We start from the raw sequence: 46932 nt of genomic DNA on the forward strand, positions 1-46932 counted from the left end.
CCTTACGCTGCTCGCCGACGGCGCCTCACGCGGGCCGGCAGATCGAGCATAGGCACCTTTGACACCGCTTCCCACCTGCATAAACGCATCTTTGAGCCACCCAAAGACGCGCTGGGGCACGGATGTGCGAGACGACAGGGGGCGCATGGGCGCGAGTGCTCCGGGCGGCTGTCGCACGCACCCCGCGCGCACTGGTGCTCCGAGCCGAGCCGGGGCAGACTGCACGCGACGGGACGACCGTCCCGAACGGGGGCGCACCAGGGAACCACGGGAACACCGCGAGGGGGCGGCCAGAGATGGCGGAACCGGAGTTCACGGCCACAGGCGTGCGCATCGGCAAACGCCTGCGTTCGCTCACCCGGGCCGGGCAGGTCCGGATCAGCGACGGCAGGCTGCAGTTGCTCACCAGTTACGGCAGCGAGATAGACAGCGCGCCGGTACAGGCGGTGCGCGCGTCCAAGCCGTGGTTCGTACCGGACGACCGCGCGCTCGCCGATGTCAACGGCACGCGGTATCTGCTGACGATGGGTGCGCACGATCCCGCGCCGGGCCGGCCGGGGCCGCCCGCGGCACGGCGGTTCGTCGAGGCGGTCCGCCGGGCGGCGGGGCGCGGCGGCTGAGGAGCGCGCGGCCCCGCACGGCCGGGGAGCGGCCGGCCGCACATGCCGGAACGGCGTCGATCGCGCGCACCCGGCGGCGGTCGATCGCGCGCACCCGGCGGCGGTCGGACGGGCGCAACCCGGCGGCGGTCGGTCGCACACGTTGAGCAGCGGTCGGTCGCGGCGAGTTGCGGGAGCGCATCCGCTGCGCCACGCTGGTCTCACGTCACTCTGGGTTTACCGGCGATAACGCTGCGAACCAGCCCGCCGGCCACGACAGCAGGCGGACGTTTGGACGCAAGCACCCTGCTGGATCCGTTGTTCTCCGTGTTCTTCCGGTTCCTCCGGACCTCACATCGGGGAGTCGCAGCCGTGATCAGTCACCCAAGCAGGCACTGCACGGTGGAGCTCCAAGCCCTGCCGTCGCGGATCGGCCAGGTCCGCAGAATCGTATCTGCGCAGTTGCGCTACTGGCATATGGACCCGTTGATAGACCGGGCCGCGCTCGGTGTGACGGAGCTGCTGAGCAACGTCCACCGGCACGCCAGGCCCGACAAGTCGTGCACCGTCGAGCTGGAGCTGCTGACGGACCGGCTCACGGTGTCGGTGCGCGACCACGATCCGCGTCTTCCGGTGCCGGCCGACGCCACGGAGGCGACGGGCGCCACCCCGCTGGCCACCTGTGGGCGGGGCCTGGCCATGGTGGCCGCGGTGAGCGAGAGCTGGGGCGCCCGCCCGGACGGCGAGAACGGCAAGGTCGTCTGGTTCACCCTGCCTGCCCCGGCCACCGCCCGCAGCCATCCGTCGGGCTCGCTGCGCGGGGCGGTACGGGGCACGCCGACGCCGGCCGCGCCGAGGGCGGCCGTCCCCACGAGGGCGGCAGCTCCGGCGGAGGCGGCTCTCCCGGCGGGGGCAACCGGTTCCGCGGGGCCGGCCATGGCCCCGACGGCCCCCGTACCGGCGAATGCCGCGTCCCTCACGAGTCCCGCTCCCCCGCCCCTCCGCCGTACCGCACCCGCCGCAAGCACGGCACCCGTTCCCGCCACCGCCACGGCACCTGTTCCGGCCACGGCCGCGGCACCGGTCGCGGCACCCCCACCCGCTGGGGGGTCCGCCCCCGCTCCGGCCGAGACACCAGCACCCGCCCGGTCGGCCGTGCCTTCCTGACGGGGGCGCGGGACTCGCTCACGGGCGCGGTACCCCCGGTCGGCCGAAGGCGTGCGGGCCTGGGGGCCGCCGTGGACCGGGCGACGGCCGCGTTGCCGAGGAACCGTCCCCGCCGGGAACTCCGGCGGTCCTCACTCCAGCCCCGATGGCCCGCAACACGTTCGTGCGGGCCGCCCGGAGGTGCGCGAGGGCGAAGGCGAAGGCGGTGTCGCTCGTGCCGTCGGACGCCTTCACCACCACCCGGCCGAGGAAGGTGCCGAGACCGAGCCACCCGCCGTGCCGAAGGCGGCGACCAGGACGACTCCCAGCGGACCATGGCCCGTAGCTGGGCCAGGGTCCGGCCGACGGCCCGGAGCAGCGGCCGGCGTCAAGGTGTTGGCGATGCCGAGCAGCGCGATGACGACCGTGATGCGAGCAGCGCGTAGACGAGGGTGAGCGTCATGTCGATGCCGCCCGCCGGGGACCGCGCGTACTCGTCGCGGGCCTGCGCCTCGGGATCGCCGTACCGCACGGCCACCGCCGCACCGCGGCCCGGCCCGCGTCGGCGCTCACCCCGTGCCTGAGGGTGACGGCGACCAGGCGGCCGGCGTGCGGGGCCCGGGCGGGCCGGGTTCCGTGGGGCAGTGGTGCAGCCCGTCGCGGAGCCCGACGAGGTCCACCAGGGTGTCGAGTTCGGTGACGCCGATGCAGGCGGCACCGGACGTGAGCGTGTCGAGGCCGGCCGCGCGGTGCATCAGGGTGGACTTGCCGGAGCCGTACACCTTCACCGCGTCGGCGACACGGGCCGCGGCTCGCACCGCGGTCGTCGTGGTCATGCCGCGCCGCCCTTGCCGGTGCGGCCGAAGTGCTCCTCCAGGACGGACAGGCGCCGCCAGTACTCGTCCTCGTCGATCTCGCCGGAGGCGAAGCGGCGGCCGAGGACCGCGAGCGGCGAGTCACCCGCCGGGCGCCCCGCGTCCACCGGCCGCCAGGGGCCGCCGCGCCCGCGCCGGGCGCCGCGGCGCAGAACGGTGACGGCGCCGGTCACGACGACCGCCCAGATCAGCGGGACGAACAGGATCCACGGGCCGGGTCCGCCGCCGTCCCAGTGCGCCAGAGTCTGCATCTCGGGTCTCTCCCTCGTCGGTCCGGGTCTTCGGGTGATGTCCCGAGGCTCCCTCCGGCGAGGGGTGCGGGTCGTCGTGCGGCCGGCGGCAGTGCGCGTACCTCGCGGGGAGTACGGCCGTGCCGCCGGGCTGCTCCCGGAGCGGGTGGCAAACTGTAACTACTAGTATGTACAGTGAGCGCATGAGCACCTCGGAACGACTGATCGAGTCCACCCGCGAGTTGCTGTGGGAGCGTGGGTACGTGGGCACCAGCCCCAAGGCGATCCTGGAGCGCGCCGGGGCCGGCCAGGGCAGCATGTACCACCACTTCAAGGGCAAGCCGGACCTCGCCCTGGCGGCCATCCGGCGCACCGCCGACGAACTGCGCGCCACCGCCGAGGCCGTGTTCGGCGGGCCGGGCACCCCGTACGAGCGCATCGAGGCGTACCTGCTGCGCGAGCGTGACGTACTGCGGGGCTGTCCGGTCGGCCGGCTGACCATGGACCCGGACGTGATCGCGAGCGAGGAACTGCGCGCACCGGTCGACGAGACGATCGCCGCCATCCGTGAGCGGATCGCCGGGATCGTCGAAGAGGGCAAGCGGCAGGGCCAGTTCGCGCCCGGGCTGGACGGCGCGGAGATCGCCGCGGCCGTCGTCGCGACCGTGCAGGGCGGCTACGTCCTCGCCCGCGCGTCCGGATCGCCGGCCGCCTTCGACGCGGGCGTGCGCGGTCTGCTCTCCCTGCTGGCACCTCCGGCTCCCGGACCGGAGAACTGAGTCACGTGCCCATCACCGGACGGCGTCCCGGCATCCGGCGGGGTCCTGCGGAGAACTTCACGGAGATCCGCGCGGGCGGCACGGGATGGACCGAGCCGGACGAGTGGCACGCGCGCGTGACCGACCATCCCGCCTGAGAAGCGGCCGACTCCCCCACCTGAGAAGAGAATTCCGAGATGCACGCCATGCAGTACGAGTTCACCCTGCCCGCCGACTACGACATGGGGGTCATCCGCTCCCGGGTCGCCCGCGTCGGGCACCTGCTGGACGACTGGGACGGCCTCGGCATCAAGACGTACGTGATGCGCGAAAGCGGTGTGAACGGTTCGCCGGTGAACCAGTACGGCCCCTTCTACCTCTGGAACACCATGGAGGGCATGAACAGCTTCCTGTGGGGCGGAGCCTTCCAGGGGCCCGTCGACGATTTCGGGCGGCCCGCGATCCGGCAGTGGACCGGCCTGGCCTTCGAGGAGGGCACCGCGGCAGCGGCAGCGCCGGCGTTCGCCGTGCGGCGGCGCCAACCGGTGCCGGAGGGCGTGCGGTTGGCGTCCTTCATGGCGGACGCGGCGGCCGAGACGGAGAGGCTGGCGGCGGAGGACGGCGCGGTGCTCGCCGCGGCGGCCGTGGACACCCACGCCTGGGAGTTGGTGCACTTCTCGCTGTGGGAGCACGAGGCGCCCAAGGCCGACGGGGACGTCTTCGAGGTGCTGCACCTGTCCGCACCCGGCCGGGACCGGCTCCCGCGCGGACGGCAGTGGTGACCCGCGTCCGTACGGTCCTCGGTGACATCCGGCCCGACGAGCTGGGCGTGTGCGACGCGCACGACCACCTCTTCCTGCGCAGCCCGCGGTTGCCGGGGCAGGAACTGGACGACCTCTGCGCCGCGCGGTCGGAGCTGGCGGCCTTCCGCGCGGCGGGCGGAGCGGCCGTCGTGCAGTGGACGCCGTACGGCATGGGACGGCGGGCCGCGGACCTGCCGGAGTTGTCCCGCGTGACCGGGGTGCGGATCGTCTGCGCCACCGGACTGCACCAAGCGGCGCACTACGACCCCGCGTCGCTCGCCCGGCTGCGCGGCGGGCGGCTCGCCGACCTGTTCGTCTCCGAACTCACCGAGGGCATCGGCACGACCGGTGTGCGGGCCGGCTTCATCAAGGTGGCGGGCGGTTTCCACGGACTCGACGCGCATGCCCGCCGGACCATGACGGCGGCGGCCGAGGCGCACCACGCCACCGGCGCCCCCGTCGCCGTCCACCTGGAGCTGGGCACCGGAGCCCTGGACGTACTGGACCTGCTGTGCGGGGAGTTGGGCGTGCCGGGTGAGCGGCTGATCCTGGGGCATCTGAACCGCTCCCCCGACCCGGTGACGCACCGTCAGGCCGCCGCGTCGGGCTGCTGGCTGGCCTTCGACGGCCCGTCCCGCGCCCACCACGCCACCGACTGGCGCATGCCGGAGGCGGTACGGGCCCTGGCGGAGGCGGGGTTCGGGGACCGGCTGCTCCTCGGCGGTGACACGGTCACCGCCGGGGCCCGCTCGGTCGACGGCGGGCCCGGGATGCCGTACCTGCTGCGCCGGGTACGGCAGCGGCTGGCGGAGGCGGTGGGCGCGGACCTGGTGGACCGCATCCTCGGGGAGCACCCGGGGCGGGCGTTCGGGTCCGCCTGGACCTGACCGGGCCGTGACCCGATCCGGTGGCCCTCTCTCCCGCCGAACGGTTGGCGTCACCGCCGACTAGTCGCTCCCGGCCAGCGCCTCCAGTGGGTCGTCCAGCACCGGTTGCCAGGCCAGTTCCGCCGCGCCGACCAGGCTGTTGTGGTCCAGGGTGCACGGCAGGATGGGGACGCCCCCGCTCTGGCCCCACAGACTGCGTTCGGCGACCACCGCGCGCAGCCGGCCGGGGTCCGCGTCCAGCAGGGTGCGGTGCAGACCGCCCAGGATGATCCGGTCCGGGTTGAGGATGTTGACCAGGCCGGCCAGGCCGAGGCCGAGACGGTCGATGAGGACCTCGGCGGCCCTGCGGACGGCCGGGTCGTCGTACTGGGTGCGCAGCAGGTCACCTGCCTGCTGGACCAGCGACACCTCGGGGCCGGGCTCCCGGCCCGCCTCCACGAGCAGGGCCAGCGGGTCCGCCTCGACGTCCAGGCAGCCCCGGCTGCCGCAGTGGCAGGGGCGGCCCTCCGGGTTGACCGTGAGATGGCCGACCTCCAGCGCGAGACCCGAACTGCCCGTGTGCAGACGGCCGTCCAGGACGAGCGCGCCGCCGACGCCCCGGTGCCCGGTGGCCACGCACAGCAGGTCCCGCGCGCCCCGGCCGGCGCCGTGCCGGTGTTCGGCGAGCGCGGCGAGGTTGACGTCGTTGCCCGCGAACGCGGGTCCGCCGATACCGGCGGCGCGCACGCGCTCCGCGAAGATCTCCCGGACCGGGGCGCCCGCGGGCCAGGCCAGGTGCAGGGGGTTGAGGGCGAGGCCGGCCGGTTCGGCGACGGCGGAGGGCACGGCGAGACCGGCGCCGACACAGCGCCGCCCGGTGCTGCGCAGCAGCTCCGCGCCCGCCTCGACCACGGAACCGAGCACCTTCGCGGGGTCGGCGTCGACGGTCTCGCAGCCGGGGGCGGTCGCCACGATGCGGCCGCCGAGGCCGACCAGCGCGGCCCGGAAGCCGTCGGCGTGGATCTGGGCCGCGAGCGCGACCGGACCGTCCTCGGCCACCTCCAGCCGGTGCGACGGCCGCCCCTGGGAGCCGGCCGCCGAACCGGGCCTGGCGTCCACGCGGATCAGCCCCAGCGCCTCCAGCTCGGCGGCGACCGCGCCGGCCGTCGCCCGGGTGACGCCGAGTTCGGCGGTGAGCACGGCACGGGTCGGCGCCCGCCCGGTGTGCACCAGCTCCAGCGCCGGCCCGAGCGCCCCGCGCCCGCGGTCCAGCCGCGCCCTTGACGTGGTCCTCTCCCCCGCTGCCCGGGGATCCGCCTTGCCGCTCATGAGGGCGAGTCTCCCATGATCCGCACCCGGGGTGGCCTGCGCCGCCGGCTACAGGCCGCTCACCCGCAGGGTGATGTTGAGCCGTCCGGTGAGGCCGAGCCAGGCCGGGGCGGTGCCAGGCCGGACGCGCGGCACGCCGTGGTAGGCGAACCGGGACGGGCCTCCGAAGACGAACAGGTCGCCGCTGCGCAGCTCCACGTCGGTGTACGGTTTCGTGCGCGTCTCGGCGTTGCCGAAGCGGAACACGCAGGTGTCGCCGAGGCTCAGCGAGACCACCGGCGCGTCGGCCTTCTCGTCGCCGTCGCGGTGCATGCCCATGCGGGCGTCGCCGTCGTAGAAGTTGATCAGCGCGATGTCGTACGGCACGTCCGGTACGGCGTCGGGACCGAGCGCGTCGGCCACCGCGCGGCGGCCCAGCGCGTCGAGCCAGTCCGGGAACGGCTTCACGGGGCTGCCGTCGCCGTCGACGACGGTGCGGGCGTAGGCGTACGGGTACCAGTGCCAGCCCAGTGACACCTGGCGGGCGGTCATCGTGCCGCCGCCCGGCGTGCGGACGGTGCGCAGCCCGGCGGGGGGCCGGGCCCAGTCCCGGCATGCGGCGAGCAGGGCGCGCTGCCGCTCGGCGTCCAGCCAGTCCACGACGTGCACGGCGCCCGGCGCGACCTCCGCACGCTCCCGCGGGAACAGCTCGTCCTCCATGCCCCCATCCTGCCGCACGCCCTCTGATCTGCGGCTCCGCTAGCCTGGACGCACGATGAGCGACCGTATGACGACACCGTGGGGCGAGGTCGAGCTGACCCGCTTCCCCGAGGACCCCCGCGACCGGCTGCGCGCCTGGGACGCCTCCGACGCGTACCTGCTGCGCCACCTCGCAGAGGAGAAGGTGCCGCTCACGGGCACGGTCGTGGTGGTCGGGGACCGCTGGGGCGCGCTGGTGACCGCGCTGGCGGAGCACCGGCCGACGCAGATCACCGACTCCTTCCTCGGTCAGGAGGCGACCCGGGCGAACCTGGCGCGGGCGGGTGTGGAGCCCGGTGCCGTACGGCTGCTCACCACGCAGGACCCGCCGCCGGAGCGGGTGGACGTGCTGCTGGTGCGGGTGCCGAAGAGCCTGGCGCTGCTGGAGGACCAGTTGCTGCGGCTGGCGCCGGCCGTGCACGCGGACACGGTCGTGGTCGGCACCGGGATGGTGAAGGAGATCCACACCTCCACGCTCAAGCTGTTCGAGCGGATCCTCGGCCCGACCCGGACCTCCCTGGCCCGGCAGAAGGCCCGGCTGATCTTCTGCACCCCGGACCCGGCGCTGGAGCGGCCCGCCAACCCGTGGCCGTACAGCTACGCCCTGCCGGACGGGGTCGGCGCGGTGTCGGGGCGGACGGTCGTGAACCACGCGGGCGTCTTCTGCGCCGAGCGCCTGGACGTCGGCACCCGGTTCTTCCTCCAGCACCTGCCCGGCCCGGGTGCCGGGCGCGTGGTGGACCTCGGCTGCGGCAACGGCGTGGTCGGTACGGCGGTGGCGCTGGCCGATCCGGCGGCCGAGGTGCTGTTCGTGGACGAGTCGTACCAGGCGGTGGCCTCGGCGGAGGCGACGTACAAGGCGAACGGGGTGCCGGGGCACGCCGAGTTCCGGGTCGGGGACGGGCTGGCCGGGGTGGCGCCCGGCAGCGTGGACCTGGTCCTGAACAACCCGCCGTTCCACTCCCACCAGGCGACCACGGACGCGGTGGCGTGGCGGATGTTCACGGGGGCGCTGCGCTCGCTGCGGCCGGAGGGTGAGCTGTGGGTGATCGGGAACCGGCACCTGGGGTATCACGTGAAGCTGAGGCGGCTGTTCGGGAACAGTGAGCTGGTGGCGTCCGACCCGAAGTTCGTGGTGCTGAGGGCGGTCAAGAAGGGCTGAAGGGTGCTGGAGGCGGTCGGGACGGGGTGTGTGGCTCTTGTGGCGGACGAGAAGCGCTGAGTGGTGGTGAAGGCGGTCGCGAAGGGCTGACCGGCACGGGCCGCGCCGGTCGGGCGATCAGGCGGGTGTGCGGGACAGGACCCCGATGATCCGGCGCACCTCCCCGGCCATCGCCTCCCGGCCCACACTCAGGTACTTCCGGGAGTCGACGGCCTCCGGGTGGGCCGCGAGGAATGCGCGGATGGCCCCGGTCATGGCGCTGTTGAGAGCGGTTCCGACGTTGACCTTGGCGATGCCGCCGCCGACCGCCGCGACCAGTCCGTCGTCCGGCACCCCGGAGGAGCCGTGCAGGACGAGCGGCACGGTGAGGGCGGCGGACAGCCGCCCCAGCAGGCCGAGGTCGAGGACGGCGGTGCGGGTGGTCATGGCGTGCGAGCTGCCGATGGCGACGGCCAGGGCGTCCACGCCGGTACCGGCGACGAAGTCCCGCGCCCGGCCGGGATCGGTGCGGGCGCCGGGCGCGTGCGCGTCCAGCGGCGGCCGGCCGTCCTTGCCCCCGATCTGCCCCAACTCGGCCTCGATCCAGAGGCCTTGGGCGTGCGCCCAGTCGACGGCGGCCCGGGTCGCGGCCAGGTTGCCGGTGTACGGGAGGCGGGCCGCGTCGTACATCACCGAGCTGAACCCGGCGCCGGGCGCCTGGCGCAGCAGGTCGTCGCTCTGCACGTGGTCCAGGTGCAAGGCGACGGGCACGGCGGCACGTTCGGCGGCGGCGACGGCGGCGCGGGCCAGGGGCAGCAGCCGTCCGTAGCGGAACTTGACGGCGTTCTCGCTGACTTGGAGGACGACGGGCGCGCCGGCGGACTCGGCGCCGGCGATGACGGCCTCGATGTGTTCCAGGGTGATGACGTTGAACGCGGCGACGGCGGAGCGGGCGGCGGCGGCCCGGGTGATCAGCTCGCCGGTGGACGCGAGGGGCACGTGAGGTGTCCTTCCGGGACGGGCCGGCGGGTTCAGGGGGCGAGGATCACCGAGCGGGTGAGGTGCCGCGGCCGGTCGGGGTCGAGTCCCCGGGCGGCGGCGACGGCGACCGCGAGCCGCTGGACCCGGACCAGTTCGGCGAGCGGGTCGAGCCCGCCCCCGATCCACAGGCCGCCGGTGGCGCGGACCTGTTCGGCGAGTCCGTCGGGGGCCGCGCCGAGCATCCAGGTGGCCGTCCCCTCGGTGGTGACGCTGATCGGGCCGTGCCGGTACTCCATCGCCGGGTAGGACTCGGTCCAGGAGAGGGAGGCCTCGCGCATCTTCAGCCCGGCCTCGTGAGCGAGTCCGACGGTCCAGCCGCGCCCGAGGAAGGTGAACTGCGTGCACTCCACGAGTCCTTCGGGCAAGGGAGTGGCGAGGGCGGTGCGCGCGTCGGCGACCGCGGTGTCGGTGTGCAGACCGAGGTGGGCGCGCAGGAGGGTGAGCGCGGTGGTCGCGAACCGGGTCTGGACGACGGAGCGTTCGTCGGCGAAGTCCAGCACGACGAGGTCGTCGGCGGCCGACGCGACCGGGGTGTCCGGGTCGGCGGTGACGGCGGTGGTGCGGGTCCGCCCGGCCGACTCGCCCAGCAGTTCCAGTACTTCGGTGGTGGTGCCGGACCGGGTGAGGGCGAGGACCCGGTCGTACGACCGCCCGTGCGGGAACTCGGAGGCGGGGAACGCGTCGGTCTCGCCCTGTCCGGCGCCCTCGCGCAGGGCGGCCACGGCCTGGGCCATGAAGTACGAGGTCCCGCACCCGACGACGGCGACCCGCTCCCCCGGCTCAGGCAGTGCGCCGCGGTGCCGGTCCGCCTGCTCGGCAGCCCGTGTCCAGCACTCGGGCTGGCTGTTCAGCTCGTTCTCGACATGTGTCATGCCCAGACCCTCCCCTAGCTGATCGTTGCTGCAAGATATAGCGAGCTTTCGAGCACAATCAAGCATTTGAGCGCAGGGAGGGTGCGCTAGGGTCGCCGGGAGATCGAACGGAAGGAGGCGGCGGATGTCCCGGGACGCCCGCTGGAAGGCGCTGCTGGAACTGCTCGTCGAGCGCGGCCGGCTGGAGGTCGAGGAGGCGGCGGCCGAGCTGGCGGTGTCGGCGGCGACCATCCGCCGGGACTTCGACCAGCTCGCCGAACAGCAGATGCTGGTCCGCACCCGGGGCGGAGCCGTGGTCCACGGGGTGTCGTACGAACTCCCGCTGCGCTACAAGACGGCCCGGCGCGCCCCGGAGAAACAGCGCATCGCCAAGGCGGTGGCCGAACTCCTCGCTCCGGGCGAGGCGGTGGGGCTGACCGGTGGCACGACCACCACGGAGGTGGCCCGCGCGCTGGCCGTACGCGGTGACCTCGCCACCGGCTCACCGGCGCTCACCGTGGTCACCAACGCGCTCAACATCGCCAACGAGCTCGCCGTGCGCCCCCAGTTCAAGATCGTGGTGACGGGCGGGGTGGCGCGTGCGCAGTCGTACGAGCTCATCGGCCCGCTCGCGGACGGGGTGTTGGGCCAGATCACGCTGGACGTGGCGGTGATCGGCGTGGTCGGCTTCGACGTGTCGCACGGGGCGGCGGCGCACGACGAGGCGGAGGCCGCGATCAACCGGCTGCTGTGCGAGCGCGCCGAGCGGGTGGTGGTCGCCGCCGACTCCAGCAAACTGGGCCGCCGGGCGTTCGCCCGGATCTGCGGGACGGAGCTGGTGGACACGCTGGTGACGGACACGGCGGCGGAAGAGGGGACGGTACGGCGGTTCGAGGAGGCGGGCGTCCGGGTCCTGACGGTGTGAGGCGGCCCCGGCCAGGCCGGCCCACGGCTCCGGCCGCGCCTCACAGACCGCCGAGGTCGGCCTTCACGAACCCCGCGCCGCGCTGGTCGTTGCAGCCCGCGACCGCTCGGTCCGCCGGGTCGGGCCACATCTGCTGGGCCTGGAGCGCCACGCTGACCAGCGTCAGCAGCAGGTCGACGTCGCTCGCGGCGTCCAGGCGCAGGGTCAGCCACTGTGAGCCGGGCACGACCCTGATGGCGTCCGAGTCCCTGAGGTCCTTGGCGAACCGCCGGACGGCCCGGTCGGTGAGCCGCAGGTCGACATCCCGCTCGGAGTGGAAGTGCGCGATCTCCCCCTGGGCCGACCGCACGGCCTGTCCCAGACCGCAGCTCGGGACGGCCTGTCTCAGGTCCGACCAGGTCGCCAGTTGCGCGAGCGCGCGCGAGGCCAACGTCATGGGCCCATCATGGCGCGCTCACCCGCCCGCAACCAGCTCGTGAGCGAGCATTAACCGACCTGTATCCCCGCCCTGTTCAGGAACACGCACAGAAATCCACCCGTCGAACAGGCCTGCGCCTCGGGTGACTGGGCTTCGACACTCCGTTGACTCCGGCGGAGCCGCCGTGCGACGGTGAGGTCGCGCTCCCCTCACCGTCCCTGGGAACTGGAGGCAGACCGCTGTGACCTTCGGAAACGATGACTCCCGCCAGGCCATGGAGCGCAGTCTGACCCCGGATCTGCACGAGCTGTTCGAGAAGGAGTTCGCCGCGCGCCCGGTGAACCGGCTGATGCAGAACGCGGTCACCCAGACGCCCGTGGACGATGTCGCCCTCGACCGGCGGATCCTCACCGGCATCGACCACTCGGTCTCCCACCACCTGGACGACTGGAAGGCCACCAACCAGAAGCAGAGCGGGCGTTGCTGGATGTTCGCCGGGCTCAACCTGCTCCGGGTCGGCGCCGCACGGAAGCTGGGCGTGAAGGACTTCGAGTTCTCCCAGAACTACCTGCTCTGGTGGGACAAGTTCGAGCGGGCGAACCACTTCCTGGAGGCCGTCATCGAGACGTCGGACCGGGACGTGGACGACCGCACGGTGGCACACCTGCTGGCGGATCCGATCGGTGACGGCGGCCAGTGGAACATGTTCGTCGCCCTGGTCGCCAAGCACGGCCTGGTCCCCAAGTCGGCCATGCCGGAGACCGACAGCTCCTCCTCGACCCGGGCGATGAACCGGACCCTGGAGACCCTGCTGCGCCAGGGCGCCCGCGACCTGCGCCGGCTGGCCGCCGAGGGGGTCGAGGCCCAGCGGGGGCACAAGCGGGAGGTGCTGGCCGCCGTCCACCGGGTGCTCGGCATCCACCTCGGCACGCCTCCGCGGCGGTTCCTGTGGCAGTGGGAGGACAAGGACAAGGAGTTCCACCGCGACGGCTGGCTCACCCCGGCCGAGTTCGCCGCCTCGTACGTCCAGCTCCCGCTGGACGAGTACGTCTGCCTGGTGCACGACCCTCGGGAGTCGAGCCCGGTCGGCCGCACGTTCACCGTCGAGTACCTGGGCAATGTCGTGGACGCCCCGCCGGTGGTCTATCTCAACGCGCCGATGGAGCTGCTGAAGCGGCTGGCCATGGAGGCGATCGTCGGCGGCGAGCCGGTGTGGTTCGGCTGCGACGTGGCCAAGATGATGCGTGCGGACGTCGGCGTCTGGGACGCCGCGCTCTTCGACTACGCGGCCGTCTACGACGCCCCGTTCACCCTGGACAAGGCCGACCGGCTGCTGCACCACGACACGCAGATGACCCACGCGATGCTGTTCACCGGCGTCGACGTGGTGGACGGGAGCCCGCGCCGCTGGCGGGTGGAGAACAGCTGGGGTGAGGAGAAGGCCGACAAGGGCTTCTGGACCATGAACGACTCGTGGTTCGGCGAGCACGTCTTCGAGATCGCCGTGCGTCGCTCCGCACTGCCGCCGGAGCTGGCCGCCGCCCTCGACCAGCCGCCGATCGTCCTGCCCGCCTGGGACCCCATGGGCGCCCTCGCGGACTGAGCCCGGCGGTGACGGCCGCCGCCCGACCCCGTGTCCGTGGCGTCAGTGCTCGTGACCGACCCGCTGGAGCGCCTCGCGGATCTCGTGCAGCGTGATCGCCGTACTGCCGGGGTCGCGGTCGGCGATCTCCGCGATGTTCATCTCCAGGTCGCGCCGGATGGTCTGGATGCCGTGGCGGGCCTGGGTGGCGGTGCGGTCGCCGTTCTCCGCCGCCCCGCCGAGCCGTGCCGGCGCCCCGCCGAGCCGTGTCGGCGCCTCGTCCCGCTCTCCGCGCCCGGCCCGCGTCACGGCCCGTCGGTGGGGCACTCGACAGTGCCCGGCTCGGCACCGCGCGCGTACCGCTCCTCGCCCGCCTCCGCCACCAGGGTCGTCGGCCCGAACGCGCAGCCGCCGTCCGGTCGGCGGCGGTGCGGTACCACCGCTCGGCCTCCGTGAAGTCCCGGCGGTCCCGGTGGGCGACGGCGAGGGAACGGACGGCCTGCGCGTACCCCTCGTCGGCGGCCTACTCCCGCCAGGGCAGGGCCTGAGCCGGCCACCCCCGCCTGGTGAGCGACTCCGCGTGGACCCGGGGCCGCGCCCGGCGTTCCGGCCCGTGCGGCAGCCGACTCGCCGCTGTCCCCGGGTCTGTCGGCAGACGTCTGCCCGTGCGTCCGTCGACGGGGGCGGACGGTCGCCGTGCTTCGTCCTGGTCCGTCCCCTCGGCCGAGGACTCGCGTCGTGCCCGCGCGCCCGCTGGAGCCCGCTCCATCCGGCACACTCAGCCCATGGAGACTGCCGAGTTCCTTGAGATCCTGGACCGTGAGGGTCGGTCGCTCGCGGCGGCCGCCGCCGCGGCGGGGGCCGAAGCCAAGGTGCCTACGTGCCCGGAGTGGCAGGTGCGGGACCTGGTACGGCACACCGGCACGGTGCACCGGTGGGCCACCGCCTTGATCGCCGAAGGGCACACCGCGCCCCGCCCCCTCGGCGAGGCACCGGTGCTGGACGGCGCCGAGCTGGTGGCCTGGTACCGGGACGGTCACCGTCTGCTGGTGGAGACGCTGGCCGCCGCGCCCGCCGACTTGGAGTGCTGGACCTTCCATCCCGCGCCCAACCCCTCGCCGCTGGCCTTCTGGACCCGGCGGCAGGCGCACGAGACGACCGTGCACCGCTACGACGCCGAGGCGGCGCGCGGCGGTACGCCGTCCCCGATCGCGCCGGACTTCGCGGCGGACGGCATCGACGAACTGCTGCGCGGCTTCCACGCCCGTCCCCGCAGCCGCGTGCGGACCGAGGAACCGCGCACGCTCCGGGTGCGCGCCGTGGACGCGGGGCCGGACGCGGTGTGGACCGTACGGCTCAGTGCCGAGCCGCCGGTGACCGTGCGGGCGGAAGAGGGCCCGGCCGAGGCCGAACTGACCGGGCCGGCCGATCAGTTGTACCTGGCGCTGTGGAACCGGACGGCGGTGCCGCACGTGACCGGCGACCCGTCGCTCGCGGCCCTGTGGCGGGAGCGGTCCCGGATCTGACGACCACCGGCCGCCGACGGCCCGTCCCGGGCACCGGCGGTCCGGGGTCCGACGACCCTGACGGTCCTTCCCGGCACCGGCCGGTACGGGAACCCGTCAGTCCGCGTCGGCCAGCATCCTCGCCAGCACCGCGCGCTGCACCGGCCGTACCTCGCCGTGCAGTGCGCGTCCCTTCGCCGTGAGGGCCACCCGCACCCCGCGCCGGTCCTCGGGACACATGGCCCGCTCGACCAGGCCGTCCTTCTCCAGGCGGCCGATGAGCCGGGACAGCGCGCTCTGGCTGAGGTGCACCCGGTCGGAGATCTCCTGCACCCGGTAGGCGCAGCCGCCGTCCGCCGCCGAGCCCTCGGCCAGCAGGTCGAGAACCTCGAAGTCACTCGCGCACAGTCCGTGCCCGTGCAGCGCCCGGTCCACTTCGCACTGGGTGCGGGCATGCAGGGCCAGGATGTCCCGCCACTGCTCCACGAGCGCCTGTTCGGGCTGCTTCTTCGCCGCCATGAGCGCACCGTAGCAGAGGAACGCATTTATTGCACCGTCATTAAATGCACTTGCATCGCATGCACGTGCATGTAATTGTCTGCGGCATGACCTCTCCGCTCACCACCTCCGCGGCCCCGTCCCCGGCGGTCCGCTGGACACCCAGACTGTGGGGCACCCTGCTGGTGCTGTGCGCCGCGATGTTCCTGGACGCACTGGACGTGTCGATGGTCGGCGTCGCGCTGCCGTCCATCGGTTCGGACCTCGGCCTCTCCACGTCGACGCTGCAATGGGTCGTCAGCGGCTACATCCTGGGCTACGGCGGCCTGCTCCTCCTCGGCGGCCGGACCGCCGACCTGCTCGGCCGGCGCCAGGTGTTCCTGGTGGCGCTCGGCGTCTTCGCACTGGCCTCGCTGCTCGGCGGACTCGTGGACTCCGGGCCGCTGCTGATCGCCAGCCGCTTCATCAAGGGCCTGTCCGCCGCCTTCACCGCGCCGGCGGGCCTGTCGATCATCACCACGACGTTCCCGGAGGGCCCGCTGCGCAACCGGGCCCTGTCGATCTACACCACCTGCGCCGCCGCCGGCTACTCCATGGGCCTCGTCTTCTCCGGGCTGCTCACCGAGGCGAGCTGGCGGTTCACCATGCTGCTGCCCGCCCCCGTGGCCCTGCTCGCCCTGCTCGTGGGCATGAGGCTGTTGCCGCGCAGCGAGCGCGAACGCGACCACGGTGGCTACGACGTCCCGGGTGCCGTCCTCGGCACGGCCTCGATGCTGCTGCTGGTGTTCACCGTCGTCCAGGCGCCCGAGGCCGGCTGGGCCTCGGCCCGGACGCTGCTGTCCTTCGCCGCCGTCGCCGTCATGCTGGTCGCCTTCGTGCTCGTCGAGCGGCGCAGCCCGAGCCCGCTGGTCCGGCTCGGGGTGCTGCGCTCCGGGCCGCAGGTCCGGGCCCAGCTGGGCGCGTTGACGTTCGTCGGCAGCTACACGGGGTTCCAGTTCCTGGTCACGCTCTACATGCAGCAGGTGCTGGGCTGGTCGGCCCTGCACACGGCGCTGGCGTTCCTGCCGGCGGGTGCGCTGGTGGCGCTCTCCGCGACCAAGGTCGGGGCCGTCATCGACCGGTTCGGCACCGCGCGGCTGATCGTGCTCGGCTTCGTCCTGCTCGCGGTCGGGTACGTGCTGTTCCTGCGCGTCGACCTGCACCCGGTCTACGCGGCGGTGATCCTGCCGACCATGCTGCTGGTCGGCTCGGGCTTCGCGCTGACCTTCCCGTCCCTCAACGTCCAGGCCACCAACGGCGTGGACGAGCACGAGCAGGGCATGGTCTCCGGTCTGCTGAACACCTCGGTGCAGGTGGGCGGCGCACTCTTCCTGGCCGTCGTGACCGCGGTGGTGACCGCGCACGCTCCCGCGAAGTCCACCCCGCAGGCCGTCCTGGACAGCTACCGGCCCGGTCTGGTCGTGGTCGCGGTCATCGCCGTCGTGGGGCTGCTGCTGTCGCTCAGCGGGCTGCGCCGACCCCGCCGGGGACAGTCGGTCGTGGTCGCCAGGTCCGTCGTGACGGAGGCGGACGCCGTGACGGCGGCGGACGCGGACCGCGTACCGGTCCGCGACTAGGGAAGAGGGGGACGCCTCCACGCGTGCGCCCGGCGGGGATCGGTTGCCCCGCCGGGCGCACGCCTGTGAAACTGACGCGATGCACGGACACGGGGGCCGCCGCACCAAGGCGGAGCAGGACGCGGCGACGGTCGAGACCGGCTACGCGCTCGTCAGCGCCGCGTTCGCGGCGGCGGTGCTGTTCGGGGCCGTGGCCGGGCCCGCGCTCCTCTTCGACCTGCCCGACCTGCCGTCGAAGGTCCTGCTGCGGCTCGGCATGACGGTCGCGCCGGTCGTGTTCGTGGCCCGGGTGGTCAGCGTGCTGGTGCGCTTCCGGCGGACGGCTCAGCCCAGCCAGCCGGGCCGCACCAACCCCGACTCGTAGGCGAGCACGACGAGTTGGGCGCGGTCCCGGGCGCCCAGCTTCACCATGGTCCGGCTCACGTGCGTCTTGGCCGTGAGCGGGCTGACCACCAGCCTGCGGGCGATCTCCTCGTTGGACAGGCCGATGCCCACCAGAGCCATCACCTCCCGCTCCCGCTCGGTGAGCCGGGAGAGCGCGTCCGCCGCCGCGGGTTGCTTCGACCGCGCCGCGAACTCGGCGATCAGCCGGCGCGTCACACCCGGCGACAGCAGTGCGTCTCCCTCGACCACCGCCCGTACCGCGCGCAGGAGTTCCTCCGGCTCGGTGTCCTTCACCAGGAAGCCGGAGGCGCCCGCGCGGATCGCTTCGAAGACGTACTCGTCCAGTTCGAAGGTGGTGAGCATGACCACCTTCACGTCCGCCAGCTCCCCGTCGGAGGTGATGCGCCGGGTCGCGGCCAGGCCGTCCAGCAGCGGCATGCGGATGTCCATGAGGACGACGTCCGGCCGCAGTTCCCGTACCCGGCGCAGCGCCTCCTCGCCGTCGGCCGCCTCGCCGGCCACCTCGATGTCCGGCTGCGCGTCGAGCAGCGCCCGGAAACCGGCGCGCACGAGCGACTGGTCGTCGGCGAGCAGTACCCGGATCACTGGTCCTCCCTGAGGTGCGACGGCAGGACGGCGAGCACCCGGAAGCCGCCGTCGGGGCGCGGGCCCGCCTCGATGGTGCCACCCAGCGCGGCGGCCCGCTCCCGCATGCCGGCCAGCCCGTTCCCACCGCCCCCGGCGTCCGCGCCGGTCGCCGGTCCGTCGTCGTCGATCCGCAGCCGCAGAACGCCGTCGGCGTACGCGAAGCGCACGCGGGCGTGCCGTGAACCGGAGTGGCGTACGACGTTGGTGAGGGCCTCCTGCACGATGCGGAAGGCGGCCAGGTCGGCGCCGGGCGGCAACCTGGGTGGCTCGCCCTCGGTCTCGACGGTCAGGCCGGCCGCCGCGGCCTGTTCCACCAGTTCCGGCAGCCGGTCCAGACCGGGCGCGGGGGCGCGCGGCGCGGCACCCGGGGCGCGCAGGGTGCCGAGGACCTGGCGCACCTCGCCGAGCGCCTCCTTGCTGGCGGACTTGATGGTGGTGAGCGCGGCCCGCGCCTGCTCGGGGTCGCTGTCCAGCAGCGCGAGTCCCATGCTCGCCTGGACGTTGATGACGGAGATGCTGTGCGCGAGGACGTCGTGCAGCTCGCGGGCGATGCGCAGCCGCTCCTCGTCCGCGCGCCGCCGCGCCGCCTCCGCGCGGTCCGCGCGTTCCCGTGCCCACTGTTCGCGCCGGACCCGGGCCAGCTCGGCGAGGGCGACGACGGCCAGCACCCAGGTGGCGACGACGATCTCCTGGCCGATGCCCGCGCCACGGTCCCCCGCGGGCGGGAGCCATCGGTACAGCCAGAGCGCGACCAGGACGTGTCCCGCCCACAGCAGCGCGACGGCCGCCCAGGCCGCCCGCCGGTGCCCGGCGACGACCGCGCCGAAACAGCCGACCGCCACGGTGAGGAACACCGGTCCGTACGGATAGCCGAGGGCCAGATAGGCCAGGGCCGCGGTGGCCGTGCCGAACGCCACGGCCACCGGGTGGCGGTGCCGCCACAGCAACAGGGCCGAGGCGACGAGCAGCAGCACGCGCGCGTAGCCGTCGAGCTGCACCCGGTCCGGCTGGCCGTGCGCGGCGAAGTTGCTGCCGACCAGCACGAACGCGGTGATCAGCACGGTGGAACGCCACGGCGGGCGGGCGCGGTGCGCCTCGGTGTCGTCGGTGCGGTTCCACCCCGGCGGCCCGTACCGCCACCAGTGCGACGGACCGCCGCCGTGCTGCTCGTCCATGCGGGCCACGCTAGACGCCGACCCGCCGGGACGACGTCAGCCGGGCGAGGTGATCACAGGTACTCCCGGGGGAGTACGCGGCTCAGGGCACCGGGGCTGAAGCGGCTCGCGGGGGTGCCGCCGGGCGGGACTCCGCGTCCCGGACAGCGGCGTCGGGGCGAGCCGGACGCCCGGCCGGCACCGGGCCGTCGGCCGGGCGCCCGCGTCGGCGCGCGCACCGGCTCGGCCCCGACCGGTGGTGCTCCCCGGGCGTCAGGTGACGTCCTCGCAGGGCAGCCCCACGGAGCTGTACCTGCCGTTGTCCAGCTCCCAGCCCTCGGCGCAGGTCTGCCCGGTCCCCCGCCCCTTCCCCGCGACGCCGGGATAGGCGCTGTCCTTGCCTTCCACCCGCATGCCGGGGCCCCACACGTTGATGTGGCCGTAGAACCGGTTGGAACCGCTGTAGTAGCCGCTCGTCGTGTAGCCGGACGCGTTGCCGACGACGTTGATGCAGACCTTGTGATTGCATCCGTGGGCGTCCCTGTGCCCAGGGGTCTTGCTCACCCGGAGGCACACGTCCCGCGCGCACTTCCAGGCCGCGCTTTCGTGGGCCGTCTCGGCCGCGCCGGCACTCGCGCTTGCCGTGATCAGAGCGAATGCCGCTGCCGCGACGAGCAGAGAACGCATGGAACCTTCTGTGTGAACGGCTCAGAGAGCACCCTCGTGCTCAGTTAAGCCACAGCCGTGGCCCGCCCAGCAGGAGATTCGCCGCCAAACCACCCCGAAGGGGGCAACACCGCACTCATCCCCGCCCGAGCCCCACCCCCTCCGCGAGTCGGCCGGCCGCGTGGCGGAAGAACGTCTCCCGGTCCTCCACCACCCGGTGGAACTGGCCGAACAGTTCGAAGCCGATCAGCCCGAACAGCTCGGCCCAGGCCGCCACCAGCGCCACCGCGGCCTCCGGCGGCAGGTCGGCGGCGAAGTCGGCGACCATGCGCGCGCCCTCGGGGCGCAGCTCGGCGGGGAGGGAGAGCGCGGAGAGGCCCGGCCCCTCGTGGGCGTCCCGCACGATGCCGATGAAGACCATGCCGACGCGGGCCGCGGCCGGGACGGTGGTCTCGGGGGCGGAGTAGCCGGGCACGGGCGAGCCGTAGATCAGCGCGTACTCGTGCGGATGGGTCAGCGCCCAGTCGCGCACCGCCGCGCACACGGCGACCCAGCGGTCCGGCGGCGGGGCGTCGGCCGCGGCGTCCCGGGCCCGCTCGGCCGCCTCGCCGACGGAGTCGTAGGCGTCGATGATCAGGGCGGTCAGCAGGTCGTCCCGGCTGGGGAAGTAGCGGTACAGGGCCGACGAGACCATGCCCAGCTCGCGGGCCACGGCCCGCAGGGAGAGCTTGGCCGCGCCCTCCGCCGCGAGCTGTCTGCGCGCCGCCTCCTTGATGGCCGCCGTGACTTCCTGCCTGGCCCGTGCGCGGGCACCCTGTGCGGTGGTCATGGCAGCAGTCTGCCACGCGGGAGAGCGGTGCACACAGACGAGATCGGTGCACACAGGAAAGAGCGCCAGACAAAAAAGAGAGCACTGCTCTTGCTCTGGAGCGCCTGTTTCCCCCACACTGGAGTCGAACGAGAGCACCGCTCTCTCAAACCGTGGGGGTCACCATGTCGACACACGTCGTCAAGCCGGGCTGGTTCACCGTCAACGTCTTCAACCGGGCCGTGTCCTGGCTCACCCGGCGCGGCATCAGCATCTGGGGCTCCCGCGTCCTCGCGGTGCGCGGCCGCAAGAGCGGGCAGTGGCGCACCACGCCGGTCAACCTGCTGACGGTGGACGGGCAGCAGTACCTGGTCGCGCCGCGCGGTCACGTCCAGTGGACCCGGAACATGCGCGCGGCCGGCGGCGGCGAACTGCGGCTCGGCAAGAACGTGGACGTCTTCACCGCGACCGAGGTCGCCGACGACGACAAGGTCCCGCTGCTGCGGGCCTACCTCAAGCGCTGGAAGGCGGAGGTCGGGTTGTTCTTCAACGGCGTCGGCCCCGACTCCCCGGACGCGGAGCTGCGCCGCATCGCCCCCGACCACCCGGTCTTCCGCGTCACCGTCACGGACTGACGGGCTCCTCCGCCGGGGCCGCCTGGCCCCGGTCGAACGCGGCCAGTGCGCGCTGGGCGATCGGGTGGGAGCGGACCAGCTCGCCCAGCGAGGTCGAGCCCTGGGTGATGTCCCGGAACGCCCGCCAGGCCGGGCGGAACCCGGTGAGGGCCGCGTGGAAGAGGCCGGGGCGCTTCTCGAACACCGCGAGCATCCGCTTGCCGACGCTCATCTCGACGCCGAGCCCCGCCTTGATCGCGAACGCGTAGTTCAGGGCCTGGCGGCGGGTGTCGACCGCGTCGTGCGCCTCGGCGATCCGGACCGCCCACTCCCCCGCCAGCCGGCCCGAGCGCAGCGCGAAGGAGATGCCCTCGCGGGTCCACGGCTCCAGCAGGCCGGCCGCGTCCCCGCAGACCAGCACCCGGCCCCGGGACAGCGGCGAGTCGTCGGCGCGGCAGCGGGTCAGATGCCCGGAGGAGATGGCGGGCTCGAAGCCGGCGAGGCCCAGCCGGGCGATGAAGTCCTCCAAGTACCGCTTGGTGGCGGCGCCCTCACCGCGCGCGGAGATCACGCCGACCGTCAGCGTGTCGCCCTTCGGGAAGACCCAGCCGTAACTGCCCGGCATCGGGCCCCAGTCGATGAGGACCCGGCCCTTCCAGTCCTCGGCGACCGTCTCCGGCACCGGGATCTCCGCCTCCAGGCCGAGGTCGACCTGGTCGAGCTTCACACCGACGTGGGCTCCTATCCGGCTGGCGCTGCCGTCGGCGCCGACGACCGCGCGGGCCAGCACCGTCTCCCCGCCCTGCAGGACGACGGCGACCGTGCGCCGGTCCGGAACCGCCGAGCCGTGCTGCTCGACCCGCTGCACGGTGACGCCCGTACGCAGCTCGGCGCCCGCCTTCTGGGCGTGCTCGACCAGTTGCTGGTCGAACTCGGGGCGGTTGATCAGCCCGAACAGCATCTGCTTGGAACGGCGGGTGCGGGTGAAGCGGCCGTTGTTCGAGAAGGTGACCGCGTGCACCCGGTCCCGGAAGGGCAGCTCGAAGCCGGGCGGCAGCGCGTCGCGCGAGGGGCCGATGATCCCGCCGCCGCACGTCTTGTAGCGGGGCAACTCGGCCTTCTCCAGCAACAGCACGCGCCGTCCCGCGACCGCCGCCGCGTAGGCGGCCGAGGCGCCCGCGGGGCCCGCGCCCACCACGACGACGTCCCAGACCCGCTGCACGTCGTCCGCCGAAGAGTTCTCGCCGCTCACGATGGTCTACCGCTCCGATCAAGCCGTTGCCGAGTGTCCTGTCGCATCCTACGGCGGCCGTCCGCGCAGGCCGCTGTGGGAGGATCGATCCCACCCCCTACAACGTCGCACCTACGAGGAGCGTGCCCATGCCGTCGAATCCGGTCGCCGAGACCGTCGCCTCGCTGCTGCCCCGGGCGAAGGCGGAGCTGACCGAACTGGTCGCCTTCAAGTCGGTGGCGGACTTCGCGCAGTTCCCCAAGAGCGAGAGCGACGCCGCCGCCGACTGGATAGCCGACGCGCTGCGCGCGGAGGGCTTCACGGACGTGGCCCTGCTGGACACCCCGGACGGCACGCGGTCCGTGTACGGCCACCTGGCGGGCCCGGAGGGTGCCAAAACGGTTCTTCTTTACGCGCACTACGACGTGCAGCCCCCGCTGGACGAGGCGGGCTGGGCGACCCCGCCGTTCGAGCTGACCGAGCGCGACGGCCGCTGGTACGGCCGCGGGACCGCCGACTGCAAGGGCGGCTTCATCATGCACCTGCTCGCGCTGCGCGCCCTGAAGGCGAACGGCGGCGTCCCGGTGCACGTGAAGATGATCGTCGAGGGCTCGGAGGAGCAGGGCACGGGCGGCCTGGAGCGGTACGCCGAGCAGCACCCGGAGCTGCTGGCGGCGGACACCATCGTCATCGGCGACGCGGGCAACTTCCGGGTGGGCCTGCCGACGGTGACCACCACGCTGCGCGGTATGACCATGCTCCGGGTGCGGATCGACACCCTGGCCGGCAACCTGCACTCGGGCCAGTTCGGCGGCGCCGCCCCGGACGCGCTGGCCGCGCTGATCCGGGTGCTGGACTCGCTGCGCGCCGAGGACGGCTCGACCACGGTCGACGGCCTGGACGCCACGGCCCGGTGGGACGGCCTGGAGTACGCCGAGGAGCAGTTCCGCACGGACGCCAAGGTGCTCGACGGCGTCGGGCTGATCGGTGACGGCTCGGTCGCCGACCGCATCTGGGCCCGCCCGGCGGTCACCGTCCTCGGCATCGACTGCCCGCCGGTCGTGGGCGCCACCCCGTCGGTGCAGTCGAGCGCCCGCGCTCTGATCAGCCTGCGGGTGCCGCCGGGCGTCGACGCGGCGGAGGCCACCAAGCTGCTCCAGGCGCACATCGAGGCGCACACCCCGTGGGGCGCCCGGGTCAGCACCGAGCAGATCGGCCAGGGCCAGCCGTTCCGCGCCGACACCTCCAGCCCCGCCTACCAGGCGATGGCCGACGCGATGGCGGTGGCCTACCCGGGCGAGACCATGCAGCTTGCGGGCCAGGGCGGCTCCATCCCGCTGTGCAACACGCTCGCCGGCCTCTACCCGAACGCGGAGATCCTGCTCATCGGGCTGAGCGAGCCGGAGGCGCAGATCCACGCGGTCAACGAGAGCGTGTCCCCCGAGGAGCTGGAGCGGCTGTCGGTCGCCGAGGCGCTGTTCCTGCGCAACTACGCGGCGAGCTGAACCGTTCTGCCCAGGGCAGAGGGCCCTCGCCCCCGGACGGGGGCCCTCCCTACGGTCGGCGCATGGACGTCATCGAACTGCTGCCCCGGCTGCACCTGTTGCGTTTCCCGGTCGGCCAGGCCTATCTCTGGCACGACGACGGGGAGTCGACCCTGATCGACGCGGGTCCGGCCGGCTTCGGCCGGCCGATCGCCGACGCGGTGACCGCGCTGGGACACGCTCCCCGGGACGTACGACGCGTCGTGCTCACCCACTTCCACGGGGACCACGTGGGCGCGGCGGGCGAGTTCGCCGCGCTGAGCGGGGCCGAGGTGCTGGCGCACCCTCTGGACGCGCCGTTCGTGCGGGGTGAACTGCCGGGCCCGCCGCCGCGGTTCGAGGAGCGGGAACTGCCGATCCACGCGGAGGCGGCCCGGCACCTGCCCGAGGGTCCGCCGACGCCCCCGTCGTCCGTCACCGAAGTGGCGGACGGAGACGTACTCGGCTTCGGCGGCGGGGCGCGGGTGGTGCACGTCCCCGGGCACACGGACGGCAGCATCGCCCTGTTCCTGCCCGCGCACGGCGTGCTCTTCACCGGCGACACGGTGGCGGCGGCACCGGACGGGACGCCGATCCCCGGTGTGTTCAACCTGGACCGGACCCAACTGCTCGCCTCTGTCCGGCGCCTGGCGGACCTCGGTGCGGAGGTCGCCTGCTTCGGCCACGGCGACCCGCTCCTCAGCGGCGCCACCGCCGCGCTCCACTCGATCGCCGGAGCGCCCGGTCAGCCGACCGGCACCCCCGCCTCCAGATAGAGCGCACTGCCCCGCTCCCGAGCCCGCAGCGCCCAGCGCAGTCGCTCATAGCGAACCGGCGGCAGCATCACGGCGGCCTCCTGCTCCGTAGCGAACCCGGGACTCCTCCCCGACGACCTCGGTGCCGAGGTCGCCTGCTTCGGCCACGGCGACCCGCTCCTCAGCGACGCCACCGCCGCGCTCCACTCGATCGTCGCAGCGCCCGGTCAGCCGACCGGCACCCCCGCCTCCAGATAAAGCGCACTGCCCCGCTCCCGAGCCCGCAGCGCCCAGCGCAGTCGCTCATAGCGAACCGGCGGCAGCATCACGGCGGCCTCCTGCTCCGTGACGAACCGCCACGCGCGCAACTCCGGACCGGGCAACAACACCCGGGACGCCTCCCCGGACTCCAGCCGGCCCCCGTCGAAGAGCAGCCGCAGCCCGCCGAACCCGGGTGGGGCGGGCCGCTCCCAGTCCACGACGAGCAGCCGGGGCACCTCGCGCAGGTGTATCCCGGTCTCCTCGGCGACCTCGCGCATCCCGGCGCGGGCCGGCGCCTCGCCCCGCTCCACCACGCCACCGGGGAACTCCCAGCCGGGCTTGTAGGTGGGGTCGACCAGCAGCACCCGGTCGTGCTCGTCGAAGAGCAGCACACCGGCGGCGAGCGTCTCGGCGGTCGGCTCGGGGGTCTGGACGATGTCGCAGGCGGGTACGGCCCCGCTGCCGACGGCGTCGGCGATGCGGACGGCGGTCTCGTACGGGGTGAGGTCGCTGGTGTCGACCGGGTGGGCGTCTGCGGTGAGCCAGGAGGCGAGGGCGGCGCGGTAGGGCTCGATGTGGTCGTACGACCACTGCCGCGTGCGTATCTCCCCGTCGGGCATGTCGGGTGGCGTCTCCCGCCCGGCTATTCGCTCGCGCAGGATCGTTTCGGCCGGGGCGAGCAGCACATGGTGCACGGCGATCCGGCGGGCGGCGAGACCGCCGAAGATCTCGTCCCGGTACTCCTGGCGGAGCAGGGTCATGGGCACCACGAGGGTGCCGCCCAGCTCGGCGAGCATCGCGGCGGCGGTGTCGACCACCAGCCGGCGCCAGATCGGCAGGTCCTGGAAGTCGCCGGCCTCCGCGAGACGCTTGGGCGGCAGCAGGTGCGTGAGCGCCCCGCCGATGACCTCGGGGTCGAAGAGCGTGCTGTTCGGGATCAGTTCGATCAGTTCGCCTGCCGTGGTGGTCTTCCCCGCACCGAACGCGCCGTTGATCCAGACGACGGTCACGGACTCCCCCTCCTGTGTCAGCCCCCTGAGGCTTGCCCGCTCCACCCTGCCACGGAAACCCCCTCCCGTTGAGGGCGCCTGTCCGCGCGCACACGGGAGTGCCGGTGCCCCCTGCGGCGGGGACACCGGCACGCACGCCGTACGCCGTCGGGGGTTACTCGTGTCCGAGGGCACCGTGGTCGACGTCCAGGCTGTCCTGGGCGACGAGGTGACCGGCCGTGTCGAGGGTGTCCGAGACGTTGAGGTCACCGAGGGTTCCCTCGTCCGCCGCGTGCGACGGGGTGACGGCGGCCACCACGAATCCGGCGGCGAGGGTGGCGATGGCGAGCATGCTGCGCTTCTTCATGCGCTGATCAACTGCGAGGAGGGGTCAGGGGTCACGCAGCGACTCGCGCGCGCCAAGCCGTAGACGGCTCCTAAGCAAACACACCCGAACACCTGACAGCCCCCTTCCAACACAGTCAGACACGTCCTACCGTAAACGCGCACCGATGACGCGTACATGCAGTCATCCCTGTTTCGCGAGTCGGAGGAACGTCAACGATGCGTCACCTTCACACCCGCACGACCCGCACCACCACCCGCCGAAGAGTGGCCGGAGCGCTCACCGCCGGCCTGCTGTGCGCGGCGGGCCTCGCCGCCCCCGCCCTGGCGGCCCCCGCCGAGACCCCGGCCACGCCCGCCCTGGCCGACGGGCTCGCCCTCACCCCGCCGATGGGCTTCAACAACTGGAACTCCACCCACTGCCGCGCCGACTTCAACGCGTCCATGGTCAAGGGCATCGCGGACCTGTTCGTGGAGAAGGGCCTGAAGGACGCGGGCTACCAGTACGTCAACCTGGACGACTGCTGGGCCCTGCCGGACCGTGACGCGAACGGCAAGCTGGTGCCCGACCCCGTGCGTTTCCCCGACGGGATCAAGGCGGTCGCGGACTACGTCCACGCCAAGGGGCTCAAGCTCGGCATCTACACCAGCGCCGGCACCAAGACCTGCGACAGCGTGGGATTCCCGGGCGCCCTGGGCCACGAGTACAGCGACGCACGGCAGTTCGCCGACTGGGGCGTGGACTACCTGAAGTACGACAACTGCAACAACCAGGGCGTGGACGCCCAGCAGCGCTACCGGACCATGCGTGACGCGCTGAAGGCGACCGGGCGGCCCATCGTCTACAGCATCTGCGAGTGGGGCCAGAACAAGCCCTGGGAGTGGGCCTCGGACGTCGGCCACCTGTGGCGGACCACCGGTGACATCAGCGACAACTGGAGCTCGATGCTGTCGATCCTGAAGCAGAACCTCCCGCTCGCGCCGTACGCCGGACCCGGTCACTGGAACGACCCCGACATGCTGGAGGTCGGCAACGGCGGCATGACGGACACCGAGTACCGCTCGCACTTCTCGCTCTGGTCGGTCATGGCCGCGCCCCTGCTCATCGGCACCGACCTGCGCAAGGCCTCCCAGGCGACGTACGACATCCTCGGCAACAAGGAGGTCATCGCCGTCGACCAGGACCCGCTCGGCAAGCAGGGCACCGTCGTCTCGTCCGGGGGCGGGCGCTGGGTCGTCGCCAAGGAGATGAAGGACGGCAGCCGCGCGGTGGCCCTCTTCAACGAGTCCGGCACCGCCCAGCGGATCGCCACCAGCGCCGGCGCCGTCGGCCTGCCGGACGCCGACGCCTACGTCCTGCGCGACCTGTGGCAGCACCGCTCGTACAACACCGCCGGCACCATCGCCGCCACCGTCCCGGCGCACGGCACGGTCCTGCTGCGCGTCTCGGCCGACCCGCACTGGGCCGACCGTCCGCCGGCCGTGGAACTCGGTCTGGACGGCAGCCCGTTGCTGGAGGCCGCCACCCCGGCCACGTTCACCAGCACCGTCACCGACCTGGGCCGGACACCCGCGCGGCGGGTCTCCGTGTCGCTGACCGGCCCCGCCGGCTGGACCGTACGGCCCACCTCGGCGACCTCGGCCGCAGTCCTCGCCCCCGGAGGGACACTGCGCACCGGCTGGCGGGTGACCGCGCCGTCCGGCACGCCGACCGGCTCCTACGGCCTCACGCTCACGACGAGCTACCGCTCGCCGTCCGGCACAGCGGTCACCAGCACCCTTCCGCTGACCGCGTCCGTCGTCGTGCCGCCGCCCTCCGGGACGTCGTACCTCGGTGATCTGCCGTGGCTGGCGGCGACCAGCGGCTGGGGGCCGGTGGAGCGGAACACCAGCAACGGTGAGAGCGCCGCCGGTGACGGGCACCCGCTGACCATCGGCGGGACGGTGTACGCAAAGGGGCTCGGCGTCCACGCGCTCAGCGAGGTCTCCTTCTACACCGGCAAGGCGTGCGAGAAGGTCACCGCGCAGGTCGGCGTGGACGACGAGAAGGGCACGAACGGCACCGTCGCCTTCGAGATCTGGGCCGACGGCACCAAGGCCGCGTCCACCGGCGTCCTCACCAACGCGATGCCCGCCCAGCCGCTCACCGCCGACGTCACCGGTGCCCAGGTGGTACGGCTGGTCGTCACCGACGGCGGCGACGGCGTCGACTCGGACCACGCGGACTGGGCGGACGCCCAGCTCACCTGCTGACCCGCCGGGGCTCCGCTCCGGACACCGCCCGGGTCTGAGCCCGAGCCGGGCCAGGGGCTCCGCTGGGTCGCCACCCTGATCCAGCGGAGCCCCTAGTGGCTCGCCACCGTCGCGTCCGGGGTGCGGGTCAGGGCCGCCGCGGCCGCGCCGACCAGGCCCGCGTCGGTCCCCATCTGCGCGGGGACGACGGTGAGGTGCCGCACGAAGGACAGGGTCGCGTAGTCGGTGAGGGCCTTCCGTAGGGGCGTGAACAGGACGTCACCCGCCTTGCCGACGCCCCCGCCGATCACCGCGATATCGATCTCGACCAGGGTCGCGGTGGCCGCGATACCGGCGGCGAGCGCCTGCGCCGCCCGTTCGAAGGAGGCCACGGCCACCGGGTCGCCCGCGCGGGCGGCGGCGGCCACCGCGGCGGCCGAGGTGTCACCGTCGGGCCCGGGGCGCCATCCCCGCTCCACGGCCCGGCGGGCGATGTTCGGGCCGCTGGCGATGCGCTCCACGCACCCGCGCGAGCCGCACGGGCAGAGATCGCCGTCCAGGTCGACGCTGATGTGGCCGATGTGCCCGGCGTTGCCGGTCGGCCCCGGATGCAGGCGCCCGCCCAGCACCAGGCCACCGCCGACACCCGTCGAGACCACCATGCACAGCGCGTTGTCGTGGCCGCGCGCGGCGCCCTGCCAGTGCTCGGCCGCGGTGATCGCGACACCGTCGCCGATCAGCTCCACCGGCAGGCCCCCGGTGAGCGTGCGTACCCGGTCCACCAGCGGGAAGTCGCGCCAGCCCGGCACGTTCACCGGGCTGACGGTGCCCGCCGAGGCGTCGACCGGGCCGGCACTGCCGATGCCGACCGAACCCGCGCGTCCCCACAGGGGCGACCCGGCGAGTTCGCCGAGCACCTCGGCCACGGCCCGCATGACCGTTTCGCCGTCCTGCTGGGCGGGCGTGGCGCGCTGGGCGCGGGCCAGGATCCGGCCGCCGCTGTCCACCAGCGCGCCGGCGATCTTGGTGCCGCCGATGTCCAGGGCCGCCACGAGGTCGGTGTGCATCAGAGTCAGATCTCCCCGTTCAAGCTTGAAAACCAAAGAGAAGCAGGCCGGTCAAGCGGTGGGGGCGCAGGCCGGAGACAGCGTTGGACAGTCTCTCGCGCATCTGACAACGTTGTCCAGGCTCTATGCTCGACGCCACATCCTCATACAAGCCCACGGACCGCGCACCCCCCCGTGGACGAGTCGGACGAGAGACAGGACAGACGCATCGTGCCCGAGACCACCCGCCGCGCAGACCGCCTTCCCGCGAACCGGTACGGCAACCGGCCGACGATGAAGGACGTGGCGGCGCGCGCCGGGGTCGGGCTGAAGACGGTCTCCCGGGTGGTCAACGGCGAGCCCGGGGTCACCCCGGACACCGAGCGCCGGGTGCAGGAGGCGATCGAGGCGCTCGGCTTCCGCCGCAACGACAGCGCCCGGGTGCTGCGCAAGGGCCGGACGGCGAGCATCGGCCTGGTGCTGGAGGATCTCGCGGACCCGTTCTACGGCCCGCTCAGCCGCGCCGTCGAGGAGGTGGCCCGCGCCCACGGCGCCCTGCTGATCAACGGTTCCAGCGCCGAGGACCCCGAGCGCGAGCAGGAATTGGCGCTGGCCCTGTGCGCGCGCCGGGTGGACGGTCTGGTGGTGATCCCGGCCGGGGACGACCACCGCTACCTGGAGCCGGAGATCAGGGCGGGTGTGGCGACCGTGTTCGTCGACCGCCCGGCCGGACGGATCGACGCGGACGTGGTGCTGTCCGACAACTACGGCGGCGCCCGCGACGGGGTCGCCCACCTCATCGCGCACGGCCACCGCCGGATCGGGTTCATCGGTGACATGCCGCGCATCCACACCGCGGCGGAGCGCCTGCGCGGCTACCGGGCTGCCATGGAGGACGCGGGCATAGCCGTCGAGGAGCGCTGGATGTCCCTCGGCGCGACGAACCCGGAGCGGGTGCGCCGGGCGGCGGAGGAGATGCTGTCCGGCGCCGACCCGGTCACCGCGATCTTCGCCGGCAACAACCGGGTGACGGTCACCGTGATCCGGGTCCTCGCCGAGTGGTCCCGCGCGGTGGCGCTCGTCGGCTTCGACGACATCGAGCTGGCCGACCTGCTCCAGCCCGGCGTCACGGTCGTCGCCCAGGACGCGGCGGCCCTGGGCCGCACCGCCGCCGAACGCCTCTTCCGCCAGCTCGACGGCACGCTCCTCGCGCCCGAGCGCATCGAACTGCCGACCCGCCTGATCACCCGCGGCTCGGGCGAACTGCCTCCGGCGGTCTGAGCCCTGCGCAGCCGTCCCGGCCGGCTCCGCCCCCCGGGTGTCGTCGCCGGTCCTGCCGCGCCGGTTCCGTCACTACCCGTCGTCGCAGACCGCCGCAGCCATCGCCGTCGGCAGGCTCTCGATCAGCGCGGCACTCTTGCGGTCCCAGCTCCGCGGCCCCGAACTCCCGGCTCGCTCCGGCCCGTTCGCGTCTCGGACGCAACTGCCCTCGCTACTGCGCGGACGCCGTCAGGTCGCCGCGGCGGGGGGCGGCGAAGGTTTCCAGGTCGGTGCGGGTCAGGCCGGTGAGGCGGGCGACCTCGGGGAGGTCGAGGGCGCCGCAGTCGAGGCCGCGGAGCAGATAGCCGCTGAGGGCCTTGGCGGTGGCGGGCTCGTCCATGACGTCTCCCCCGGCCCGGTTGGCGTACCGGGCGAGGCGGGCCGCCGCCTGCTCGAACCCCTCTCGGTAGAAGGCGAAGACGGCGGCGTAGCGGGTGGGGATGTGACCGGGGTGCATGTCCCAGCCCTGGTAGTAGGCGCGGGCGAGGGCGCGGCGGGTGAGGCCGTAGTGGAGGCGCCAGGCGTCGTGGACCTTGGCGGTCGGGCCGACGGGGAGGACGTTGGTGGAGCCGTCGGACACACGGACGCCGGTGCCGGCCGCCGCGACCTGCATGACCGCCTTGGCGTGGTCGGCGGCCGGGTGGTCGCTGGCCTGGTGGGCGGCGGAGACGCCGAGGCAGGCGCTGTAGTCGAAGGTGCCGTAGTGCAGCCCCGTGGCGCGGCCCTCGGCGGCCTGGATCATGCGGGCGACGGTGGCGGTGCCGTCGGCGGCGAGGATGGCCTGGCTGGTCTCGATCTGGATCTCGAAGCCCAGGCGGCCGGCGTCCAGGCCGTGCGCCTTCTCGAAGGCCTCCAGGAGCCGGACGAAGGCGCCGACCTGCTCGGGGTACGTGACCTTCGGCAGGGTGAGGACCAGGCCCTCGGGCAGGCCGCCGGCCTCCATGAGGCCGGTGAGGAAGACGTCGAGGGTGCGGATGCCCCGGTCGCGTACGGCCGCCTCCATGCACTTCATGCGGATGCCCATGTACGGCGCCGCCGTGCCGTTCGCGTACGCCTCGGCGATCAGGCGGGCCGCTCGGGCGGCCGTCTCGTCCTCCTCGGCGTCGGGCCGGGGGCCGTAGCCGTCCTCGAAGTCGACGCGCAGGTCCTCGACGGGTTCGCGCTCCAGCTTGGCGCGGACGCGGGAGTGGACCGGCTCGGCCAGTTCGTCGGACAGGCCGAGGACCGCCGCGAAGGAGGCGGCGTCCGGGGCGTGTTCGTCGAGCAGGGCGAGCGCCTGGTCACCCCAGGAGCGGAGGGTGTCGGCGGCGAAGGCGTCCCCGGGGACGTACACGGTGTGGACGGGCTGCCGGGTGCCGGGGTCTCCGGGGTAGCGGCGCTCCAGCTCCGCGTCGACCGGTGCGAGGGAGGCGCTGATCTCCTCGCTGACGGCACCCGCGAGACTCGTCGCCACCTTCTCCTGCTGACCCATCCCACACCCTCCAAATTTCCGCTCTACGGAATCAACAATCCGTAGAATGAAGTTATCCGGGTGATTCTCCCTGGTCAACACCCCGTCCGGACGCTGGTCGCCCGCATCCGCCCGCTCCAGCACCAGGATGCACCGAGGCCCCGGTGACCGGGATCGGTCACCGGGGCCTCGGGCGCGCCCTGGGGAGACTCAGCCCTTGCGGGCCTTGATCTCCTCGGTCAGCTGCGGCACGACGTCGAACAGGTCGCCGACCACACCGAAGTCGACCAGCTCGAAGATCGGGGCCTCGGCGTCCTTGTTGACGGCCACGATCGTCTTGGAGGTCTGCATGCCGGCGCGGTGCTGGATGGCGCCGGAGATGCCGTTGGCGATGTAGAGCTGCGGCGAGACCGACTTGCCGGTCTGGCCGACCTGGTTGGTGTGCGGGTACCAGCCGGCGTCGACGGCGGCACGCGAGGCACCGACGGCCGCGCCGAGCTGGTCGGCGAGGCCCTCGATGATCGCGAAGTTCTCGGCGCCGTTCACACCGCGGCCACCGGAGACCACGATCGCGGCCTCGGTCAGCTCCGGGCGGCCCGTCGACTCACGCGGCGTACGGCCGGTGATCTTCGTGCCGGTCGCCTTGTCCGAGAAGGTCACGGACAGGGCCTCGACCGCGCCTGCGGCCGGGGCGGCCTCGACGGCGGCCGAGTTCGGCTTGACCGTGATGACCGGGGTGCCCTTGATGACACGGGACTTGGTGGTGAAGGACGCGGCGAACACCGACTGGGTGGCCACCGGGCCCTCGTCGCCGGCCTCCAGGTCGACGGCGTCGGTGATGATGCCGGAGCCGATGCGCAGTGCCAGGCGGGCGGCGATCTCCTTGCCCTCGGCGGAGGACGGGACCAGCACGGCGGCCGGGGAGACGGCCTCGTAGGCGGCCTGGAGGGCGTCCACCTTCGGCACGACCAGGTACTCGGCGTACTCGGACGCGTCGTGGGTGAGGACCTTCACCGCGCCGTGCTCGGCGAGCGTGGCGGCGGTGTCGGCGGCGCCGTTGCCCAGCGCGACGGCGACGGGCTCACCGAGGCGGCGGGCCAGGGTCAGCAGCTCCAGGGTGGGCTTGCGGACGGCACCGTCCACGTGGTCGACGTAGACGAGGACTTCAGCCATGGGATTGCTCTCCTGCGAAACGAAGTTGAGGGGCGGTCAGCGGGGGCGAGCCTCAGATGAACTTCTGGCTCGCGAGGAACTCAGCGAGCTGCTTGCCGCCCTCGCCCTCGTCCTTGACGATGGTGCCGGCCGTGCGGGCCGGACGCTCGGTCGCGGTCTCGACCTTGGTGAACGCGCCGTCCAGGCCGACCTCCTCGGCCTCGATGTCGAGGTCGGACAGGTCCCAGGACTCCACCGGCTTCTTCTTGGCCGCCATGATGCCCTTGAAGGACGGGTAGCGGGCCTCGCCGGACTGGTCGGTGACGGAGACGACGGCCGGGAGCTGTGCCTCGAGCTGCTCGGAGGCGGCGTCACCGTCGCGGCGGCCCTTGACCCTGCCGTCCTCGACCGAGACCGCGGACAGCAGGGTGACCTGCGGGACGCCCAGACGCTCGGCGACCAGCGCGGGGACGACGCCCATGGTGCCGTCGGTGGAGGCCATACCGGAGATGACCAGGTCGTAGCCGGCCTTCTCGATGGCCTTGGCCAGGACCAGGGAGGTGCCGATGGCGTCGGTGCCGTGCAGGTCGTCGTCCTCGACGTGGATGGCCTTGTCGGCACCCATCGAGAGGGCCTTGCGGAGCGCGTCCTTGGCGTCCTCGGGGCCGACCGTCAGGACGGTGACCTCGGCGTCGTCAGCGTTCTCCGCGATCTGCAGCGCCTGCTCGACCGCATACTCGTCCAGCTCGGAGAGCAGACCGTCCACGTCGTCGCGGTCGACGGTCAGGTCATCGGCGAAGTGCCGGTCGCCAGTGGCGTCGGGCACGTACTTCACAGTGACAACGATCCTCAAGCTCACGCCGGCTCTCCTACTGCATCGTCATTTCGGGCTGCCTCTTGCAGGCAGCATAGGCGCCTCAAGCGGCCGATCCCGGTCGGGGCGTCCGCGCGCTCCGAACGAAATATTACTCGCCAGTACACCCAGTCCATGCCCGCTAAGCAAGCGCTTTGAACTGTGACCTTCGCAACGCAGCGTAACCGGAACTCGACCGCCTTGCAGGAGGGGGTGAGGCCATCAGGACGTGATCAATCCCGCAGGCCGTTGAACCGGCCCTGGTGGTAGAGGAGCGGGCGGCCGGCGCCCGAGGGATCGCCGAGGACCACCTCGGCGAGGACGATCCGGTGATCACCGGCCGGGACCCGCCCGACGATCCGGCACACCAGCCAGGCGAGCACGTCGTCCAGCACCGGTACGCCTTCCGGGCCCTCCCGCCAGGCGGTGGGCGCACCGAAGCGGTCGGCGCCGCTGCGGGCGAAGGTGGCGGCCAGCTCGCTCTGGTGCTCGCCGAGTATGTGCACGCCGACGTGGTCGGCCTCGGCCACCGCGGGCCAGCAGGACGCGCCGGTGCCGATGCCGAAGGAGACCATCGGCGGGTCGGCGGAGACGGAGGTCAGGGAGGTGGCGGTGAAGCCGACCGGGCCGGAGGCGCCACGCGCCGTGATCACCGCCACACCGGCGGCGTGCCGGCGGAAGGTGGAGCGCAGGAGGTCGGGGGAGGCGAGCTGAGCGGTGCCGAGGTCGGGCGTGGCCGTCATGGAGTTGTCCTTCTGCGGAAGTCGGGGCGTGGATCCGTGGCAGCTCAACGGACCGGACAGCGCGCGCTCGCCGTGCGGGCCAGGTCGACGTGGACCCGCCCGTAAAGAAGGAGTTCGGTCGGCATACGGTCAGGCTGACGATAGGTGGCGCGTGCAGTCAAGTTGGTTCCGGGATCTGGAAGATGTCTCACCATTCCCTGACACCGGCTCACACGGCCTCCCCGAGCGCGGCGATGACGTCGGCTTTGCGGGGCTGTCCGGTGGCGCGCCGCACCACCCGCCCGCCGGCGTCCAGGACCAGGACGGTGGGCGTCTTGAGGATCTCCAGTTCGCGTACGAGGTCCAAGTGGGCCTCGGCGTCGATCTCGACGTGGGTCACGCCCGGGACCATTCCGGCGACCTCGGCGAGGACGCGCCGGGTGGCCCGGCAGGGCGCACAGAAGGCGCTGGAGAACTGCACGAGTGTGGCGCGCTCCCCCAGTTCCCCGCCGAGTTCGGCCGCGCCGAACCGCTTGCCGTCGTCGTGGCCGCGCACCCGCGTCCTCCCCTTCCGCCGCTCGTGCGGCACTCCATGGGCGCCCGCCGCCGCGAGCACCGCCCGGCACACCGCCGGTCCCGTCGTCTTCAACAGAAGCGTTCCCGCGGCCGCGATGATTCCCCGGGGCCCGCCGGAGGCGGCGGCCGCCGTCGCGGTGCGACATGTTCCCGCTTCCACGGGGAACCAGAACACGGGTGGAGTAAAGGAGAGTGAGGATCCACGGTGGGATGTAGGCCGACGTGACGAGGATCTCGCCGCCGCGGGGCACCAGGACTGGCTCCCCGTCCGTTCTTCGGGCACGATCTGCGAGACGCCGTAAACCTACGGCTGCGTAACTTTCCCGCCGGGAGCCCCTTTCCCGAGCAGAGCAGAAAGGGTCCACCCCGCCCATGGCAGAGCTGGTCTACCGTCCCGTCATCGGTTTCGCCAAGACGCTGTTCAAGGTCTGGGACCTGAAGATCGACTGTCAGGGGTCGGAGAACATCCCGCGCACGGGCGGCGCGGTGCTGGTGAGCAATCACATCAGCTACCTGGACTTCATCTTCAACGGCCTGGCCGCGCTGCCGCAGAAGCGCCTGGTGCGGTTCATGGCGAAGGAGTCCGTCTTTCGGCACAAGGTCTCCGGGCCGCTGATGCGGAGCATGAAGCACATCCCGGTGGACCGCAAACAGGGCGAGGCCGCGTACGCGCACGCGCTGGACTCGCTGCGCTCCGGCGAGATCATCGGGGTGTTCCCCGAGGCGACGATCTCCCAGTCCTTCACGCTGAAGAGCTTCAAGTCGGGTGCGGCCCGCCTGGCGCAGGAGGCGGGCGTCCCGCTGATCCCGATGGCGGTGTGGGGCACGCAGCGGCTGTGGACGAAGGGCCACCCCCGCAACTTCAAGCGCAGCCACCTGCCCGTCACCATCCGCGTGGGCGAGCCGGTGGAGGCACCGCGCGACCAGTACGCCGGCGCGATCACCCGCCGCCTGCGCGAACGCGTCCAGGAACTCGTGGACGCCGCCCAGCGGGCCTACCCGGGCCGCCCCAAGGACGCGGAGGACACCTGGTGGCTCCCCACCCACCTGGGCGGCACGGCACCGACGGCCGAGGCGTTGCGCACGGCGGAGGCCCACTGAGGCCTACGGCAGGGGGCTTAAGGACACGGGCCCCGGCCGGGGTTGGGCCGGGAGCCCCAGTGCCGCCCGCCGGGGTCCGGCGGGTACGCCCAGCTCCGCCCGCCGGGGGTTGAGCAGGAGCGCCCAGCTCCGCCCGCCGGGGGGTTCGGCCGGGAGCGTTCAGCTCCGCCCGCCGGGGATTTAGCGGGAACCCCCGGCCCCGCACAGCCAGGGGCTCGGCCGGGAGCGTTCAGCTCCGCCCGCCCGAAATCCAGCGGGAACGCCCAGCCTCGCGCAGCCAGGGGATCGGCCAGGAGCCTCAACTCCGCCGGCTGGAGGTACAGCGAGAACACCCCGCCCCGCACAGCCAGGGGTTCGGCCGGGAGCGTTCAGCTTCGCCCGCCCGGAATCCAACGGGAACGCCCAGCTCAGCTCGCCGGGGGTTCGGCGGGAGCGCCCAGTTCCGCACAGCCAGGGGCTCGGCCAGGAGGCCCCAACTCCGCCCGACCGGAGGTACAGCGAGAACACCCCGCCCCGCACAGCCAGGGGCTCGGCCGGGAGCGTTCAGCTCCGCCCGCCGGAAATCCAACGGGAGCGCCCAGTTCCGCACAGCCAGGGGCTCGGCCAGGAGGCCCCAACTCCGCCCGACCGGAGGTACAGCGAGAACACCCCGTCCCGCACAGCCAGGGGCTCGGCCTGGGGCGTTCAGCTCCGCCCGGCCATCGGTCCGCCGGGCGCAGGACCCACGAACGGCCGTCGCCCTCGCCGTTGCAGGATGCGAACCGAACCTCAGCCGGCGCTGCCCGACGACACCGGCTCGTGCACCTCGATGCGGGCCCCGGGGCTGAACTTCTCCAGGAGTTCGGCCAGTTCGGTGGCCGCTGACCGGGCCTCCTCGACCGGCACGGGGGCCAGGGTCTCCAGGAGGAAGACGGCGGAGGTCGTCTCCTCGGTGAGCCGGGTGCGCGGACCCTGACGCCAGTTCCAGCGGCGGCAGGTGACGCCGGCGTCGTCGCGCCACACCACCTCGCCGGGCTCGGGGTGTTCGACCGCCTCCGCGCCGGCCGCGACCGTCACGAAGTCCTCCTCGCCGATGGCCCGTACCAGCCGCATCCCCCCTTGCACCCGGTCGATGTCCTCGCCTCCGACGGGGATCAGGCGGGCCACGCTGATGGCGTTGTACAGGTCCACGAGCAGGTTGATCCGGGGCAGTCCGGCGTCGGACAGGGCCCGCTTGGCCAGCGCCTCGGCGGAGTTGCGGGTGCGGGAGGGCTTGGCGCCGAAGGCGGTGTACACCTCGCGCCAGGCAGCCATGTGCGGATCCTCGTGGGGCGCGCGTCCGGCCAGACGGGCGGCGAGGCGACGGGCGGCGTCGTCCAGCAGGGCCGAACTCGCCTCGGTGCTGGGCGCGTTGACGACATCGTGCGCCTCGATCGCGACATGGGTGAAACCGGGGGCGAGGGCGCGGACCTCGTCGGACACGGTGAGGGTGAAGGTCATCTGTCCCGCCTCAGAGGGTGCTGGGGAGCGTCTTCCACAGGTACGGCCGGTCGGGAGCGGCCCGCAGGGCGGCGAGAACGGCCGGGTGTGGTTCAGCATACAGGACTGGATAGTCCATCTCATTGGACGATGGATCGGGGACCCAGGCCAGCCGCTCGCCGTCCAGGGAGAACCGGGCGTCCACGCCCGGCTTATTGCCGCGAGGGTCCTGCCGGTGCCAGGCCCCGCGGAAGCGGACGGCGACCAGGCCGTGGACCACGTGCCCGCCCTCTCCGTCCGACAGCCGCTGGTAGCACAGCGCGGCCGGGATGTCCTCGGCCCGCAGCAGGGCGGCCAGGGCGTGGGACTTGGCGTAACAGATGCCCGTACCGAGAGCCAGCACGTCGGAGGCGCGCCAGGTGACGCGGAGGTCGCCGGAGTCCTGGGAGTGCGGGATGGTGTCCCGGACGAATTCATAGGCGGCCCGCGCATATTCATACGAGTCGGCGACCTCCTCCGCCAGCCGGGCGGCGGCCTCCCGGACCACTGGATGGTGATGGTCGATGACCTGGTCGGCGGCCAGGTAGGCGGACAGATCGGCGGTGTCCTGGATGAGCTCCATGCCCGCAGAGCATAGGAAAGCGATCACCCGAGCGTCAATGACTTTTCGAGTGATCGCATACCTATGCAGATCGGAGAGAGTGTCGGCGGCTAGCGCGCCATCTCCTCCTTCAGTGCCGCCACGAACGTGTCGACGTCGTCCTCCGTGGTGTCGAAGGAGCACATCCAGCGCACCACCCCCGCACCCTCGTCCCAGAAGTAGAACCGGAACCGCTTCTGCAGCCGCTCGCTCACGTCGTGCGGGAGCTTGGCGAAGACGCCGTTGGCCTGCACCGGGTAGAGGATCTCCACGCCGTGGACCGCGCGGACGCCCTCGGCGAGCCGCTGGGCCATCTCGTTGGCGTGCCGGGCGTTGCGCAGCCACAGGTCCTTGGCGAGGAGGGCCTCCAGCTGCACGGAGACGAAGCGCATCTTGGAGGCGAGCTGCATCGACATCTTCCGCAGGTGCTTCATCTGCCGCACCGCGTCCTGATTCAGGACGACGACCGCCTCGCCGAACAGGGCGCCGTTCTTCGTCCCGCCCAGGGAGAGGATGTCGACGCCGACCGCGTTGGTGAACGTCCGCATGGGCACGTTCAGGGAGGCGGCGGCGTTGGCTATCCGGGAGCCGTCCAGGTGCACCTTCATACCGTGCGCGTGGGCGTGCTCGCAGATCGCGCGGATCTCCTCGGGCGTGTAGAGGGTGCCCAGCTCGGTGCTCTGGGTGATCGACACGACCTGGGGCATCGCCCGGTGCTCGTCCTCCCAGCCCCAGGCCTGCCGGTCGATCAGCTCGGGCGTGAGCTTGCCGTCCGGCGTCGGCACGGTGAGCAGCTTGAGCCCGCCCATGCGCTCGGGGGCACCGCCCTCGTCCACGTTGATGTGCGCGCTCTCGGCGCAGACCACCGCGCCCCAGCGGTCGGTGACCGCCTGGAGCGCGACGACGTTCGCGCCGGTGCCGTTGAAGACCGGGAAGGCCTCCGCGGTGGCCCCGAAGTGGCTCCGGATGATCCGCTGGAGGTTCTCGGTGTAGTCGTCCTCGCCGTACGCCACCTGGTGGCCGCCGTTGGCCAACGCCAGGGCGGCCATCACCTCCGGGTGGGCTCCGGCGTAGTTGTCACTGGCGAAACCGCGGACCTGCGGGTCGTGGTGGCGACGCGCGTCGGTCTTCGGAGGGTTCACGGCTTCTCGGTCAGCCACAGACGGTTTCCGTTCACTTCCGCGGCGGGCTTGTGCCAGACGCCCACGATGGCCTCGGCCAGGTCCTTGACGTCCGTGAAGCCCGCGAACTTCGCGTTGGGGCGTTCGGCGCGCATCGCGTCGTGCACCAGCGCCTTCACCACCAGGATGGTAGCCGCGGACGTCGGCCCCTCGGCGCCGCCCGCCTTGCGGAAGTAGTCGGCCAGGGCCAGCGTCCACGCCTCGGCGGCGGCCTTGGCCGCGGAGTACGCGGCGTTGCCGGCGGTCGGCTTCGACGCACCGGCCGCACTGATCAGCACGTACCGGCCGCGCTCGCTGCGCTGCAGCGCCTCGTGGAAGGCGAGGGAGGTGTGCTGCACGGTCTTGACGAGCAGCAGCTCCAGCAGGTCCCAGTCGTCCAGGCTGGTCTTGGTGAACGTCTCACTGCCGCGCCAGCCGCCGACCAGGTGCACGAGCCCGTCGACCCGGCCGAAGTCCTTCTCGATGTGCGCGGCCCATTCACGGGTGGACTGCAGGTCCAGCAGGTCCACCGTGTCACCGGTGACGGTCGCGCCACCGGAGGCGTACCGGGCCGCGTCGACGGCCTCCGAGAGCCGCTGCGGGTCGTTGTCCGCCCCGACGACGGTCGCCCCGGCCTCGGCCAGGCGCAGCAGGGCCGCGCGGCCGGCGGGTCCGCCCGCACCGGCCACCGCGATCACCGCACCGCTGAGAGGCCCGTTCGCGCCGTTCCTCATGTTCTTCCCCTCTGAAGCAGTGTCCTGGACGCGGTCGCTCACGCGGCGACCCGCTCGGCGGTGTCCGCCGTGATGCCCTTCGTCGAGGCGATCACATTCTTCAGCTTCTTGGACAGCGCCTCATAGAACATGCTCAGCGGAAACTCGTCCGGAAGCACGTCGTCCACGAGCTTGCGCGGGGGCTGGGTCAGGTCCAGGGCGTCCGGGCCCTTGGCCCACTTGGAGCCCGGGTGCGGGGCGAGGTACGTGGAGACCAGCTGGTAGCCGGCGAACCAGTGCACCAGCTTCGGGCGGTCGATGCCGTCCCGGTAGAGCTTCTCTATCTCGGCGCACAGCTGGTTGGTGACCTGCGGGGCGCGCTCCCAGTCGATGGAGAGCTTGTTGTCGGTCCAGCGGACGACGTCGTGCTTGTGCAGGTAGGCGAAGAGGAGCTGGCCGCCGAGGCCGTCGTAGTTGCGGTTGCGGTCGCCGGTGACCGGGAAGCGGAACATACGGTCGAAGAGGACGGCGTACTGCACGTCACGGGCCTGCGGGACGCCGTCCGCCTGGAGCTTCACGGCCTCCTTGAAGGCGGTGAGGTCGCAGCGCAGCTCCTCCAGGCCGTACATCCAGAACGGCTGGCGCTGCTTGATCATGAACGGGTCGAACGGCAGGTCGCCGTGGCTGTGGGTGCGGTCGTGGACCATGTCCCAGAGCACGAAGGCGTCTTCGCAGCGCTTCTGGTCGTGGACCATCGCGGCGATGTCCTCGGGCAGCTCCAGGCCCAGGAGGTCGACGGCGGCCTCGGTCACGCGGCGGAAGCGGGCGGCCTCGCGGTCGCAGAAGATGCCGCCCCAGGAGAAACGTTCCGGCGCTTCGCGGACGGCGATCGTCTCCGGGAAGAGAACGGCGGAGTTGGTGTCGTAGCCCGAGGTGAAGTCCTCGAAGGCGATGCCGCAGAAGAGCGGGTTGTCGTACCGGGTGCGCTCCAGCTCGGCCAGCCAGTCCGGCCAGACCATGCGCAGCACGACCGCCTCCAGGTTGCGGTCCGGGTTGCCGTTCTGCGTGTACATCGGGAAGACGACCAGGTGCTGCAGGCCGTCGGCGCGGTCGGCGGCCGGGTTGAAGGCCAGCAGGGAGTCCAGGAAGTCCGGCACCTGGAAGCCGCCCTCGGCCCAGCGGCGGAGGTCCTTCACCAGCGCCTGGTGGTAGACGGCGTCATGCGGAAGGAGCGGGGAGAGCTGCTCGACCGCGCCGGCGACACGCTCGACGGCCGCCAGGGCGTCGGCCCGCTGCGGGGCGCCCTCGGCGTCGAAGTCGATCGATCCGTCCTTCGACTGCCATGGCCGGATCCGCTCCACGGCATCCTTGAGCACGGGCCAGGCCGGGTGCTCCACCACCCTGGTCAGCGGAGAAACCCGATCCTCCGCACCCGACTGCACAAGAATTTCCGTCATGTCCCATCCTCCACAGGAGAACCTCGCGTATGGACACCGTATGCATACCCGGTTTCTCTCAGCAAGAGCAGGATCGGGAAATTATTCTGTCGACCCCCTTGGTCACCGACGTTTTTCCTGCCGTAAACCGTGACGACGCTCACTTCCGCGAGAACGTGCGAGCCGGGGACGGCCATGATCCGATGGGACGGTCAGAGCGGATCCCGGCCGGCCGGCAGCCGCCCGGGTGTCGAAAGCCCGGTGCAGCCACGGGTTCAACGCGCGGCCCGGCCATTAGGCTGCGAGCCTGCCGCGTGGACGACGACGTCCGGTACGGGGGCCGTCGGTCCGCGCGTCGCCGAGCCGCCGTCGACGGAAGCGAGTTGAACCTTGAACTTCCTTACCATCGGTCACCGCGGTGTCATGGGCGTCGAGCCCGAGAACACCCTTCGTTCCTTCGTCGCCGCGCAGCAGGCCGGCCTCGACCTGATCGAACTCGATCTGCATCTCAGCAAGGACGGCGCCCTGGTCGTCATGCACGACGCAGAGGTGGACCGTACGACCGACGGCTCCGGACCGATCGCCGAGAAGACCCTGGCGGAGCTGCGCGCCCTGGACGCGGGCCGCGGTGAGCGGGTGCCGGTGTTCGAGGAGGTCCTGGACGCGGTGGACACGCCGTTGCAGGCCGAGATCAAGGACGTGGCCGCGGCGCGGGCGCTGGCCGAAGTGATGCACGCGCGCGACCTGACCGCGCGGGTCGAGGTGTCCTCGTTCCAGGACGACGCGGTCGCCGAGATCACCCGGCTGGTGCCGGGCGTGCGCACCGCACTGGTCGCGAGCCGGTACGGCACCGACGTGGTGGACCGCGCCGTCGCCGTGGGCGCCGCCACGGTGTGTCTCAACATCCGCCGGCTCACCCTGGAGATCGTCGAGCACGCGCGCGCGTCCGGGCTGCGGATCATCGGCTGGGTGGTCAACACGCAGGACCAGCTCCGGCTGGTCCGCGCATTGGAGCTGGACGGGGCGACGACCGACTATCCGGAGATCAAGCGCACGGGCCGCTTCACCGCGTGACACAGGCGTCCGGGCCCGGGTCCGGACGCCTGCCGCATCGTCACACCAGCGGCTTGACCAGCAGCTCGAACCGCAGGTCGGCGCGCCGCGGAATGCCGAAGCGCTCGTCGCCGTACGGGAACGGCTGGGTCTGCCCCGTACGGCGGTAGCCGCGGCGTTCGTACCAGGCGATCAGGTCCTCCCGCTGGGAGATCACCGTCATCTGCATCTCGGTGGCTCCCCAGGTCTGCCGGGCCAGGCGCTCCGCCTCCGCCATGACGACCTTGCCGAGGCCCGCGCCCTGCAGGGTGGGGCTGACCGCGAACATGCCGAAGTAGGCGTGCTCGCCCCGGTGTTCCAGCTGGCAGCAGGCGACGATACGGCCGTCCCGCTCGACGGTCAGCAGGCGGCTCCCGGGGGCCTTGATCACTTCCAGCACGCCCTGCGGGTCGGTGCGCTGCCCCTCCAGGATGTCCGCCTCGGTGGTCCACCCGGCCCGGCTGCTGTCCCCCCGGTACGCCGACTCGATCAGCGCGACGAGGGCGTCGACGTCGGCGTCGGTGGCGTCCCGGAAGGTCAGTCCGGTGGCGGGGGTGTCCATGGTCGCGGTCTCCGATCTCGGGCGTGGCTGAGCCACGGACGAGGGTAACGCTGCCGCTAGGCTCCCCCCGCATGGTGCATGTACTCAGCAGCCGGATCCTGCTCCGGCCCACCGACCCCGAACGCTCCCGCGTCTTCTACGGCGAGCAGCTGGGGCTGTCCGTCTACCGGGAGTTCGGTACCGGCCCCGAGCGCGGCACGGTCTACTTCCTCGGCGGCGGTTTCCTCGAGGTGTCCGGCCGGTCCGACGCCCCGTCCTCGCCGGCGGCGCGGCTGTGGTTGCAGGTCGAGGACGTGACGGCCGCGGGCGAGGAACTGCGGGCACGGGGCGTCGAGATCGTCCGCCCTCCGGTGCGGGAGCCGTGGGGCCTGGTCGAGATGTGGATCAGCGACCCGGACGGCACCCCGATCGTCCTGGTCGAGATCCCGTCGGACCATCCCCTGCGGTACCGGCCGGGGATGTAGGGCGACAGACGGACACGGGACGGGTCCGGTCGGCGTGGGCGGTGTTCCCAGCCGCGTTCGGTGCCGCTCCGTTCGCGGAAACCCGCGTCGTGGAGGCGTCCGATCGCTCTCCCCTCCGCGCACCCGGCCCACGCCCCGGCGCCTGGGCCACCGATATGACATATCCGGTATGTGTGGGAGGATGGCGCTTGTGGCATCTGGTGCTGGTGGGCATCGGACCCCCGGCTGGAAGGGCTCAGACAGGCGAGAGGAGCGCATCATGATCGCCAAGCTGCTCGGCAAGCTGTCCTTCACCCGCCACTACGGTGCGTACGGATCCCACGAATGGGACGCGTACGCCGGCGACGACTGACTCCGAGGGCACTCCCGGCGGGCGCCCCGGGCGCCCGCCGACTGTGAGCCCCGCTGCCTACGACATCGGCCTGGACAGCTGCGCAGGCAGGGGACGATCTCATGGGCCGGGGGACGATCTCATGGGCCGGATGAATGAGCCGCCGCGGTTGCCCGGGGGCGGCTACGCAGCCTGGAGCCGCGACCGGCTGGCGATGGCACGTCGTGGCCTGGACGAGTGCGGGGACGTCTGGCAGCTGGAGCCGGGTGTCTACGTGGCCGCCGCGGCCGGGCCGTGCGAAGCCGTCCTGCGCCGCGCGGAGGACTTCCCCAAGGCACCCTCGCCGCTCTTCCCGCCCCTGAAGGGGTCGAACGGGGCGCCGACGGCGCAGGAGCGCCTGCACGCCCACGCCGCCCGCATGCGCGGACTGCGCGCCCAGGCGGTAGCGGCCCGGGTGGGCGAGATCGCGCCCGGAGCCGCGCTCTTCGCCGACCAGTGGCCCACGGACCAGGACGTCGAGGTGCTGCCCGCCGCCCGGCACGCCCTGGCGGAGATCGGCGTCCGCTACCTCTTCTCCGAGGACGCCGCGACCCTGCTGCCCTTCGCCGCGGGGCTCTTCCTGGCCCGGGAAGTGCTCGTACGCCCCTCCCGCTGGGAATGGCCGCGGTGGGTCCCCACCCCGGCACGGCGGTTCCGCACACGGCAGCAGGCCGCCTTCACCGACGCTTTGCGGCCCGTCGTCCGCCGGCGCCTTGCGTCGGGCCGGCTCGGCGACGACGTGCTCGGGCAGATGCTCCAGCCCTCCTCCCGCTACGGCCCGCTGCCGGAGGAGGCCGTCCTCGACACCCTGCCCGGAATCACCGTCGCCACCTTCGAGGCACCCACCCGGGCAGCCGGATGGATCCTGCTCCACCTGGCCCGGCACCCGCGGGCCGCGGACCGCGTCGCGGCCGAAGCCGCCTCGCTGCCCGCCGACCCCGCCGCGACGACCAGCGCCCACCTGGACGACCTGCGGTACACCCAGGCACTGGTACGCGAAGTGCTCCGGCTGTACCCGCCGAGCTGGCTGCTGACCCGGCGGACCGCGCGGCGGACCGAGCTCGCCGACTACACCCTCGACGCCGGGGCCACCGTTCTGGTCTGTCCCTACACCGCGCACCGAGACGCACGGGAGCACGCCGAGCCGGACCGGTTCCGGCCCGAGCGCTGGCTCGACGGGTCGGGCTCGGCGGCGGACCCCGGGCCCTTCCTCTCCTTCGGCACCGGGCCGCACGGCTGCGAGGGAGCCGCCCTGGCCATGGCGATGCTGACGCTCCTGACCGCGCACACGGCCCGCCGCCACCGCTTGAGCGAGCCGCCCGCACCGGAACCCTGCTTCCAGGTCACCACCTTCGAAGGTCTCGCGACCCCCGGCCTGCGCCTGCGTGCCACCTCACGGGACCCGGAGCGGTCCCCCTCAGGGTGACCGGCTCGCCCGTCACGGTCCGCTCGTCGGGTGCCGTCGGCCGAACTCGTCGGCGAGCAGGCCCAGCACGACGAGGTCGTGGTGCCGACCGGCGAAGAAGACGTGTTCCCGCAAGCGCCCCTCCTCGGTGAAGCCGAGCCGGCGAGTGAGTGCCAGCGACGCCTCGTTGTGGGCGAAGACCACTGCCACGCACTTGTGATAGCGCCGCTCCGCGAACATGAAACGCAGCAGCAGCGTCAGGGCTTCTCCGGCGTAGCCCCTGCGCCGGTGCTCGGCGCCGATCGTGACATCGAATTCGAACCAGCCCGAATGACGGCCGGTGCGGTGCGAGGCGACCGTGCCGACCAGCTCCCTGCCGGCCGTCGTCTCGACTGCCAAGCGGAAGCGGTCGTCCTCGCTCCCGGCGAGGGCCTGCTCCTTCGCCCAGGCACGGTAGCTCTCGGCGGACCGGGGCAGGTCCAGCCGCCCCACGCGCCGCGCGTCGTCGGCGAAGCGCGCGAACGTTGTCCAGTCGTCGGGCTCGATGGCACGCAGGCGTACCCGTTCACCAGTCCAGGACGAGGCCATGCCCGATTGGAACACGCCGCAGGACGCACGTGGCCGAGAGGCACGCCGAGTCGGGAACGGGGCGGCAGGCCGCGTCTGTCATCACGTTGCCGTCATCGCCCGGAGGGCGGCGCTTCGCCCGGTGCGGCAAGCGGGGCCACCTCTCACGCCCTGGCGTGCCGGACGTCGCGATGCGGACAGGAACGTGGCGGCAGGCCCTAGGTTCTGTCGTCAAATGTCACGCCCACATCAGGAGCGATGCGAGGGTGATGGCTGCTTGGTAGGACTCGGTGGTCTTGTCGTACCGGGTGGCG

Annotated in this window: 49 protein-coding genes and 4 pseudogenes; 21 read left to right on the plus strand and 32 right to left on the minus strand. The window is 72.7% G+C overall.

Features of this window, described 5'->3' with window-relative positions; genetic code table 11:
- Positions 1-296 precede the first annotated feature (296 nt).
- Positions 297-620: a hypothetical protein gene (locus tag OO52_RS32820; protein WP_014671112.1), complete on the plus strand. Its 324-nt coding sequence runs from the start codon at positions 297-299 to the stop codon at positions 618-620.
- 351 nt (positions 621-971) lie between these two features.
- Positions 972-1386, plus strand: a pseudogene (locus OO52_RS53140) (ATP-binding protein); the annotation flags it as partial.
- A 398-nt stretch (positions 1387-1784) separates the two neighbouring features.
- Here the strand turns inward: OO52_RS53140 and OO52_RS53145 are convergent.
- From OO52_RS53145 to OO52_RS32835, 3 genes and pseudogenes are all read right to left on the minus strand, one after another.
- Positions 1785-2378 (minus strand): annotated as a pseudogene (locus tag OO52_RS53145) (hypothetical protein); the annotation flags it as partial.
- A gap of 41 nt (positions 2379-2419) precedes the next feature.
- Positions 2420-2581: pseudogene (locus OO52_RS54725) on the minus strand (ABC transporter ATP-binding protein); the annotation flags it as partial.
- On the minus strand, positions 2578-2871 hold the full coding sequence (locus tag OO52_RS32835) for an SHOCT domain-containing protein (RefSeq protein WP_030651958.1): 294 nt from the start codon (positions 2869-2871) through the stop codon (positions 2578-2580). The pseudogene OO52_RS54725 and the gene OO52_RS32835, both read right to left, overlap by 4 nt.
- Before the next feature lie 167 nt (positions 2872-3038).
- Between OO52_RS32835 and OO52_RS32840 the strand changes: the two genes are divergently transcribed.
- From OO52_RS32840 to OO52_RS32850, 4 genes are read left to right on the plus strand one after another with little or no spacing between them, the layout of a single operon-like run.
- The gene (locus tag OO52_RS32840; protein ID WP_030651967.1) at positions 3039-3629 is read left to right on the plus strand and encodes a TetR/AcrR family transcriptional regulator; all 591 of its coding nucleotides are present in this window, start codon (positions 3039-3041) and stop codon (positions 3627-3629) included.
- 5 nt (positions 3630-3634) lie between these two features.
- Positions 3635-3766 (plus strand): hypothetical protein, encoded by a 132-nt coding sequence (locus tag OO52_RS54045; protein ID WP_267885032.1) that lies wholly within the window; start codon positions 3635-3637, stop codon positions 3764-3766.
- 39 nt (positions 3767-3805) lie between these two features.
- Positions 3806-4390: a DUF4865 family protein gene (locus tag OO52_RS32845; protein WP_030651970.1), complete on the plus strand. Its 585-nt coding sequence runs from the start codon at positions 3806-3808 to the stop codon at positions 4388-4390.
- The gene (locus OO52_RS32850; RefSeq protein ID WP_030651972.1) at positions 4387-5298 is read left to right on the plus strand and encodes a phosphotriesterase family protein; all 912 of its coding nucleotides are present in this window, start codon (positions 4387-4389) and stop codon (positions 5296-5298) included. Before OO52_RS32845 ends, OO52_RS32850 begins: the two co-directional genes overlap by 4 nt.
- A gap of 60 nt (positions 5299-5358) precedes the next feature.
- Here OO52_RS32850 and OO52_RS32855 read toward each other — a convergent pair whose 3' ends face one another.
- Both OO52_RS32855 and OO52_RS32860 read right to left on the minus strand, forming a co-directional pair.
- A complete protein-coding gene (locus OO52_RS32855) occupies positions 5359-6606 on the minus strand; it encodes an ROK family protein (protein WP_030651974.1) in 1248 nt (415 codons plus the stop codon).
- Between the two features lie 48 nt (positions 6607-6654).
- Entirely contained in the window at positions 6655-7305 is a 651-nt protein-coding gene (locus OO52_RS32860) for an alpha-ketoglutarate-dependent dioxygenase AlkB family protein (RefSeq protein ID WP_030651977.1), read from the minus strand.
- 67 nt (positions 7306-7372) lie between these two features.
- Between OO52_RS32860 and OO52_RS32865 the strand changes: the two genes are divergently transcribed.
- A complete protein-coding gene (locus tag OO52_RS32865; protein ID WP_030651981.1) occupies positions 7373-8506 on the plus strand; it encodes a methyltransferase in 1134 nt (377 codons plus the stop codon).
- A 117-nt stretch (positions 8507-8623) separates the two neighbouring features.
- Here the strand turns inward: OO52_RS32865 and OO52_RS32870 are convergent, their stop codons facing one another.
- Together OO52_RS32870 and OO52_RS32875 are read right to left on the minus strand one after the other, a co-directional pair.
- Complete coding sequence (locus OO52_RS32870; protein WP_030651984.1) at positions 8624-9484, minus strand: class II fructose-bisphosphate aldolase; 861 nt, start codon at positions 9482-9484, stop codon at positions 8624-8626.
- A gap of 32 nt (positions 9485-9516) precedes the next feature.
- Complete coding sequence (locus tag OO52_RS32875; protein ID WP_030651987.1) at positions 9517-10398, minus strand: SIS domain-containing protein; 882 nt, start codon at positions 10396-10398, stop codon at positions 9517-9519.
- A 124-nt stretch (positions 10399-10522) separates the two neighbouring features.
- Here OO52_RS32875 and OO52_RS32880 point away from each other — a divergent pair, with 124 nt between their 5' ends.
- The gene (locus OO52_RS32880; RefSeq protein ID WP_030651990.1) at positions 10523-11302 is read left to right on the plus strand and encodes a DeoR/GlpR family DNA-binding transcription regulator; all 780 of its coding nucleotides are present in this window, start codon (positions 10523-10525) and stop codon (positions 11300-11302) included.
- A gap of 40 nt (positions 11303-11342) precedes the next feature.
- On the opposite strand, the gene OO52_RS32885 is transcribed toward OO52_RS32880, so the two are convergent.
- Positions 11343-11738: a luciferase family protein gene (locus OO52_RS32885; RefSeq protein ID WP_158712586.1), complete on the minus strand. Its 396-nt coding sequence runs from the start codon at positions 11736-11738 to the stop codon at positions 11343-11345.
- 223 nt (positions 11739-11961) lie between these two features.
- Between OO52_RS32885 and OO52_RS32890 the strand changes: the two genes are divergently transcribed.
- A complete protein-coding gene (locus OO52_RS32890) occupies positions 11962-13323 on the plus strand; it encodes an aminopeptidase C (RefSeq protein ID WP_199820024.1) in 1362 nt (453 codons plus the stop codon).
- A gap of 42 nt (positions 13324-13365) precedes the next feature.
- Here OO52_RS32890 and OO52_RS32895 read toward each other — a convergent pair whose 3' ends face one another.
- Positions 13366-13611, minus strand: a complete 246-nt coding sequence (locus OO52_RS32895) for a hypothetical protein (protein WP_030651998.1) — start codon at positions 13609-13611, stop codon at positions 13366-13368.
- Positions 13608-13742 carry a hypothetical protein gene (locus tag OO52_RS54050; protein ID WP_267885033.1) on the minus strand — a complete coding sequence of 45 codons (135 nt, stop codon included), beginning with the start codon at positions 13740-13742 and terminating at the stop codon, positions 13608-13610. Before OO52_RS54050 ends, OO52_RS32895 begins: the two co-directional genes overlap by 4 nt.
- Before the next feature lie 345 nt (positions 13743-14087).
- Here OO52_RS54050 and OO52_RS32900 point away from each other — a divergent pair, with 345 nt between their 5' ends.
- Complete coding sequence (locus tag OO52_RS32900) at positions 14088-14828, plus strand: maleylpyruvate isomerase family mycothiol-dependent enzyme (protein WP_030651999.1); 741 nt, start codon at positions 14088-14090, stop codon at positions 14826-14828.
- 96 nt (positions 14829-14924) lie between these two features.
- Here OO52_RS32900 and OO52_RS32905 read toward each other — a convergent pair whose 3' ends face one another.
- On the minus strand, positions 14925-15326 hold the full coding sequence (locus OO52_RS32905; protein WP_030652002.1) for a MarR family winged helix-turn-helix transcriptional regulator: 402 nt from the start codon (positions 15324-15326) through the stop codon (positions 14925-14927).
- A gap of 86 nt (positions 15327-15412) precedes the next feature.
- On the opposite strand from OO52_RS32905, the gene OO52_RS32910 reads away from it, so the two are divergent.
- Together OO52_RS32910 and OO52_RS32915 are read left to right on the plus strand one after the other, a co-directional pair.
- Complete coding sequence (locus OO52_RS32910; RefSeq protein WP_030652005.1) at positions 15413-16921, plus strand: MFS transporter; 1509 nt, start codon at positions 15413-15415, stop codon at positions 16919-16921.
- 79 nt (positions 16922-17000) lie between these two features.
- The gene (locus tag OO52_RS32915) at positions 17001-17285 is read left to right on the plus strand and encodes a DUF6332 family protein (RefSeq protein WP_030652008.1); all 285 of its coding nucleotides are present in this window, start codon (positions 17001-17003) and stop codon (positions 17283-17285) included.
- On the opposite strand, the gene OO52_RS32920 is transcribed toward OO52_RS32915, so the two are convergent.
- The 4 genes from OO52_RS32920 to OO52_RS32935 all read right to left on the minus strand — a co-directional run bounded on the left by OO52_RS32920 (position 17246) and on the right by OO52_RS32935 (position 20602).
- Positions 17246-17911 (minus strand): response regulator transcription factor, encoded by a 666-nt coding sequence (locus OO52_RS32920; protein ID WP_030652011.1) that lies wholly within the window; start codon positions 17909-17911, stop codon positions 17246-17248. The two genes, OO52_RS32915 and OO52_RS32920, sit on opposite strands and share 40 nt — an antisense overlap.
- A complete protein-coding gene (locus tag OO52_RS32925; protein WP_030652014.1) occupies positions 17908-19128 on the minus strand; it encodes a sensor histidine kinase in 1221 nt (406 codons plus the stop codon). Before OO52_RS32925 ends, OO52_RS32920 begins: the two co-directional genes overlap by 4 nt.
- A gap of 252 nt (positions 19129-19380) precedes the next feature.
- Positions 19381-19794: a hypothetical protein gene (locus OO52_RS32930; RefSeq protein ID WP_030652017.1), complete on the minus strand. Its 414-nt coding sequence runs from the start codon at positions 19792-19794 to the stop codon at positions 19381-19383.
- Positions 19795-19909: 115 nt separating this feature from the next.
- Positions 19910-20602 (minus strand): TetR/AcrR family transcriptional regulator, encoded by a 693-nt coding sequence (locus OO52_RS32935; RefSeq protein WP_030652020.1) that lies wholly within the window; start codon positions 20600-20602, stop codon positions 19910-19912.
- Between the two features lie 164 nt (positions 20603-20766).
- Between OO52_RS32935 and OO52_RS32940 the strand changes: the two genes are divergently transcribed.
- Positions 20767-21216, plus strand: coding sequence for a nitroreductase family deazaflavin-dependent oxidoreductase (locus tag OO52_RS32940; protein ID WP_030652023.1), 450 nt, complete (start codon positions 20767-20769; stop codon positions 21214-21216).
- Here the strand turns inward: OO52_RS32940 and OO52_RS32945 are convergent.
- Entirely contained in the window at positions 21206-22447 is a 1242-nt protein-coding gene (locus OO52_RS32945) for a geranylgeranyl reductase family protein (RefSeq protein ID WP_030652026.1), read from the minus strand. The two genes, OO52_RS32940 and OO52_RS32945, sit on opposite strands and share 11 nt — an antisense overlap.
- A gap of 128 nt (positions 22448-22575) precedes the next feature.
- Between OO52_RS32945 and OO52_RS32950 the strand changes: the two genes are divergently transcribed.
- Together OO52_RS32950 and OO52_RS32955 are read left to right on the plus strand one after the other, a co-directional pair.
- Positions 22576-23931 (plus strand): dipeptidase, encoded by a 1356-nt coding sequence (locus tag OO52_RS32950; RefSeq protein WP_030652030.1) that lies wholly within the window; start codon positions 22576-22578, stop codon positions 23929-23931.
- 62 nt (positions 23932-23993) lie between these two features.
- The gene (locus OO52_RS32955; RefSeq protein ID WP_030652033.1) at positions 23994-24725 is read left to right on the plus strand and encodes an MBL fold metallo-hydrolase; all 732 of its coding nucleotides are present in this window, start codon (positions 23994-23996) and stop codon (positions 24723-24725) included.
- Here the strand turns inward: OO52_RS32955 and OO52_RS53155 are convergent.
- From OO52_RS53155 to OO52_RS32965, 3 genes and pseudogenes are all read right to left on the minus strand, one after another.
- A pseudogene (locus OO52_RS53155) lies at positions 24695-24820 on the minus strand (ATP/GTP-binding protein); the annotation flags it as partial. The gene OO52_RS32955 and the pseudogene OO52_RS53155 sit on opposite strands and share 31 nt — an antisense overlap.
- A gap of 111 nt (positions 24821-24931) precedes the next feature.
- Positions 24932-25975 (minus strand): NUDIX hydrolase, encoded by a 1044-nt coding sequence (locus OO52_RS32960; RefSeq protein ID WP_030652036.1) that lies wholly within the window; start codon positions 25973-25975, stop codon positions 24932-24934.
- A 154-nt stretch (positions 25976-26129) separates the two neighbouring features.
- Entirely contained in the window at positions 26130-26321 is a 192-nt protein-coding gene (locus tag OO52_RS32965; protein WP_030652040.1) for a hypothetical protein, read from the minus strand.
- 197 nt (positions 26322-26518) lie between these two features.
- Between OO52_RS32965 and OO52_RS32970 the strand changes: the two genes are divergently transcribed.
- Positions 26519-28552 (plus strand): NPCBM/NEW2 domain-containing protein, encoded by a 2034-nt coding sequence (locus tag OO52_RS32970; protein WP_030652043.1) that lies wholly within the window; start codon positions 26519-26521, stop codon positions 28550-28552.
- 92 nt (positions 28553-28644) lie between these two features.
- On the opposite strand, the gene OO52_RS32975 is transcribed toward OO52_RS32970, so the two are convergent.
- Complete coding sequence (locus tag OO52_RS32975) at positions 28645-29598, minus strand: ROK family protein (RefSeq protein WP_030652046.1); 954 nt, start codon at positions 29596-29598, stop codon at positions 28645-28647.
- A gap of 210 nt (positions 29599-29808) precedes the next feature.
- Between OO52_RS32975 and OO52_RS32980 the strand changes: the two genes are divergently transcribed.
- Complete coding sequence (locus OO52_RS32980; protein WP_030652049.1) at positions 29809-30858, plus strand: LacI family DNA-binding transcriptional regulator; 1050 nt, start codon at positions 29809-29811, stop codon at positions 30856-30858.
- A gap of 211 nt (positions 30859-31069) precedes the next feature.
- Here OO52_RS32980 and OO52_RS32985 read toward each other — a convergent pair whose 3' ends face one another.
- From OO52_RS32985 to OO52_RS33005, 5 genes are all read right to left on the minus strand, one after another.
- Entirely contained in the window at positions 31070-32368 is a 1299-nt protein-coding gene (locus OO52_RS32985; RefSeq protein ID WP_030652052.1) for a DUF6986 family protein, read from the minus strand.
- Between the two features lie 189 nt (positions 32369-32557).
- Positions 32558-33520 (minus strand): electron transfer flavoprotein subunit alpha/FixB family protein, encoded by a 963-nt coding sequence (locus tag OO52_RS32990; RefSeq protein WP_030652056.1) that lies wholly within the window; start codon positions 33518-33520, stop codon positions 32558-32560.
- 52 nt (positions 33521-33572) lie between these two features.
- Positions 33573-34358 carry an electron transfer flavoprotein subunit beta/FixA family protein gene (locus OO52_RS32995; RefSeq protein ID WP_030652060.1) on the minus strand — a complete coding sequence of 262 codons (786 nt, stop codon included), beginning with the start codon at positions 34356-34358 and terminating at the stop codon, positions 33573-33575.
- A gap of 227 nt (positions 34359-34585) precedes the next feature.
- On the minus strand, positions 34586-35095 hold the full coding sequence (locus OO52_RS33000; protein WP_030652063.1) for a flavin reductase family protein: 510 nt from the start codon (positions 35093-35095) through the stop codon (positions 34586-34588).
- Positions 35096-35303: 208 nt separating this feature from the next.
- Positions 35304-35723, minus strand: a complete 420-nt coding sequence (locus OO52_RS33005; RefSeq protein ID WP_078629765.1) for a thioredoxin family protein — start codon at positions 35721-35723, stop codon at positions 35304-35306.
- Between the two features lie 299 nt (positions 35724-36022).
- Here OO52_RS33005 and OO52_RS33010 point away from each other — a divergent pair, with 299 nt between their 5' ends.
- Positions 36023-36751: a lysophospholipid acyltransferase family protein gene (locus OO52_RS33010; protein ID WP_030652068.1), complete on the plus strand. Its 729-nt coding sequence runs from the start codon at positions 36023-36025 to the stop codon at positions 36749-36751.
- A gap of 768 nt (positions 36752-37519) precedes the next feature.
- Here OO52_RS33010 and OO52_RS33015 read toward each other — a convergent pair.
- The 5 genes from OO52_RS33015 to OO52_RS33035 all read right to left on the minus strand — a co-directional run bounded on the left by OO52_RS33015 (position 37520) and on the right by OO52_RS33035 (position 42179).
- Positions 37520-38230 carry a B3/B4 domain-containing protein gene (locus OO52_RS33015; RefSeq protein WP_030652070.1) on the minus strand — a complete coding sequence of 237 codons (711 nt, stop codon included), beginning with the start codon at positions 38228-38230 and terminating at the stop codon, positions 37520-37522.
- 10 nt (positions 38231-38240) lie between these two features.
- Positions 38241-38831, minus strand: coding sequence for a transglutaminase-like domain-containing protein (locus OO52_RS33020; protein ID WP_030652073.1), 591 nt, complete (start codon positions 38829-38831; stop codon positions 38241-38243).
- Positions 38832-38920: 89 nt separating this feature from the next.
- The gene (locus tag OO52_RS33025) at positions 38921-39991 is read right to left on the minus strand and encodes a threonine aldolase family protein (RefSeq protein WP_030652076.1); all 1071 of its coding nucleotides are present in this window, start codon (positions 39989-39991) and stop codon (positions 38921-38923) included.
- Complete coding sequence (locus OO52_RS33030) at positions 39988-40743, minus strand: SDR family NAD(P)-dependent oxidoreductase (RefSeq protein WP_030652079.1); 756 nt, start codon at positions 40741-40743, stop codon at positions 39988-39990. Before OO52_RS33030 ends, OO52_RS33025 begins: the two co-directional genes overlap by 4 nt.
- 38 nt (positions 40744-40781) lie before the next feature.
- The gene (locus OO52_RS33035; protein ID WP_030652084.1) at positions 40782-42179 is read right to left on the minus strand and encodes a DUF6421 family protein; all 1398 of its coding nucleotides are present in this window, start codon (positions 42177-42179) and stop codon (positions 40782-40784) included.
- Positions 42180-42548: 369 nt separating this feature from the next.
- Between OO52_RS33035 and OO52_RS33040 the strand changes: the two genes are divergently transcribed.
- A complete protein-coding gene (locus OO52_RS33040; RefSeq protein ID WP_031186214.1) occupies positions 42549-43232 on the plus strand; it encodes a glycerophosphodiester phosphodiesterase in 684 nt (227 codons plus the stop codon).
- Between the two features lie 40 nt (positions 43233-43272).
- Here OO52_RS33040 and OO52_RS33045 read toward each other — a convergent pair whose 3' ends face one another.
- Positions 43273-43812: a GNAT family N-acetyltransferase gene (locus OO52_RS33045; protein ID WP_030652089.1), complete on the minus strand. Its 540-nt coding sequence runs from the start codon at positions 43810-43812 to the stop codon at positions 43273-43275.
- Between the two features lie 71 nt (positions 43813-43883).
- Between OO52_RS33045 and OO52_RS33050 the strand changes: the two genes are divergently transcribed.
- Positions 43884-44276: a VOC family protein gene (locus tag OO52_RS33050; protein WP_030652092.1), complete on the plus strand. Its 393-nt coding sequence runs from the start codon at positions 43884-43886 to the stop codon at positions 44274-44276.
- Positions 44277-44758: 482 nt separating this feature from the next.
- Positions 44759-46072 (plus strand): cytochrome P450, encoded by a 1314-nt coding sequence (locus OO52_RS33055; protein WP_234339897.1) that lies wholly within the window; start codon positions 44759-44761, stop codon positions 46070-46072.
- A gap of 12 nt (positions 46073-46084) precedes the next feature.
- On the opposite strand, the gene OO52_RS33060 is transcribed toward OO52_RS33055, so the two are convergent.
- Complete coding sequence (locus OO52_RS33060; RefSeq protein WP_030652098.1) at positions 46085-46639, minus strand: GNAT family N-acetyltransferase; 555 nt, start codon at positions 46637-46639, stop codon at positions 46085-46087.
- Between the last annotated feature and the right edge of the window lie 293 nt (positions 46640-46932).

Origin of the sequence: Streptomyces flaveolus, from assembly GCF_000716535.1 — a bacterium.
In the GTDB taxonomy this organism is placed as follows: Bacteria; Actinomycetota; Actinomycetes; order Streptomycetales; family Streptomycetaceae; genus Streptomyces; species Streptomyces flaveolus_A.

Coding starts and splice junctions, on each gene's coding strand:
- OO52_RS32940 (WP_030652023.1), top strand. CDS start 20,767: ATGTCGACACACGTCGTCAAGCCGGGCTGGTTCACCGTCAACGTCTTC.
- OO52_RS32855 (WP_030651974.1), bottom strand. CDS start 6,606: ATGAGCGGCAAGGCGGATCCCCGGGCAGCGGGGGAGAGGACCACGTCA.
- OO52_RS32950 (WP_030652030.1), top strand. CDS start 22,576: ATGCCGTCGAATCCGGTCGCCGAGACCGTCGCCTCGCTGCTGCCCCGG.
- OO52_RS33060 (WP_030652098.1), bottom strand. CDS start 46,639: ATGGCCTCGTCCTGGACTGGTGAACGGGTACGCCTGCGTGCCATCGAG.
- OO52_RS32935 (WP_030652020.1), bottom strand. CDS start 20,602: ATGACCACCGCACAGGGTGCCCGCGCACGGGCCAGGCAGGAAGTCACG.
- OO52_RS32840 (WP_030651967.1), top strand. CDS start 3,039: ATGTACAGTGAGCGCATGAGCACCTCGGAACGACTGATCGAGTCCACC.
- OO52_RS32955 (WP_030652033.1), top strand. CDS start 23,994: ATGGACGTCATCGAACTGCTGCCCCGGCTGCACCTGTTGCGTTTCCCG.
- OO52_RS33055 (WP_234339897.1), top strand. CDS start 44,759: ATGAATGAGCCGCCGCGGTTGCCCGGGGGCGGCTACGCAGCCTGGAGC.
- OO52_RS33000 (WP_030652063.1), bottom strand. CDS start 35,095: ATGACGGCCACGCCCGACCTCGGCACCGCTCAGCTCGCCTCCCCCGAC.
- OO52_RS32975 (WP_030652046.1), bottom strand. CDS start 29,598: ATGCACACCGACCTCGTGGCGGCCCTGGACATCGGCGGCACCAAGATC.
- OO52_RS32930 (WP_030652017.1), bottom strand. CDS start 19,794: ATGCGTTCTCTGCTCGTCGCGGCAGCGGCATTCGCTCTGATCACGGCA.
- OO52_RS32860 (WP_030651977.1), bottom strand. CDS start 7,305: ATGGAGGACGAGCTGTTCCCGCGGGAGCGTGCGGAGGTCGCGCCGGGC.
- OO52_RS32965 (WP_030652040.1), bottom strand. CDS start 26,321: ATGAAGAAGCGCAGCATGCTCGCCATCGCCACCCTCGCCGCCGGATTC.
- OO52_RS33020 (WP_030652073.1), bottom strand. CDS start 38,831: ATGGAGCTCATCCAGGACACCGCCGATCTGTCCGCCTACCTGGCCGCC.
- OO52_RS32885 (WP_158712586.1), bottom strand. CDS start 11,738: ATGACGTTGGCCTCGCGCGCGCTCGCGCAACTGGCGACCTGGTCGGAC.
- OO52_RS33010 (WP_030652068.1), top strand. CDS start 36,023: ATGGCAGAGCTGGTCTACCGTCCCGTCATCGGTTTCGCCAAGACGCTG.
- OO52_RS32820 (WP_014671112.1), top strand. CDS start 297: ATGGCGGAACCGGAGTTCACGGCCACAGGCGTGCGCATCGGCAAACGC.
- OO52_RS33050 (WP_030652092.1), top strand. CDS start 43,884: ATGGTGCATGTACTCAGCAGCCGGATCCTGCTCCGGCCCACCGACCCC.
- OO52_RS32970 (WP_030652043.1), top strand. CDS start 26,519: ATGCGTCACCTTCACACCCGCACGACCCGCACCACCACCCGCCGAAGA.
- OO52_RS33015 (WP_030652070.1), bottom strand. CDS start 38,230: ATGACCTTCACCCTCACCGTGTCCGACGAGGTCCGCGCCCTCGCCCCC.
- OO52_RS32875 (WP_030651987.1), bottom strand. CDS start 10,398: ATGACACATGTCGAGAACGAGCTGAACAGCCAGCCCGAGTGCTGGACA.
- OO52_RS32835 (WP_030651958.1), bottom strand. CDS start 2,871: ATGCAGACTCTGGCGCACTGGGACGGCGGCGGACCCGGCCCGTGGATC.
- OO52_RS32915 (WP_030652008.1), top strand. CDS start 17,001: ATGCACGGACACGGGGGCCGCCGCACCAAGGCGGAGCAGGACGCGGCG.
- OO52_RS32990 (WP_030652056.1), bottom strand. CDS start 33,520: ATGGCTGAAGTCCTCGTCTACGTCGACCACGTGGACGGTGCCGTCCGC.
- OO52_RS32880 (WP_030651990.1), top strand. CDS start 10,523: ATGTCCCGGGACGCCCGCTGGAAGGCGCTGCTGGAACTGCTCGTCGAG.
- OO52_RS32905 (WP_030652002.1), bottom strand. CDS start 15,326: ATGGCGGCGAAGAAGCAGCCCGAACAGGCGCTCGTGGAGCAGTGGCGG.
- OO52_RS33045 (WP_030652089.1), bottom strand. CDS start 43,812: ATGGACACCCCCGCCACCGGACTGACCTTCCGGGACGCCACCGACGCC.
- OO52_RS32910 (WP_030652005.1), top strand. CDS start 15,413: ATGACCTCTCCGCTCACCACCTCCGCGGCCCCGTCCCCGGCGGTCCGC.
- OO52_RS32845 (WP_030651970.1), top strand. CDS start 3,806: ATGCACGCCATGCAGTACGAGTTCACCCTGCCCGCCGACTACGACATG.
- OO52_RS32865 (WP_030651981.1), top strand. CDS start 7,373: ATGACGACACCGTGGGGCGAGGTCGAGCTGACCCGCTTCCCCGAGGAC.
- OO52_RS32925 (WP_030652014.1), bottom strand. CDS start 19,128: ATGGACGAGCAGCACGGCGGCGGTCCGTCGCACTGGTGGCGGTACGGG.
- OO52_RS33035 (WP_030652084.1), bottom strand. CDS start 42,179: ATGACGGAAATTCTTGTGCAGTCGGGTGCGGAGGATCGGGTTTCTCCG.
- OO52_RS32985 (WP_030652052.1), bottom strand. CDS start 32,368: ATGGGTCAGCAGGAGAAGGTGGCGACGAGTCTCGCGGGTGCCGTCAGC.
- OO52_RS33030 (WP_030652079.1), bottom strand. CDS start 40,743: ATGAGGAACGGCGCGAACGGGCCTCTCAGCGGTGCGGTGATCGCGGTG.
- OO52_RS32900 (WP_030651999.1), top strand. CDS start 14,088: ATGGAGACTGCCGAGTTCCTTGAGATCCTGGACCGTGAGGGTCGGTCG.